This window comes from Pseudoclavibacter sp. RFBA6, assembly GCF_002931575.1.
Classification (GTDB): Bacteria; Actinomycetota; Actinomycetes; order Actinomycetales; family Microbacteriaceae; genus Pseudoclavibacter; species Pseudoclavibacter terrae.
Genome location: NZ_PSUA01000011.1, coordinates 172006 through 227092 on the forward strand (window position 1 = coordinate 172006; position 55087 = coordinate 227092).

Annotated in this window: 53 protein-coding genes and 4 tRNA genes (2 of these 57 running past the window's edge); 24 read left to right on the forward strand and 33 right to left on the reverse strand. The window is 69.0% G+C overall.

Translation table 11 applies throughout. The annotated features are described in order from the left end of the window. A protein-coding gene (locus C5C17_RS09295) for a response regulator (RefSeq protein ID WP_104253106.1) crosses the window boundary here: on the forward strand, window positions 1-74 show its 3' end. It extends 673 nt beyond the left edge of the window; only the last 74 of its 747 coding nucleotides appear in the window; its start codon lies off the left edge, out of view; it ends in the stop codon at window positions 72-74. Here the strand turns inward: C5C17_RS09295 and C5C17_RS09300 are convergent, their stop codons facing one another. Continuing rightward, on the reverse strand, window positions 75-1496 hold the full coding sequence (locus tag C5C17_RS09300) for a hypothetical protein (protein WP_104253107.1): 1422 nt from the start codon (window positions 1494-1496) through the stop codon (window positions 75-77). It abuts the gene before it with no gap. A gap of 118 nt (window positions 1497-1614) precedes the next feature. Between C5C17_RS09300 and C5C17_RS09305 the strand changes: the two genes are divergently transcribed. From C5C17_RS09305 to C5C17_RS09320, 4 genes are all read left to right on the forward strand, one after another. Continuing rightward, window positions 1615-2805 carry a M24 family metallopeptidase gene (locus tag C5C17_RS09305; RefSeq protein ID WP_104253108.1) on the forward strand — a complete coding sequence of 397 codons (1191 nt, stop codon included), beginning with the start codon at window positions 1615-1617 and terminating at the stop codon, window positions 2803-2805. Continuing rightward, on the forward strand, window positions 2802-4046 hold the full coding sequence (locus tag C5C17_RS09310; RefSeq protein ID WP_219820496.1) for a M20 family metallopeptidase: 1245 nt from the start codon (window positions 2802-2804) through the stop codon (window positions 4044-4046). The genes C5C17_RS09305 and C5C17_RS09310 overlap by 4 nt, the downstream gene beginning before the upstream one ends. A gap of 62 nt (window positions 4047-4108) precedes the next feature. Continuing rightward, complete coding sequence (locus tag C5C17_RS09315) at window positions 4109-5548, forward strand: MFS transporter (RefSeq protein WP_104253109.1); 1440 nt, start codon at window positions 4109-4111, stop codon at window positions 5546-5548. A 28-nt stretch (window positions 5549-5576) separates the two neighbouring features. Next, a complete protein-coding gene (locus C5C17_RS09320) occupies window positions 5577-6026 on the forward strand; it encodes a hypothetical protein (RefSeq protein WP_104253110.1) in 450 nt (149 codons plus the stop codon). A gap of 17 nt (window positions 6027-6043) precedes the next feature. Here C5C17_RS09320 and C5C17_RS09325 read toward each other — a convergent pair whose 3' ends face one another. Further along, entirely contained in the window at window positions 6044-6529 is a 486-nt protein-coding gene (locus C5C17_RS09325; protein WP_104253111.1) for an SRPBCC domain-containing protein, read from the reverse strand. A gap of 16 nt (window positions 6530-6545) precedes the next feature. Continuing rightward, complete coding sequence (locus C5C17_RS09330) at window positions 6546-6923, reverse strand: helix-turn-helix transcriptional regulator (protein WP_104253112.1); 378 nt, start codon at window positions 6921-6923, stop codon at window positions 6546-6548. 93 nt (window positions 6924-7016) lie between these two features. On the opposite strand from C5C17_RS09330, the gene C5C17_RS09335 reads away from it, so the two are divergent. Both C5C17_RS09335 and C5C17_RS09340 read left to right on the forward strand, forming a co-directional pair. Beyond that, a complete protein-coding gene (locus tag C5C17_RS09335; RefSeq protein ID WP_104253113.1) occupies window positions 7017-8138 on the forward strand; it encodes a winged helix DNA-binding domain-containing protein in 1122 nt (373 codons plus the stop codon). 43 nt (window positions 8139-8181) lie between these two features. Continuing rightward, complete coding sequence (locus C5C17_RS09340; protein WP_104253114.1) at window positions 8182-11256, forward strand: DEAD/DEAH box helicase; 3075 nt, start codon at window positions 8182-8184, stop codon at window positions 11254-11256. Window positions 11257-11333: 77 nt separating this feature from the next. On the opposite strand, the gene C5C17_RS09345 is transcribed toward C5C17_RS09340, so the two are convergent. After that, window positions 11334-11407, reverse strand: a tRNA-Gly gene (locus C5C17_RS09345). Window positions 11408-11550: 143 nt separating this feature from the next. Between C5C17_RS09345 and C5C17_RS09350 the strand changes: the two genes are divergently transcribed. Together C5C17_RS09350 and C5C17_RS09355 are read left to right on the forward strand one after the other, a co-directional pair. Continuing rightward, a tRNA-Pro gene (locus tag C5C17_RS09350) sits at window positions 11551-11624 on the forward strand. Window positions 11625-11841: 217 nt separating this feature from the next. Beyond that, window positions 11842-13470, forward strand: coding sequence for a Mur ligase family protein (locus tag C5C17_RS09355; RefSeq protein WP_181028536.1), 1629 nt, complete (start codon window positions 11842-11844; stop codon window positions 13468-13470). Between the two features lie 117 nt (window positions 13471-13587). On the opposite strand, the gene C5C17_RS09360 is transcribed toward C5C17_RS09355, so the two are convergent. Together C5C17_RS09360 and C5C17_RS09365 are read right to left on the reverse strand one after the other, a co-directional pair. After that, window positions 13588-15012, reverse strand: a complete 1425-nt coding sequence (locus C5C17_RS09360; RefSeq protein ID WP_104253116.1) for a DUF2252 domain-containing protein — start codon at window positions 15010-15012, stop codon at window positions 13588-13590. Window positions 15013-15115: 103 nt separating this feature from the next. Continuing rightward, window positions 15116-15565 (reverse strand): GNAT family N-acetyltransferase, encoded by a 450-nt coding sequence (locus tag C5C17_RS09365; protein ID WP_104253117.1) that lies wholly within the window; start codon window positions 15563-15565, stop codon window positions 15116-15118. A 110-nt stretch (window positions 15566-15675) separates the two neighbouring features. Here C5C17_RS09365 and C5C17_RS09370 point away from each other — a divergent pair, with 110 nt between their 5' ends. Together C5C17_RS09370 and C5C17_RS09375 are read left to right on the forward strand one after the other, a co-directional pair. After that, window positions 15676-16338, forward strand: coding sequence for a DUF6891 domain-containing protein (locus C5C17_RS09370; protein ID WP_104253118.1), 663 nt, complete (start codon window positions 15676-15678; stop codon window positions 16336-16338). Between the two features lie 135 nt (window positions 16339-16473). Beyond that, the gene (locus tag C5C17_RS09375; protein ID WP_104253119.1) at window positions 16474-21906 is read left to right on the forward strand and encodes a DUF2157 domain-containing protein; all 5433 of its coding nucleotides are present in this window, start codon (window positions 16474-16476) and stop codon (window positions 21904-21906) included. A 35-nt stretch (window positions 21907-21941) separates the two neighbouring features. Here C5C17_RS09375 and C5C17_RS09380 read toward each other — a convergent pair whose 3' ends face one another. Genes C5C17_RS09380 through C5C17_RS09390 form a run of 3 tightly spaced genes read right to left on the reverse strand, consistent with a single transcriptional unit; the run spans window position 21942 to window position 24050 of the window. Continuing rightward, window positions 21942-22904, reverse strand: a complete 963-nt coding sequence (locus C5C17_RS09380; RefSeq protein WP_104253120.1) for an Fpg/Nei family DNA glycosylase — start codon at window positions 22902-22904, stop codon at window positions 21942-21944. Next, a complete protein-coding gene (locus C5C17_RS09385) occupies window positions 22897-23442 on the reverse strand; it encodes a ribose-5-phosphate isomerase (RefSeq protein WP_104253121.1) in 546 nt (181 codons plus the stop codon). Before C5C17_RS09385 ends, C5C17_RS09380 begins: the two co-directional genes overlap by 8 nt. Continuing rightward, complete coding sequence (locus C5C17_RS09390) at window positions 23442-24050, reverse strand: DsbA family protein (protein WP_181028537.1); 609 nt, start codon at window positions 24048-24050, stop codon at window positions 23442-23444. Before C5C17_RS09390 ends, C5C17_RS09385 begins: the two co-directional genes overlap by 1 nt. 81 nt (window positions 24051-24131) lie before the next feature. Between C5C17_RS09390 and pepN the strand changes: the two genes are divergently transcribed. After that, on the forward strand, window positions 24132-26687 hold the full coding sequence (gene pepN / locus C5C17_RS09395) for an aminopeptidase N (RefSeq protein WP_104253123.1): 2556 nt from the start codon (window positions 24132-24134) through the stop codon (window positions 26685-26687). A gap of 72 nt (window positions 26688-26759) precedes the next feature. Here the strand turns inward: pepN and C5C17_RS09400 are convergent, their stop codons facing one another. Then, entirely contained in the window at window positions 26760-27245 is a 486-nt protein-coding gene (locus C5C17_RS09400) for a glutathione peroxidase (protein WP_104253124.1), read from the reverse strand. Between the two features lie 89 nt (window positions 27246-27334). Here C5C17_RS09400 and C5C17_RS09405 point away from each other — a divergent pair, with 89 nt between their 5' ends. Both C5C17_RS09405 and C5C17_RS09410 read left to right on the forward strand, forming a co-directional pair. Next, entirely contained in the window at window positions 27335-28261 is a 927-nt protein-coding gene (locus C5C17_RS09405; protein ID WP_104253125.1) for a mechanosensitive ion channel family protein, read from the forward strand. Continuing rightward, entirely contained in the window at window positions 28261-28713 is a 453-nt protein-coding gene (locus C5C17_RS09410; RefSeq protein WP_104253126.1) for a globin, read from the forward strand. Before C5C17_RS09405 ends, C5C17_RS09410 begins: the two co-directional genes overlap by 1 nt. Before the next feature lie 31 nt (window positions 28714-28744). On the opposite strand, the gene gdhA is transcribed toward C5C17_RS09410, so the two are convergent. Both gdhA and C5C17_RS09420 read right to left on the reverse strand, forming a co-directional pair. After that, window positions 28745-30091, reverse strand: a complete 1347-nt coding sequence (gene gdhA / locus C5C17_RS09415) for an NADP-specific glutamate dehydrogenase (protein ID WP_104253127.1) — start codon at window positions 30089-30091, stop codon at window positions 28745-28747. A gap of 77 nt (window positions 30092-30168) precedes the next feature. Next, window positions 30169-30876 carry a hypothetical protein gene (locus tag C5C17_RS09420; protein ID WP_258066122.1) on the reverse strand — a complete coding sequence of 236 codons (708 nt, stop codon included), beginning with the start codon at window positions 30874-30876 and terminating at the stop codon, window positions 30169-30171. 64 nt (window positions 30877-30940) lie between these two features. Between C5C17_RS09420 and C5C17_RS09425 the strand changes: the two genes are divergently transcribed. Next, window positions 30941-31915, forward strand: a complete 975-nt coding sequence (locus tag C5C17_RS09425; protein WP_104253129.1) for an acyl-CoA thioesterase II — start codon at window positions 30941-30943, stop codon at window positions 31913-31915. A 44-nt stretch (window positions 31916-31959) separates the two neighbouring features. Here the strand turns inward: C5C17_RS09425 and C5C17_RS09430 are convergent, their stop codons facing one another. From C5C17_RS09430 to msrA, 5 genes are all read right to left on the reverse strand, one after another. After that, on the reverse strand, window positions 31960-32457 hold the full coding sequence (locus tag C5C17_RS09430; protein ID WP_104253130.1) for a thioesterase family protein: 498 nt from the start codon (window positions 32455-32457) through the stop codon (window positions 31960-31962). Window positions 32458-32564: 107 nt separating this feature from the next. Next, on the reverse strand, window positions 32565-34247 hold the full coding sequence (gene ettA / locus C5C17_RS09435) for an energy-dependent translational throttle protein EttA (RefSeq protein WP_104253131.1): 1683 nt from the start codon (window positions 34245-34247) through the stop codon (window positions 32565-32567). Between the two features lie 46 nt (window positions 34248-34293). Further along, complete coding sequence (locus C5C17_RS09440) at window positions 34294-34749, reverse strand: DUF6993 domain-containing protein (RefSeq protein WP_104253132.1); 456 nt, start codon at window positions 34747-34749, stop codon at window positions 34294-34296. A 50-nt stretch (window positions 34750-34799) separates the two neighbouring features. Next, window positions 34800-35333: a single-stranded DNA-binding protein gene (locus C5C17_RS09445; protein ID WP_104253133.1), complete on the reverse strand. Its 534-nt coding sequence runs from the start codon at window positions 35331-35333 to the stop codon at window positions 34800-34802. Window positions 35334-35524: 191 nt separating this feature from the next. Beyond that, window positions 35525-36046, reverse strand: coding sequence for a peptide-methionine (S)-S-oxide reductase MsrA (gene msrA, locus C5C17_RS09450; RefSeq protein ID WP_104253134.1), 522 nt, complete (start codon window positions 36044-36046; stop codon window positions 35525-35527). A 95-nt stretch (window positions 36047-36141) separates the two neighbouring features. Here msrA and C5C17_RS09455 point away from each other — a divergent pair, with 95 nt between their 5' ends. Beyond that, entirely contained in the window at window positions 36142-36426 is a 285-nt protein-coding gene (locus C5C17_RS09455) for a hypothetical protein (RefSeq protein WP_104253135.1), read from the forward strand. A 48-nt stretch (window positions 36427-36474) separates the two neighbouring features. On the opposite strand, the gene nadE is transcribed toward C5C17_RS09455, so the two are convergent. From nadE to C5C17_RS09485, 6 genes are all read right to left on the reverse strand, one after another. Further along, window positions 36475-37296, reverse strand: coding sequence for an ammonia-dependent NAD(+) synthetase (gene nadE / locus C5C17_RS09460; RefSeq protein ID WP_104253136.1), 822 nt, complete (start codon window positions 37294-37296; stop codon window positions 36475-36477). Between the two features lie 67 nt (window positions 37297-37363). Continuing rightward, a complete protein-coding gene (locus C5C17_RS09465; RefSeq protein ID WP_104253137.1) occupies window positions 37364-37678 on the reverse strand; it encodes a metal-sensitive transcriptional regulator in 315 nt (104 codons plus the stop codon). Further along, complete coding sequence (locus tag C5C17_RS09470; protein ID WP_104253138.1) at window positions 37675-39957, reverse strand: cation-translocating P-type ATPase; 2283 nt, start codon at window positions 39955-39957, stop codon at window positions 37675-37677. Before C5C17_RS09470 ends, C5C17_RS09465 begins: the two co-directional genes overlap by 4 nt. After that, window positions 39954-40166 carry a hypothetical protein gene (locus tag C5C17_RS09475; protein ID WP_104253139.1) on the reverse strand — a complete coding sequence of 71 codons (213 nt, stop codon included), beginning with the start codon at window positions 40164-40166 and terminating at the stop codon, window positions 39954-39956. Before C5C17_RS09475 ends, C5C17_RS09470 begins: the two co-directional genes overlap by 4 nt. Window position 40167: 1 nt before the next feature. Continuing rightward, entirely contained in the window at window positions 40168-40377 is a 210-nt protein-coding gene (locus C5C17_RS09480; protein WP_104253140.1) for a heavy-metal-associated domain-containing protein, read from the reverse strand. Between the two features lie 97 nt (window positions 40378-40474). Beyond that, window positions 40475-40861 carry a nuclear transport factor 2 family protein gene (locus C5C17_RS09485; RefSeq protein WP_104253141.1) on the reverse strand — a complete coding sequence of 129 codons (387 nt, stop codon included), beginning with the start codon at window positions 40859-40861 and terminating at the stop codon, window positions 40475-40477. A 65-nt stretch (window positions 40862-40926) separates the two neighbouring features. On the opposite strand from C5C17_RS09485, the gene C5C17_RS09490 reads away from it, so the two are divergent. Further along, window positions 40927-41391: a helix-turn-helix domain-containing protein gene (locus C5C17_RS09490; protein WP_258066125.1), complete on the forward strand. Its 465-nt coding sequence runs from the start codon at window positions 40927-40929 to the stop codon at window positions 41389-41391. On the opposite strand, the gene C5C17_RS09495 is transcribed toward C5C17_RS09490, so the two are convergent. Together C5C17_RS09495 and C5C17_RS09500 are read right to left on the reverse strand one after the other, a co-directional pair. After that, window positions 41367-44027: an aminotransferase class I/II-fold pyridoxal phosphate-dependent enzyme gene (locus C5C17_RS09495; protein ID WP_258066152.1), complete on the reverse strand. Its 2661-nt coding sequence runs from the start codon at window positions 44025-44027 to the stop codon at window positions 41367-41369. The two genes, C5C17_RS09490 and C5C17_RS09495, sit on opposite strands and share 25 nt — an antisense overlap. Before the next feature lie 164 nt (window positions 44028-44191). Next, window positions 44192-44776 (reverse strand): TetR/AcrR family transcriptional regulator, encoded by a 585-nt coding sequence (locus tag C5C17_RS09500; RefSeq protein ID WP_181028538.1) that lies wholly within the window; start codon window positions 44774-44776, stop codon window positions 44192-44194. Between the two features lie 68 nt (window positions 44777-44844). Here C5C17_RS09500 and C5C17_RS09505 point away from each other — a divergent pair, with 68 nt between their 5' ends. Next, window positions 44845-45567 carry a CPBP family intramembrane glutamic endopeptidase gene (locus C5C17_RS09505; RefSeq protein WP_104253144.1) on the forward strand — a complete coding sequence of 241 codons (723 nt, stop codon included), beginning with the start codon at window positions 44845-44847 and terminating at the stop codon, window positions 45565-45567. A 27-nt stretch (window positions 45568-45594) separates the two neighbouring features. On the opposite strand, the gene C5C17_RS09510 is transcribed toward C5C17_RS09505, so the two are convergent. The 3 genes from C5C17_RS09510 to C5C17_RS09520 form a co-directional block, all read right to left on the reverse strand. Further along, entirely contained in the window at window positions 45595-46761 is a 1167-nt protein-coding gene (locus C5C17_RS09510) for a hypothetical protein (protein ID WP_146079124.1), read from the reverse strand. Between the two features lie 42 nt (window positions 46762-46803). Continuing rightward, entirely contained in the window at window positions 46804-47961 is a 1158-nt protein-coding gene (locus tag C5C17_RS09515) for a GDSL-type esterase/lipase family protein (RefSeq protein ID WP_104253146.1), read from the reverse strand. 54 nt (window positions 47962-48015) lie between these two features. Then, a tRNA-Arg gene (locus C5C17_RS09520) sits at window positions 48016-48088 on the reverse strand. A 79-nt stretch (window positions 48089-48167) separates the two neighbouring features. Between C5C17_RS09520 and orn the strand changes: the two genes are divergently transcribed. Both orn and C5C17_RS09530 read left to right on the forward strand, forming a co-directional pair. Then, window positions 48168-48788, forward strand: coding sequence for an oligoribonuclease (orn, locus tag C5C17_RS09525; RefSeq protein WP_104253147.1), 621 nt, complete (start codon window positions 48168-48170; stop codon window positions 48786-48788). Between the two features lie 49 nt (window positions 48789-48837). Further along, window positions 48838-48913 (forward strand) — tRNA-His (locus C5C17_RS09530). 133 nt (window positions 48914-49046) lie between these two features. Here the strand turns inward: C5C17_RS09530 and C5C17_RS09535 are convergent. Continuing rightward, window positions 49047-50012, reverse strand: a complete 966-nt coding sequence (locus tag C5C17_RS09535; protein WP_104253223.1) for an EamA family transporter — start codon at window positions 50010-50012, stop codon at window positions 49047-49049. A 72-nt stretch (window positions 50013-50084) separates the two neighbouring features. Here C5C17_RS09535 and C5C17_RS09540 point away from each other — a divergent pair, with 72 nt between their 5' ends. Then, a complete protein-coding gene (locus C5C17_RS09540; RefSeq protein WP_104253148.1) occupies window positions 50085-51011 on the forward strand; it encodes a LysR family transcriptional regulator in 927 nt (308 codons plus the stop codon). 138 nt (window positions 51012-51149) lie between these two features. On the opposite strand, the gene C5C17_RS09545 is transcribed toward C5C17_RS09540, so the two are convergent. Together C5C17_RS09545 and C5C17_RS09550 are read right to left on the reverse strand one after the other, a co-directional pair. Beyond that, window positions 51150-51755, reverse strand: coding sequence for a phosphoribosylanthranilate isomerase (locus tag C5C17_RS09545; RefSeq protein ID WP_104253149.1), 606 nt, complete (start codon window positions 51753-51755; stop codon window positions 51150-51152). A gap of 56 nt (window positions 51756-51811) precedes the next feature. Further along, window positions 51812-52417, reverse strand: a complete 606-nt coding sequence (locus C5C17_RS09550) for a class I SAM-dependent methyltransferase (RefSeq protein ID WP_258066126.1) — start codon at window positions 52415-52417, stop codon at window positions 51812-51814. A 224-nt stretch (window positions 52418-52641) separates the two neighbouring features. Here C5C17_RS09550 and C5C17_RS09555 point away from each other — a divergent pair, with 224 nt between their 5' ends. Both C5C17_RS09555 and C5C17_RS09560 read left to right on the forward strand, forming a co-directional pair. Beyond that, the gene (locus tag C5C17_RS09555) at window positions 52642-53082 is read left to right on the forward strand and encodes a cytidine deaminase (RefSeq protein WP_104253150.1); all 441 of its coding nucleotides are present in this window, start codon (window positions 52642-52644) and stop codon (window positions 53080-53082) included. A 45-nt stretch (window positions 53083-53127) separates the two neighbouring features. Continuing rightward, window positions 53128-53475, forward strand: coding sequence for a metallopeptidase family protein (locus C5C17_RS09560; RefSeq protein WP_104253151.1), 348 nt, complete (start codon window positions 53128-53130; stop codon window positions 53473-53475). A gap of 24 nt (window positions 53476-53499) precedes the next feature. On the opposite strand, the gene C5C17_RS09565 is transcribed toward C5C17_RS09560, so the two are convergent. After that, window positions 53500-53919, reverse strand: a complete 420-nt coding sequence (locus C5C17_RS09565; RefSeq protein WP_146079125.1) for a hypothetical protein — start codon at window positions 53917-53919, stop codon at window positions 53500-53502. An 85-nt stretch (window positions 53920-54004) separates the two neighbouring features. Between C5C17_RS09565 and C5C17_RS09570 the strand changes: the two genes are divergently transcribed. After that, window positions 54005-54616, forward strand: coding sequence for a hypothetical protein (locus C5C17_RS09570; protein ID WP_104253153.1), 612 nt, complete (start codon window positions 54005-54007; stop codon window positions 54614-54616). A 23-nt stretch (window positions 54617-54639) separates the two neighbouring features. On the opposite strand, the gene C5C17_RS09575 is transcribed toward C5C17_RS09570, so the two are convergent. Next, window positions 54640-55087 carry the 3' portion of an ATP-binding protein gene (locus C5C17_RS09575; protein WP_258066127.1) on the reverse strand. The gene runs 104 nt beyond the window's last position, so the window shows 448 of its 552 coding nt (coding positions 105-552); its start codon lies off the right edge, out of view — the gene reads right to left on this strand; it ends in the stop codon at window positions 54640-54642.

Genomic DNA, 55087 nt, shown 5'->3' on the forward strand with positions numbered 1-55087 from the left:
GCGGTCTGGCGGTCCTCGAACCGGTCTACGGCAAGCGCGGCCGCCCCGAGCTCCGCTACCGCCGCGCGTCCTGACTAGCTGGTCGGGGCTGGGGCCGCGCCGTCGAAGCTGATGCTCCAGGCCGTGTCCTCGTACGGCTCGACGCGGATGATCGTGGGACCGGCGGGGAAGGGCCTGGTGAGGGATGTGACCTCGCTGATGCTCTCGTACCAGCTGTCGGCGCCGAACGTGTCGATCGAGATGCTCTGCTCGGGTTCGAAGGTGAAGGTGGCGTCGCCACCGGTGCCCGTGTAGAGCACGACCTCAGGGCCGGTTCCGGTGTACTCGCCGTCGAAGGAGGGCAGCGTGTCCGTGGAGACGAGCGTCACCGTCCACTCCCCCTCGGCTTCGATGTCTATGGCCCGGAACTCGTCGTCCGTCCACTCGTTGATGACGGCGAGGCCCGAGTACTCGTCGTAGGCGGAGATGGAGGAGCCGCCCATCTGCTCGCCGTCGGCGTCGACGTCGTAGATGCGCAGCCGTTCGCCCTCGAACTCGACCTGCAGCAGGCCGATGTCCTCCGGTCCGCCGGGCAGGGTGACGTCGAAGCGTGCGTTGCCTGTTCCCGAGACGGTGGTCGTCCCGTTGAGATCGAGCGTTGCGGTGCCACCGGAGAGCTCCGTCACCGCTCCGCGGATCGAGCCGCCGGTCGAGCCGATCAGCTGGATCACGAGCGCAACGACCGTCATGACGAGGGTGATGACGCCGACGACGCGGCGCCCACCACCGGCACGAAGCAGACCGATGCTGGCGATGAGCGAGACGACGATGAGCACCCAGCCGACGAACGACATCCCCGAGATCGCGAAGGTGAGCGCGAGGATGGCGGCGATGACGCCGAACCAGCCGCCTCCGCCCTTCTTCGCCGTCGCGGCGGGCGCCTTCGATGCAGGAGACGGCGCGGCCGACGGCGCAGGACGCTGCTTCGTCGGAGTCTTGGAGCTCGCTCCCCGCTGCCCCGCGCCGCTCCCCGGGCGGCCGCCGACCAGCGCGCTCTGCACCTCCCTGGCACGTTTCCCGAGGAGGGCGCTGCTGTCGGTTGCGACGCGCGTGAGCAGTTCCTCACGGTCGAGCGGGGCGTCGGCCGTCTGCGTGAGCTCCTCGCCGTCTCCTGCGCGAAGCACGTGCCCCGGCGACTGCGCTTCCTGCTCGCGGCGGATGATCGCGTCGAGCTCCTCCAGCGTCCGCGGCGGGTCGGGCAGCCCAGCCGGGGTGTCACCGCCCGCCGTCGTCGACCGCGGTGCGTCGTACGGATCTTGAGCGGCGTCCTGCGCATCCCGCGTCGCCTCGCGCTGCTCGTCCTCGAGCCGCTGCGCGTCGCCCCTGCTGTCCTGCGCCGCCCACTTCGACACGAAATCAGGGGCCCGGTACCCCGTCGGTGCCTGGTAGTCGCGCTGCGAGTAGTCGACGGCTCCGTCGTCCTTCTCGGAGTCTTCTGGCGTCGAGTTGTCTGGCACGTGGGCTCCTCGGGGCGATGAACGGGGCGGTGATCGCGCATCCATTGAACTACATGCACTCGACCCGGCCCGCGAGCGAGTAGATTCTCGGGACCGCAGTCAGAGAGGGAGGGCCCAGATGTCGCAGCTCGCAGACTTCAGCCGTGAGGAGTTCGAGGTCAGGCTCGCGAACACGAGGGTCAGGATGCAGGACGCAGGCCTCGACGCGCTGCTGGTGACCGACCCGGCCAACCTCCACTACCTGACCGGGTACAACGCCTGGTCGTTCTACATGCCGCAGTTCCTTTTCGTTCCGGCCGACGGTGATCTGCTGCTCGTCATGCGAGCCATGGACGCGCACGGCGCGCACCACACGACCTGGCTGCCGCGCGAGCAGGTCGCCGGCTACCCGGAGAGCCTCGTGCACCGAGCCGAGGTGCACCCCATGGACTGGGCGGCAACCGAGCTCCGCGAGCGCGGTCACGCCGCCAGGAGGATGCGGGTCGGCTACGAGTCGGAGGCGCACTTCTTCTCAGTTCGCTCGTTCCTGACGCTGCAGCGCAGGCTCCCCGAATGGGAGCTCGTCGACAGCCATGAGCTCGTCAACTGGGTGCGCCTCGTGAAGTCGAGCGCGGAGATCTCGTTGATGCGCGCCGCGGCGGCCGTCAGCTCGAACGCGATGGCGGTCGGCATCGAGGCGCTGCGCGGCGGCAGGAGGCAGAGCGACATCGCCGCGGATATTCAGGCCGCGCAGGCCGCGGGGATCGGCGACGCCGAGGGTGACTACCCGTCGATCGTTCCCATGATGCTCGCCGGCGAGGGCGCCGACACGCCTCACCTCACGTGGTCGAGCGCCCAGATCGTGGCCGGCGAGGCGGTCTCGCTGGAGCTCGCTGGAGCTCACCGCCGCTACCACGCCCCGCTCGCCCGCACCGTGAGCCTCGGGCAGCCGAGCTCCGAGCTGCAGCGGGTCGCCGCGACGACCCTCGACGGCTTCGAGGCCGCACTCGAGCTGCTGCGTCCCGGCCAGACCCCCGAGGCGGCCGTCGAGGCCTGGGATGCGGTGCTCGCGAAGCAGGGACTCACGAAGGCGTCGCGTCTCGGCTACTCGATCGGCATCGGCTACCCGCCGGACTGGGGCGAGCACACCGTGAGCATCCGCTCGGGCGAAGAGACGGTGCTGGCCCCGAACATGACCTTCCACCTCATCGCGGGCATGTGGATGACGGGCTTCGGCTTCGAGGTGTCCGAGTCGATCCGCATCACCGAGACGGGTGTGGAGGTGCTGACCAGCGCACCGCGCGAGCTCATCGTGAAGGTCGACGCGTGAGCGCGCTGAGCCCGGTCGAGACGGCGGTGCTCGCGCGGATCGATCTCGAGCACATCGTCGCGGATACGTCCACCCTGATCCGCGCGAGGGGCGAGAACCCGGGAGAGACGGAGGCGGCGACCGTGGAGGTCCTCGCGACGCTGTGCGAACGAGCCGGCGCGCAGGTCACGCTCACCGAGGTCGCGCCCGGTCGACACAACCTGCTCGCCGAGATCGGCGACGGCGACGGGCCGGCGCTTCTCTTCCTCGGACACAGCGATGTCGTGCCCGCGGGAGCGGGCTGGCTCGGCGACCCCTTCGAGCCGCGCCTGGTCGACGACCAGCTCATCGGCCGAGGCGCCGTCGACATGAAGGGCGGGCTCGCCGCCGTGATCGCGGCGATGTCCGCCGTGCACGCTCAGCGGCCCGATGTCCGCCTCTCGCTGCTCTGCACCGTCGACGAGGAGGACACCGCGACGGGTGCGCTCCGCTACATCGCCGATGCGCCCACGGCACGGGAGCTGCGGAGCGCCGGAGACCCGCTGCCCTACTCGGCGTGCATCGTCGCCGAGCCGACCGGCCTCGACACCGTCGTCGCGTGCCGAGGTGCCACGAACTTCATCATCACGCTTCGCGGGGCCGCAGCCCACGCCGGCAATCCGTCTGACGGAGCGAGCGCCATCGCAGCAGCGGCCATCGCGGTGCAGACCATCGAGGGCGACGCGAGACACATCGCACAGCAGGCCGCGGCAGTCCCCGGACTCATCGGCACCGGCAGCTGGAACGTCGGCATGATCGCCGGCGGCCACGGCACCTCCATCGTCGCCGAGGAGTGCACCCTCTACGTCGACCGCCGCGTGCTTCCAGACGAGGAGCCGCAGGAGATCCTCGACGACGTGCTCGCGCGCATCCGCTCGGCCATCCAGCAGAGCGGCATGCTGAACGCCGAGCGCATCACCGTCACCGGCCAGCTCGACATGGCTATGCCCGGATTCCTCACTCCGCCCGAATCGGCCGTTCCCGGCACCGCCGTGCGTGCCGTCGCCGACGCGGGCGGCACCTCGAGCATCGGCGGGTGGAGCGCCGCCTGCGAGGGCGGGTTCATCGCTCGCCACCAGGAGATCCCGGTCGTCATCCTCGGCCCGGGTGACGTGAAGTCGCAGGCGCACCAGCCGGAGGAGCGCGTGCAGGTGGGCGACCTCCTGACCGCCGCGCGCGCCTACGCGCTTATAGCGCTCCGTCTCGACGAGTCGCCCCGGTAACACCCAGGTGGCCGCGCTGGACTTGAGCATTACCCGTGTGGAACTTCCAGCAAGGAGCCCCCATGTCCTCTGATCAGTCCAGCACAGGGGGCCAGAGCGCCACCCTGCCACCCCTGACCCGAGAGATCGATCTCACCCCCATCCAGCGCAAGACGGCACGGAGATCAGTCGCAGGCTCCGCCATCGGCAACGCCATCGAGTGGTTCGACTACGGCATCTACGGCTACCTCGCCATCTACGTCTCGCAGCTGTTCTTCACCTTCAGCGAGAACCAGGGTGGCGCACTCGCGCTCATCCTCACGTTCGCGACGTTCGCGGTCTCGTTCCTCGTGCGTCCGCTCGGCGGCATCGTGCTCGGCCCCCTCGGTGACCGCATCGGGCGCCAGAAGGTGCTCGTCTTCACGATCATCATGATCAGCCTCTCGACCGCCGCGATCGGCCTCCTCCCCTCCTTCGACTCGATTGGCTTCGCCGCGCCCATCCTGCTCATCCTGCTCCGCATGCTGCAGGGGTTCTCGGCGGGCGGCGAGTACGCCGGCGCGGCCATCTTCATGTCGGAGCATGCTCCGGACGACAAGCGCGGCTTCTTCGGGTCGTTCCTCGAATTCGGCACCCTCGCGGGTGCCAGCGCCGCCGCCATCCTGTGCACGACGCTGGCCTTCATCGTCGGCGACGACGGGATGCTCGAGGGCTGGTGGCGTCTGCCGTTCCTGCTGACGCTCCCCCTCGGCCTCGTCGCCCTGTGGATGCGCCGCCACCTGAGCGAGTCGGAGACGTTCGTCGACGACGCGCAGCAGCCGGGCGAGAAGCAGTCCGCCATCGGCGCCCTCGTGTCGCTGCTCAAGAACTACCCCATGCAGGTGCTCAAGCTCTTCGGCTTCGTGATCCTCATCAACGTCGCCTTCTACCTCGTGCTGACCTACATGCCGACCTACCTGTCGACGACCCTCGACCAGAGCACCGCGGAGTCGACCTTCTCGCTCGTGGTCATCCAGCTCCTCATGATGGCCGTCATCGTGCCGTTCGGGGCGCTCTCCGACCGCATCGGCCGGAAGCCGCAGCTCATCGCGGCGAGCATCGGCTTCACGGTGTTCTCGGTGCCTGCGGTCATGCTCATCCAGACCGGGTCGCTCGTCGCGCAGATCGCGGGGCTCGGCATCCTCGGCCTGTTCCTCGTGATGATCATCTCGACGATCTCCTCGACGCTTCCCGCGCTGTTCCCGACCGCGGTCCGCTACTCGGGCTTCGCCATCGGCTACAACATCTCCACGGCGATCTTCGGCGGCACGGCGGCTTCGGCGAACACGTGGCTCATCGACCAGACCGGCAACGTGCTCATCCCAGGCTTCTACCTCGCGGGTGCAGGTCTCATCGGCCTCATCTCCGTGCTGACCTTCAAGGAGACCGCCGGTCGCTCGCTGCGCGGCAACGTCATCCCAGGCAGCGACGACTCCGAGCGCGTCGCCGCCGGCGAGCATCTCGTCGGCAAGGTCAACAGGTAACCGGGCTTCGCGGCACTCGGAGGAACGAATGGCAGAGCTCATCCGCCTCGGCGGCGATGTCGCGAGGTACATCGCCGCCTTCGGGCATCCCGAGACGCACGCGGAGTCCGCGAGCCTCCTCGCCTCGCTGCCCGGCCCCGTGAGGCGCGAGCGCGCGTCGGGACTCGCGCGCACCTATCTCGAGTACCGGGAGGCGGGGGTGACGGTCATCGTCGAGCGGGCGAAGCTCGACGCCGCCATCGTCACGTTGGTCGGAGGTGAGGGCTTCGAGCCCTACGCGCGGCCGGCCCAGTTCATCGAGGGCATCGACTTCGCCACGGCGTACAAGGATGAGGTGCGAAGCGTCCTGGGTGAGCCCGTCCGCGCCGACGAGTACCAGGACAACTTCGACGTCGCCGGGGCGCACGTCGTCGTGGGCTACGACATCGACGACGTCTGGGACGTGCAGGTGCTCGCGAGAAGCCCGCTTCGCAGCTGAGCGCCCGAGCGAACGGCTCAGCCTGCGAGGACCCCGTCGATCTGCCCCATGGCCTCGGTCATGCCCTCCGCCATCCCCATCTGGAGGACGCTGTCGAAGTCGGCCGGCGACGAGAACACGGAGACGGTGGTCATGCGGGTGACGTCCCCCTGGCCTTCGATGGTGACGGTGCAGCGCATGACGGGCAGCTCGTGGTTCCGCGAGCCGTCATCGTGCGCGAACCCGTTGTCGAACGACAGCCTGCGGTGCGGTTCGATCGTCACGAACTCCCACCACTCCCCAGCTGTGCTGCCGTCCGGGCCGGTCATGTGCGAGGCCACCTGGCCGCCCGGCGCGAACTCGAACGAGTCCACCGTCGAGGGCCAGGTCGGCGGACCCCACCAGCGCTCGAGCTGGCGCGGGTCCTCCCAGAGCTGCCAGACCCGTTCCGGTGTGGCGGCGTGCTCGGTGACGACGGTCAGCGTGAGCTGATCCGCGTCCTTCTGCGTGGAGATGACAGGCATGATCTCTTCCTCTCGTTCACCGCTCGTCGGCGTCGGCGAGCGGGTTCGGTGTGCTGGTCTTGTCGTCGTCGGCGAGCAGGTCGTCGATGCGGGAGCTGCGCTCGCGCCAGAGCTGCTCGTAGGACTCGAGGAGCCGGGTCGCTCGGGCGATCGTCGCGCTGTCGGCGTGCACGAGCTGCTCCCTCCCCTGCTTCCGCTTCTGCGTGAGGCCCGCTCTCGTGAGCACGGCGACGTGCTTCTGCACGGCCGCGAAGCTCATGGCGTAGGCCTCCGCGAGGCTCGTCACCGACTGCTCTTCGCGGAGCACGCGCGTGAGGATGTCGCGCCTCGTCGCATCCGCCAGGGCCTGGAAGATGCGGCTGACGTCGTCCTCGCTGAGCTGTCGTATAACCATTTGGTTGCACGTTACGCCTGACTCTTGGCGATCGCAAGGCAAACCGGCCGCGCAGTTCCCTCGTCCGCCGGGCGCATCCGCGAGACTGACGTCATGACCACGGAACTCACGCGCGCGCAGCTCCTCGGCCTGCGGCAGCGAGCGCAGCTGCTTACGGGCGACCGCCTCACGGTCGCGGGTACTGCTGAGCGCCTGCTCGCCCTGCAGGGACAGGACCTGCCCGGTGCGCTCTGGTCGCTCGGACTCCGCTCCGGATCGACGATCAGCGAGGTCCGGGCGAGCTTCGACCGCGGAGAGCTCGTGCGCTGCTGGCCGTTGCGGGGGACGCTGCACGTCGTGCCCGCCCGCGACCTCGGCTGGCTGCAGCTGCTGACCGCCGACCGCGCACGTGCATCCATGCGCAAGCGCCACCAGGACCTGGGGATCGACGCGGCATCCGAGAACGCCGCCCGAAACTCGCTGCGCGCCGAGATGGATGCACGCGGTGAGACCAGACGCCTCACGCGCGCCGAGCTCTTCGCCGCCTGGGAACGCGACGGCATCTCGACCGGCGGCCAGCGCGGCGCGCACCTCCTGTGGCTCCTGTCGCTCGACGCGACCCTCGTCTACGGCCCATTCGCAGGCGCCGAACAGCAGCTGGTGATCGGCACCGAATGGATCGCCAGCACGGCCACGCTGGACCAGGACGCCGCGGTGCGCGAACTCGTCCGGCGCTACCTGCGAGGTCACGGCCCAGCGACGCTCGCCGACCTGCAGTACTGGTGCAAGCTGCCGCTCACCGTTCTCAGATCAGCGGTCGACGAGCTGGGCGACTCACTGGCCGGGGTCCAGTTCGACGGCGCGCGCCACCTCGTCGTCGCTGAGGCACTGGAGGCACGTGAGTGGCCGAAGAGCGCCTCGACACTGCTGCTTCCGGGCTTCGACGAGTGGATCCTCGGCTACCAGGACCGCTCGGCGAGCGTGCATCCTGATCACGCCGACCTCATCGTGCCGGGTGGCAACGGGATGTTCCGCGCGACGGTCGTGCATCGTGGCAGGTGCGTCGGGCTCTGGTCTAAGACGACGACCGCCAAGCGCACCCGGGTGGTCGCGACCCCCATCTCCGGCACGTTCTCAGCACCGACGCTGCGGGAAGCGGCGGCGCAGGTCGAGCGCTACGCCGCATTCCTCGGCGTGGACGGCACCCTCAGGGTCGGCGAATCGCTCCTGACCTGACCGCGGATGCCCGCGTGGGGGTGGTGGTTCGTAGACTGCACCGGTGACCCTTCCGAGTGAGACCCCCGCGCCAGCATCGTGGCGGAACGCGCTCACTCGCCTGCTCGAGAAGCCGGACGCCGCCGAAGCATCATCCCAGGCAGCACCACAGGAGCGGTTGGTGCCGCTCGCGCTGCAGTTCGAAGTGCGAGAGCTCATTCCGCGAACGATGTACCGCTGGAACGGACCGACGTCGCGCCGAGCGTTCACAGGGGACCAGGGCACTGGCGTCGCCCTCGAGGAGCTGCGCCTGGGCGTGCGCCCCGTCATGCAGGGCGTGCGCGGCAAGTGGGTCAAGGGCGACCTGACCTGGGCGAAGCTGCAGCACCTGCGCGGACGCCGCGACCTCGACCCACGGCACCAGGCATGGTTCGCCCAGTTCTTCGCGCTGCACCGGGCGGCACGACCCGCGGAGCCGGGGCAGGACAGCGAATGGATGTTCCTCGACGAGGCGACGAGCCCCGTCATGTGGACGATGCTCGAGGAGGCGACCAGCCAGGACATCGCGTTCGTCGGCACGGCCAAGAGCGCGACGATCGCGCTCGAGCACACCTCGAGCCTCACGCTCGACGCCCGGCGGACGGACACGGGACTCACCCTGGCCCCGCTCCTCATGGTCGGGGAAGCACAGGTCGACTTCGAGACGGCACGGCCCATCGGCGACCACGGCATCTACACCTTCGACGCCGACAATCCCGACAGCATCCGCCTGGCACCGAGTGACGCGCGCCTCACACCAGCGCAGCTCGTGCTCCTCGCTCCGGGTAACGCTCAGCGGGCGCGGTTCACGGTTCCGAGCCACGAAGCGGCCGAGTTCGAGCAGGCCCACCTGGCGGAACTCGCGGCGCATCTGCGGCTCGGCAGCGCCGACGCGTCCGTGCGCATCCCAGACCCGGCGCCCGCCGAGCTCGTCCTCACGACCACCTTCGGCCCACGGCACAGCCTCGAGCTGCGCTGGAAGTGGGCGAATCCCCGGTCGCGAGCAACGCCACCCGCGCTCTCGACCGTCATCGACGAGGGCCTGCTGCCGCGCGACTGGATGCCCGAGGACGCCGACGCACCCGGCTCCCTGCCCGTGCGCGTGACGCTCACGCAGATCGATGCCGCGCGCTTCGCGGCCGAGACGCTGCCGCTGCTCGAGCGCCAGCCCGGCGTTCGCGTCGAGACCGTCGGGACACCACCGGAGTACCGCGAGCTCCGCGGTGCGCCCAACCTGACGGTCACGACCGTGCCCACCGAACGGCACGACTGGTTCGACCTCGGCGTGACCGTCACGGTCGACGGGAAGGTGATCCCGTTCACGAAGCTCTTCAAGGCGCTCGCCCTCGGCAGGCCCAGGCTGCTGCTCATCGATGGCAGCTACCTCTCCCTCAAGCACCCGGCGTTCGAACCCTTGCGCGAGCTCATCAGCGAGGCGCAGGGGCTCAACGAGTGGGAGCCGAACCGTCTGCAGATCAGTCGGCGGCACGCGAGCCTCTGGTCGGATTTCGAGGACCTCGCCGACGAGGCGAAGCCTGCGGTGGAGTGGCGGGAGCTGCTGCGCGAGCTGCAGGATGATGCTCCGTCACCCATCGCCCCTCCCCGCGGACTCCAGGCAGAACTGCGCCCCTACCAGCAGGAGGGCCTCGACTGGCTCGCGTTCCTCTGGCGGAACAGGCTCGGCGGCATCCTCGCTGACGACATGGGTCTCGGCAAGACGCTGCAGACGCTCGCGCTCGCACAGCACGCACGCGAGGAGGCGCCGGAGGGCCGCGAGCCCGCGCCCCTCCTGGTCGTCGCGCCCACGTCCGCCGTCGGGAACTGGGCCTCGGAGGCGGCGAGGTTCACCCCTGGGCTGGTGGCGCGCGTCGTCGACGCGACGCAGGCCTCCTCGGGCAGGCGGATCGCCGACGTCGCGCGCGGGGCGAGCATCGTCGTCACGAGCTACGCCCTCTTCCGCCTCGACTTCGAGGCCTACCGCGCCGTCGCCGAGGACACCGGATGGTCGGGCCTCGTGCTCGACGAGGCCCAGTTCGTGAAGAACGCGAACTCCCTCGTCAGCGAATGCGCGCGCGAGCTGGAGGTGCCGTTCAAGCTTGCGATCACCGGCACCCCGCTCGAGAACTCCCTCACCGAACTCCATGCGCTGCTCGCCATCACTGCCCCCGGCCTGTTCCCCTCAGCGCGACGCTTCGGCGAAGAGTACGTGCGCACGATCGAGGGCAAGCGGCAGGGGGTGAGCGAGGGCGTCGGCGCGGGCCTCAGCGAGCCGGCGAGCGCCGAGGTGCGGGCCAAGCGACTCGCACGACTGCGGGCGCGCATCCGCCCCTTCCTGCTCCGCCGCACCAAGGAGCGCGTCGCACCAGAACTGCCGGAGAAGCAGGAGCAGACGCTGTTCATCGAGCTGAGCGACGAGCATCGCGAGCTCTACGACCTCTACCTGCAGCGGGAGCGTCAGAAGCTCTTCGGCCTGCTCGAGGACCTCGACAAGAACCGCTTCACCGTGTTCCGCTCGCTCACACTCCTGCGGCTGCTCGCCCTCGACCCCGCGCTCATCCACGCCGGACTCGACGGCATGGCGCCGGGAGACGTCCCGTCGAGCAAGCTCGATGCCCTCCTCGAGCACCTCGCCGATGTCGCCGCCGAGGGGCACCGTGCGCTGGTGTTCAGCCAGTTCACCTCCTACTTGAAGCTCGTCGCCGCCCGCCTCGAGACGCAGGGCATCCCATACGTCTACCTCGACGGCACGACAACGAAGCGAGCCGACGTGATCGCCTCGTTCAAGGAGGGCACCGCCCCCGTGTTCCTCATCAGCCTGAAGGCGGGCGGGTTCGGGCTGAACCTGACCGAGGCCGACTACGTCTTCCTGCTCGACCCCTGGTGGAACCCCGCGAGCGAGGAGCAGGCCATCGACCGCACGCACCGCATCGGGCAGGAGCGACGCGTCATGGTCTACCGGATGATCGCCGAGGGCACGATCGAGGAGAAGGTCATGGCGCTCAAGGAGCGCAAGTCGAAGCTCTTCGACGCGGTGATCGACGACGACGAGCTCTTCAGCACCGAGCTCTCCGCCGACGACATCCGCGGGCTGCTGCTGTAGGAGTGGTGGTCGAGGGCACGACGCCCGTGAGGACGGGAAAATCCCGGTAGCCCTGCGTGGGCTGACCGGGATTTCATTGGAGGGGCTGACGAGAATCGAACTCGCATCATCTGTTTGGAAGACAGAGGCTTTACCACTAAGCTACAGCCCCGAATCGGGACGAAGAGAATGCTACCGCATCTTCGGGTGGTCCGTGAACTCGCACTGCAACCCGCGCGTCGCCGTCCACGAGAGTGGTCTCCGACGCCCTGCGCGTCCGGTAGCATTGCCTGCGGTTCGCCGCGCGATCGGCACCGGGGTGTAGCTCAGCTTGGTAGAGCGCCCGCTTTGGGAGCGGGAAGTCGCAGGTTCGAATCCTGTCACCCCGACGAACTGCATGAGGCCCCCACTCGTTGGGGGCCTCTTTTTGTGTTTCATGCGGCGCACATAGACCACGCACATGTTTGCTATGTGGTCCACCTAAGCAGCGTCGTTACCTTCTTGTTATCTGCTCATCGGCGTGAGCCGTTGCGTCGCATCGACGGCGGCCCCGACGACCAGAGACGGCCATCCGCGGCGCACGAGCGCACCTCGAAAGGAACATCCTTGCAGTCAGACCTGGCACGTCCCCGAAACCCGCACGCCGTCGCCCTGACCGCCGTCGCTGACGCGACCGGCGGATCGATCTCCGCGGCGAGTGCTCAGGTGCAGGTGACCGGGGTCTCCAGCGACTCCCGCCGCATCCGCCCCGGCGATCTCTACGTCGCCATCCCCGGCGCGCAACGTCACGGGGCCGAGTTCCTGCCCGCCGTGGTCCGCGCCGGAGCCGTCGCCGTTCTGTCCGACGCTGCTGGAGCCGCGCTGGCGGCCGAGCACGAGCTTCCGGCCATCGTCGTCGAGAACCCTCGCGCGGTGATGAGCATCGCCGCAGCCGCGGTCTTCGGAACCGACGCCGCGGCTCCCCCGCTCTTCGCCGTGACCGGCACCAACGGCAAGACGACGACCAGCTACCTGCTGCACGCGCTCTTCCTCTCGCTCGGCTTCAAGGCGGGCCTCTCCGGAACCGTCGAGCGCATCGTCGGCGATGCGCGGCTCGAAACCCGCCTTTCCGGCCGCCTCACGACCCCAGAGTCGGACTACCTGCACGGCCTCGTCGCCCGCATGACCGAGGACGGCGTACAGGCGGCGGCGATCGAGGTCTCCTCGCACGGACTCGACGGTGCCCGCGTCGACGGTCTCCCCTTCGAGAGCGCCATCTTCACGAACCTCTCGCAGGACCACCTCGACGTCTATGGCACGCTCGAGAACTACTTCGCCTCGAAGCTCACGCTCTTCACCCCCAGGCGCGCCAAGCGCGGCGTCATCGCGATCGAGGACGAGTGGGGTCGCCGCGCGGCCCGCGAGGCGCAGATCCCCGTCGTGACGGTCGCTCGGGACACGGCGGAGGGCGCGGACGTCGCTGACTGGCTGCTCCACATCGACGCCGAGGGCCTCGAACGCACCGACTTCACCCTTCGCGGGCCGAACGGTGAGGAGCTCACCTCCAGCATCGGCCTGCCTGGTGCCTTCACGGCGCTCGACCTGTCGCTGGCGATCGTGGCCGTCATCGGCGCCGGACTCGCCTCCCTCGACGAGATCCGCGAAGCGCTTGCCGCGACCGACGGCCTCCACCCGGTCGTCCCCGGGCGCCTCGACCTCGTGTCGGGTGACTCCGAGCTGCGCGTCTACGTCGACTACGGCCACACGGCGGCGTCGTTCCGCGCGGTGCTACACGCGCTCCGCCCCTTCACCCCCGGCCGACTCTTCATGATCTTCGGCGCGGACGGCGACCGCGACAAGGGCAAGCGGCCCGAGATGGCCCGCGCCGCGAGCGAGGAATCGGACGTCGTCATCGTCACGGACTACAACCCGCGCACGGAAGACCCGGACGGCATCCGCCGCACGCTCGTCGAGACGATCCGCGCGGAGTTCCCCGAGCGGGAACTGTACGAGATCGCCGACTCGGCAGCAGGCATCGACCACGCCGTCGCGATGGCGGAGGTCGGCGACCTCATCTTCATCGGCGGCCACGGCCATCGGGCTGATGTCGAGGTCGACGGCCGCATCGTCCCGTACTCCGCCAGGGAGGCAGCCGCTGCCGCATTGCGCGAGCACGGCTGGCTCGCACCTGAGCCCGCGGCGGCGGCCGGGTCGGCGGATGCGGTCGGCGCAGATCGGGCGCAGCACGCGCCCTAGCCTGCTCCCAGCACCTGCGCCCGCGCATCAGCCGCCGATGGGGCGCGTGCACCCCACGTCGGCTCCCGAGCTGAGAAGACGCTACCGATCGACGGCGACCCGGAGGTGCGAACCCGCCTAGCGGTCGGAGACGGCCTCGAAGTCGCCACGGTCCCGGGCCGCGAGGAGCTCGGCGTAGTCCAGGGCGGACTGCTCGGCGTAGCCGATGGCCCACTCCGCCATTGCGCCGTCGAACGACCCGCTCTTGCCGAGGTAGCCGGCGATCATGGGGGCGATCGGGCTCTGCGCGTGCGCCCGGGCCAGCAGCGTTCCGCAGGCCTCGCCATACTTCGAGAACTCCGAAGGGGTCAGCTGCTCGAGCTCGACCGAGCCCTTCATGTCCCTGAACTGCCGCACGTAGAAGTCGCGCTCGATCCCGTCTTCGCCGGCGAAGCGAAGGTAGCCGAGGAATGGGTCGGAGACGGCCTGCAGGATGCGCTGGCAGCTCACGACCCGGTACCCCTCGCCGAGCTCGTCGTACTCGGCGCGTGTCCGCGCCTGCAGGAGGCGCCGCGGGTCGACGTCGCCGTAGGTCTCGAGCACCGACGCCGGCGCCTCCTTCACCTGCAGCACCAGCGCCTCACCCGCGGGCCCCGTCAGGATCAGGATGAAGCACCGCGTGCCGACGCTGCCGACACCGACGGCTCTGCGGGCGACGTCCGTGAGCGTGAAGCTGCCGAGCAGGAACGCCACGTCGGTGCTCACCGTGGCGCGGTACTGCTCGAAGAGCTCCTCGACGCGCGCCTCCGACTCCGGCGGGACGTGTGTCATCACCGGCGGGTTCTCCACGATGAGCCGCGTTCCGTCGGCCGCTCGCTCGGTGAGCTTGTCGACGAACTTCTGGGACGTGCGCTTCCTCGCGCTCTTCGTCGCCTTCGCGAGAACATCCTGCGCCTCCGTACGGAACGACGGGTGCGCCACATCCGTGTCGAGCCGCAGGTAGTACCGGTCGAGGGCGGAGTGGCCGACCATCTCGCGCATCCCCTCCCGGTAGGCGGCGGCGGCCTTGCGCGCCGCCTTCCGCGTCTTCTCCTCGGTCAGGCCGAGGTCGCGTGCGCCGACGACGACGCTCGCGACGAGCCGCTTCAGGTCCCACTCCCACGGCGCTGACGCCGCTTCGTCGAAGTCGTTGAGGTCGAACACGAGCGTGCGCTGGGGTGAGGCGAAGAGTCCGAAGTTGCTGAGGTGCGCGTCACCGCACGCGACGACCTGTATGCCCGTGGTGGCGCCCTGCGCGAGGTCGTGGGCCATGATGGCGGCCGTTCCCCGGTAGAACGTGAACGCACTGTCGAGCATCCGCCCCATGCGAAGCGGCACGAGCTCGGGCAGCCTCGCCGCATTCTGCTCAGCCAGGATCGCCTTCGGGTCGCGCTCCCCCGCGACGAAGATGGCGTGATCCACGTGCGGTTGCGTCTTGCGGAGCGCCTTGCCTGCCGCGTAGAGCTCGTCACGGCTCGGGCGCGGCGCGCGGTCACGCTGCAGGCGGCTGAGGTGTGTCGGCATCGGGGTGGCCTTCCTCGTCAGAGCGTCGAGCTCGAGCCCGATCTGGCACAGTGTCTCGCGAATCGGTGAACGCCGACAGACGCAGTCGCTCCTGGCCCAACGATCAGGAGACGATGTCGTAGGTGACCCACGACGTCTGCGTCGCGACGGCGTCGTAGAGGCGCCGCGCGGTGGTGTTGTCCTCGGCGGTGATCCAGCGCACGACGCTGAGGCCGGAGTCGCGCGCGTAGTCGCCGAGGTGCAGCAGCAGCGCCTTCCCTGCGCCGCCGCCGCGCACCGCCGTCGAGGTGAAGAGGTCATCGAGGTAGAGCCCCGTCGTCGCAGACAACGGACGCGCAAAGCGGCGCACGTGTGCGAGCCCACCCAAGCGCCCCTGCTCGTCGACCGCGACGAAGCCATGCGTCTCGTGCGCCTCGTCACCGAGCCAGGACCAGACCACATCCAGCTTCGACTCGTCTTCCGGCACCCCGTAGAACTCACGGTAGCCCCGATAGACCTCGCGCCACTGGGGCTCGTCAGCGGACGTCACAGGTCGCACGTTCCAGTCAGTCATGCCGTCAGTCTCCATCTCCGCGGCCGCACGCGGAAGTCGAACCGGCAGGAAGGGGACCCTGAACAGCTCGCGGTTGGACGTCCCCGCTCCGGAGACGTAGAGTCTCCGCCGTGGATCTGTTCAAGTACCTCCGCCCAGCCTCGACCACACCCCAGGCCGAGCACCAGCCGCACGGCGTTCACAACCCTCGGGAAACCCTCCGCGCCAAGACCGTCGAGCTCATCCGTCCCGGCTTCGTGTCGCTTGACGAGGCCCTCGAGACGGCGGGCTCATTCGCTGAGGATGAAGCGCTGCCCGTTCGTGCCGACGAGATCGAGCGGATCGTCACCGCGACCTGGGATGACCTCGCCGACTGCCAGCGCGACTGGTCCAGCGAGGGCGACTACGAGAAGCTGCGTGCCGCGTTCGCCGACCTGGAGCAGGCCGGTGTCGTCGCCCGCATGAACTTCGCCTGCTGCCAGAACTGCGGACGCACCGAGATCGAAGGCGAGAAGAACGCGGATGCCCAGAGCGGGTACGTCTTCTTCCACCAGCAGGATGCGGAGCGCCTCGCCGGTGACGACACGCAGCTCCTCCTCGCATTCGGCCTCTTCGCCTCGCCCGACGAGGGGACGGCCGACGAGCGTGCGGACGCCGAGCGTCAGCTCGGTCGCCTGATCGCCACCACGATGCGCAGCAACGGACTCGCGGTGGACTGGGACGAGGAACCGTCGAGCCGCATCTCGGTCTCGATCAGCAACTGGCGCAAGCGCCTCCCGCTCGTCAGCGCCTGACCAGCGCACCCCCTCCGTTCCCGGCAACCAGAGCCTGCCTCCCTGCGGCCCTCCTCCCCCACCCCTGTCTGAAACCGGCATTCCAGCGGCACGCTCGCTAGGCTGACGGCCAGACAACCCAGGGGGATACGCAGAGTGACTGACGCAGGAGCGGGCAGACCAGCCCAGAGGCCACGGTTCCCGAAGACGCTCGGCGATCTGACAGACCCGAGCAAGTGCCCGTTTTGCTTCGAGACGTACGGGGCTCCAGGCGCCTCCTGCCCGAGCTGCGGGTTCACCCGCGATCCGGCCGTCATCGGCCACCTGCTCGACCTCGGTGAGCAAGCGCGCGAGCCACTGCTCGCGCGCGGAGAGTTCATCGTCGCGGCCGGCGAGCAGGCGCAGGCCAGGGCCGCCGCCGAAGCGCACGCGCAGCAGGCACGAGCCGAGCAGCGTCGCCTCGAGAGCGAGCGGCAGGGGCGAGCTCAGGCGAGCGAAGCGGTGCTCGCGGCCGATCACGCACGGCTCCTCGGGGGCGCTGCGGGGCACCTCGGGGCGGCAGCGACCGCCGTGGCGGAGCAGTCGCCGATCGTGCGCTCCGCGCCGCCCCGCGTCCCGGTGGCGAACCAGCTGCCACCGGCGCAGCACCCGCCTTCGATGCAGCCCACCCAACCGCAGCGACCGCGACGCTCCAGCGTGCAGCTCCTGCTGCTGGTGCTCGGCATCGGGCTCCTCAGCATCGCCGCCGTCGTCTTCCTCACCTTCGCCTGGGTCGTCTTCGGCGTCGAGGTCAAGGCCGCCATCACCGCAGGAGTAACCTTGGCGGTCGTCGCAACCGCGAGCATCCTGAAGCGGCGCAAGCTCTCGGCGACTGCCGAGGGCATCGCCGCGCTCGGCATCGTCCTCGTGGTCCTCGACGTCTGGGCTGTACAGGCGACGGGGCTCTTCGGCGCCGACCGTGCCCCTGGAACGCTGTACTGGGGTGTCGGGCTCCTCGTCGCGACGGCCGCCTTCGAGACGTGGCACCGCCTCGCACATCTGCGAGCCCCCGGCATCGCGGCGAGCCTCACCGTGCTGCCGGCGATCGCGCTCACCGTGGCCGGCGCCACCTCCGCACTGCTCTCCCCCGTCCAGCGACTCGTGCTCGCGCTCATGCTCGCGGGCGCCGCCTCCGCCCTCCACGTGCACCTGCGGATCAGGCAGTCACCACCGGCCGCGGCGGGGCCGCCCCCGCACGCCGCCGGCGCGTTCAGCACGGCAGCACCGCGCTCGCTCGAGCGCTGGATCCTGTCCGTGACCGGCGTCGTCGCGCTCGCCGCCGGTGTGCTCTCCGGCGCGGCCGCGGCGACGGGCAACGACCCATGGCTCGGCTACGCAGTCCTGTTCGTCATCGCGGCCGCATCCGCCGCTCTCCTCGCCTGGCTCGTCAGCCGCGAGCGCGGCGCGCTCGGCGGTCGCACCCTCCTCGTCGCGTTCGGAGTCCTCTCGGCGCTCGCCCTCGGCGCGGTGCCCCTGAGCTTCACCGGCTCCGTGAGGCTGGCGCTCTCACTGGCACTCATCCCGGTCGCGCTCGCCGCGGGGCAGGTCCTCAGAGCTCGGCTCGCCAACTCCGCCCAGCCGACGGCCTCGTCCGTGCAGATCGCGGTCACCGCCTGGAGCTGGACGACCGTCGGCGCAGCCAGCGTCCCGGTGCTCTCGCTCGCACTCACCGTGCTCCCCCTGCGCGCCCTCCTCGCGTTCGTCCGTGCCGACCAGGCCGGCATGGCAGAAGCATTCGCGGGCGCGCAAGGCGGGACCTGGTGGGCGATCGCGAGCGGCGCGGTCGGGCTCGCTCTCGCGGCGGGCCTGCTGCTGCTCGTCCCCGGGCGACTCCAGCGCCTCACGGCTGCGCTCACCGCGGCCATGGCCTTCCTCGCGCTGTGCGCAGCCGCCAGCACCCCTGGACCCTTCGCTGTCACGATCGCGAACCTGGCGATCGGCGCCGGGGCGGCCGTCGGTGCCGTGCTGCTTGCGCGGAACCTGTCAGCCGCTCCGCCCGAAGACCCACGCAGAGTCGAGCTGCTGGTCACCCTGCGGTGCATCGCCGGAGCTGGCATCCTCGCCTCGATCCTGCCGGCGCTCGCGGCAGCCCCGTTCGAGACCATCGCCCTCCTCACCGCCGCCGCCCTCACGTTCTGCCTGCGATTCTCCGCGCCGACGAACCCGTCGGCACTCCGACCGGTGCTCACCGCGCTCACCGCAGTGCAACTCCTCGCAGCCCCGGTGCTCGTGGCCTTCACACGAGATGCCTGGAGTTCGTCCGGCGTGCTCGACACGAACCTCGCCGTCACGTGCGCGTACCTCGGCATCGCGCTGCTGCTCACCGCAGCGCTTCTCCTTCCCAGACCGTGGCTCGCAGCAGCCGAGCGCACGCTGCTCGCCTACTCGGCGGCCATCCCGACGCTCGTGGTCTCGTTTGTCCTGCTCGCCATCGTGCGGGCGGCGGCGAATCGCGCCGAGGCGAACGCGCTGCTGACCGCATCCGCCTCGCCCCTCGGCGCGCTCTGGTTTGCAGCAGCCGCCCTCGGCGCCCTGCTCGTCGCCACGATCAGCGTCGTGGCGCTGCGCCGGAGACAGGACGACGACGTGCCAGCGGTGGCGCCGCTCCTCCCGGCCATGGTGACAGCCCTCTGGGCGACGTCGGGAGCGCTCGCCGCCACGATCGTGGTGGCCTCGCATCTTCCGGCCGTCGCCGCGTCGCTCGGCGTCGTCGTCAGCCTCCTGGTAGCCGGAGGAACCCTCGTCGCGCGGCTCCGCGGCGCACCCGCGTCCCGTGTCCTTCCCGCCGAGCTCGCCGTCGCTGCGGTCGCCGTCGGAGCGCTCGCGAGTACGCGAGCCTTCACGGGCGCATTCGGACAACCAGCAGGTGAGCAGCACTTCGCCGTGACGATCGCGATCGCGGCGGCCGTCCCCGTCCTGCTGGCGATCTCCCCGTCGGGCCTGTTCCGAGCCCGAGGACGTGCGTTCCTGGCGTGGATCGGCGTCGGTCTCCTCACCGCCGCCTGGTACGTATTCGCTGTCGGCACTCCCAGCGTCGATACCCCCGAGGGCTTCCACCTCCCGGCCGGGATCCCGCTGATCGCCGCGGCCCTTCTGCTCTGGTGGTTCGGCCGAGCCCGGGGCTCCCACGAACCCGCGCGGGCCGCCGCGTGCGTCCTGGCCGGAGGTCTCGCGCTTTCGGCCCTCGTCCCCGCATTGGCCTCGAGTGGCACGACCGCCAGCACGCTCGCCTACTTCCTCGGCGGGGCCGCCGTCGCCCTGGCGGTCGCCGCAGCCGCCAGCACGCTCGACGTCCCGGCCCACGCGCGCCCGCTGCTCATCTCGCTGAGCGCGGTCTCCGCCGGCATCGGCGTCCTGTCGGCCCTCTCGCACCTCGCGACCGAGCTGCGCGGTGAGGTGAACCGGCACGGCCTGCTCACCGGCCTGCTCCCGGGCGCCGAGGCGTTGATCTGGCTCACGGCCTGCGTGCTGCTCGTCAGCGGCGTGGCCTGGCTGCTGCTCCGCCCGGTCTGGTCCGCCGACACAGCAGGGTCCAAGCGCAAGCTGCTCCTCGCCCTGGTCGTATCGCTCAGCGGGGCCGTCGTCACAGCGCTCCTGCTCACCACGCGGTTCGACGGCAGGCTCCTGCTGCTTGGGCTCGCGCTGCTCGCCGGACTCCTGGCCGCCGGCCTCCCGAACCGGCTCATCACCGGCGTCGGCCGCGCGAGCATCGCGGTCGTCGGCTTCCTCGCGCTTGCCTCGCAGGGGTTCGCCGTCGCCATCTGGGAGCCAGCTGAGACGGCCAGTCTCTGGATCCAGCAGCAAGCCGCAATCACGTCGCTGCTCGTCGGCGTCATCGCAACAGCAGCGGTCGTCCTCGTCCGGACGCTCTCGGAGACGCGCCTCCTCACGAGACTCGCCAGCTACGTGATGGGCGTGCTCGGGTCCTGGATGCTCATCCACCACGCCCAGCTGGTCGGTTTCGAGGACGCCACGCCGGTGCAGCTCGCGGCCACCGCCGGCGTCGTCGGGGCGCTCTCCGCGCTGCTCGGCGTGCTCCTCTCGCCGCAGGGAACGCGTCGAGGGGACGGCATCGCGCTGCGTGCGCTCGGCCTCGGGACCGCGCTGCTCGGCACGGTGGTCGCTCCGAGCGCAGCCGCCGCCAGCCGCACCAACGGTTTCGAGGACTGGACACCGCTGCCGCTCGCGGCGGCCCTCGTCGCAGTGACGGCGGTCGTCGCGAGCATGCACCTCGGTGCGAGGTCGCCGTATGCGCTGCTCCGCTACCTCGGCGTGCCGGTCCTCGCGCTCGCATGGGTCTGGGAAGTGCTGGCGAACTGGGACGGCGCATCCATCTTCGTGGCCTTCGGCGGCGCCTTCCTCGTGTTCCTCGTCGCAGGCATCGCAACCGCGAGGGTCAGCAGCCCCGCCGACGGGGTACGCACGTCGAGCGTCGAGAGCCTCCTCTGGCTCGCGGCGGCCCCTGGAATCTGGCTCAGCGCGGGCGCGGTCGCCGCGGTCTCGCAGCCGCGCGACGACGACGCCATGCGCATCCTCTCCCTCACGACCTCGGAGCTCGCCCTGGCGATGCTGACTCTGGCACTCGTCGTCGTCTGTGCTGTCGTTCCGGTCGCCGCGTGGATGCGCGCCTCAGTGAACGCACTCGGCGTGGGCTCGGCGATCGCGGCGGCCGTGCTCGGCCCCGCCCTGGTCCTGGCCGCCGAGGGCCCGCTGGCCCCGGTCACGCTGCCGCTCTGGGGAGTCCTTCCTGCTGGACTGGTGCTGCTGTTCGCGAGCGCACTCTGGCGGCGGCAACAGCAGCTCGCGAATCCGCGCCTCGCCGCGCTCTCCGCAACGGTGCTCATGCCCGTCGCCATCGCGGCGCTTGTGCTCACCGCGCTCCCGAGCATCCTGCGCGGTGCCGTCGAGAACAACCAGCAGCTGGCGCTGACGTGGGTCGTCGCGCTCTGCGGTCTCGCGCTGTTCGCGCTGCTGCGCCCGCAGCTTCTGCCCTCGCTTGTGCCCGCGCAACCGACACCGGCCGGCCAGGCGCCGCTGCGTCTGCCTGTCCTCGCATTCGCAGCCGCCGGTGTCGTCGCAACCGCAGGCACGCTCGGCACGCAGTTCCCGATCCCCTGGCTGGAGCTGGCAACCGCCCCGCTCGGTGCCACCCTGCTGGCGGGTGGGCTGTTCTTCCTCGCGAAGCGCGCCACCCTGCGCAGCTGGCCAGCCCTCTCGCCCGGCCTGGTGCTGCTGCTCGTGCCGAGCTACCTGGCGCAGTTCGCAGACCCCGCGCCGTGGCGCCTCATCGCGCTCGGGCTCCTCGCCGTCGGCATCACGGTGTGGGGCGCCACCAGGCGCCTCCAAGCGCCGCTCGTCTTCGGCGCCATCATCACCGTGCTGCACGCAGTCACCGCGTTCCGACAGCAGCTTGCCGTCGTCGCCGACGTCATCCCCTGGTGGGTGTGGCTCGCGCTCGCAGGCACGGTGCTCGTCGTCATCGCAACGACGTACGAGGCACGACTGCGGGACGCCAAGCGGGCGGCGGCGTCGATCAGCTCCCTCAGGTGACGGCAGCCGCCGACGCCCGAGGGCTCAGCGGGGCCTCAGAGCTGGCAGCCAGGGCACCAGTAGAGCTTGCGAGCCTGCATCTCGCCGAGCGCGATGGGGGTTCCGCACACCCGGCACGGCTCCCCCGCGCGTCCGTACACCCAGTGCCGGTCCTCACGGTTCTCGAGCGCGGCGGCCTTCGCCTTGCCTCGGAGCCCGTCGATGGTCATCATCTGACCGACCTCCACGCCGATCTTGAGGAGCTTCGTCCAGTCGCGCCACAGCTCTCTGAGCTGCTCGTCGGTCAGCTGCGACGTCGGCGTGTGCGGGTTGATGCCCGCCCGGTAGAGCATCTCGGCCCGGTAGACGTTGCCGATGCCGCTCACGATCTGCTGGTCCATGAGCACGATGCCGATCGGCGTCCGCCTGCCCCGCGCGCGTTCCAGGAACCGCGCCTCCGCTTTCGCACCGCGGTCGACGAGCGGGTCGGGGCCGAGCTTCTCGATACGGGCCGCGACCTCATCGCCCGTCATGAGCTCACACGCGGTCGGACCGCGCAGGTCTGCGCAGGTCTCGGACGTGAGGAGACGAAGCCGCACCGCACCGACCGGCTCCGGCGGCCACTGCGAGAGCTCCTGCTCACGCTCGGCCTCCGCCATCTTGAGCCGTGTGCGTCGAGGCGCCCCGATGCTCGACAGTGACGTCTCGCCGCGCGAGTCCTCGATCGTCACGCCCGGACGCTTGCGCGAGTACTCCCCCGTCTGGCCGAGTGTCGTCGACACCTGACCCGAGAAGTCCCAGGCACCGTAGATACCGAGGTGCACTCGCAGCCAGATCCCGCCATCGAAGCGCGAGAACATGTGCTTGCCGACCGCGAACGTCTCGACCATCTCGCGCCCGTCGATCTCTGCAGCACCCTCCGCGAAGCGGCCCTGCGGAGACGATGCCGCCACCACGCGGCCGGCGTAGTTCGCGGTGAACTGCCGGGCGATGCGGTGGACGGAGTGGCCCTCAGGCATTCCCCGCCGGCGTCTCCGACTCCACCATCGGCGGCACGACCGTGCCAACGGAACCGAGCACGGACTTGCCGGCGATCTTGCCGGTCTGCTCGTACTCGGCGAGCTGCGAGATGCGACGCAGGTGGCGCTCTTCCCCCGGGAAGGGCTCGGCGATGAAGATGTCGATGAACCTGAGCGCGTCGGCGATCTCGTGCTGGCGCGCGCCGATCGAGATGACATTGGCGTTGTTGTGCTCGCGGGCGAGCTGCGCCGTGGCGTCGCTCCATGCCAGCGCGGCGCGCACGCCCGTCACCTTGTTGGCGGCGATCTGCTCGCCGTTGCCCGAGCCCCCGAAGACCACGCCGAGCGACTTCGAGCCGTTGGCCCAGTCGTTGGCGACCGCCTGTGCGGCGTTGATGCAGAACGAGGGATAGTCGTCGAGCGCGTCGTACTCGGCGGGCCCGTGGTCGACGACCTCGTGCCCCTGCTCGCGCAGGTGCTCCTGCAGCTGCTGCGAGAACTCGAGTCCAGCGTGGTCCGTGGCGACGTGGATGCGCATCAGTCGAAGACCGGTCCGCGGGTGCGGCTGCGCTTCAGCTCGAAGAAGCCGTCGACCGAGGCGGCCATGACGACGCCGTCGAAGAGACGCAGCGCCTCCTCGCCCTTCGGGGCCGGGGAGATGACGGGGCCGAAGAACGCGACGCCGTCGATGGCGATGATGGGCGTTCCCACCTCGTCGCCCACGCGCTCCATCCCGGACAGGTGGCTCGCGCGGTAGCGCTCGTCGAACTCGCCGGCATCCGCGCGCTTGACGATCGACTCGGGGATCTCCAGCTCGGCGATGGCCTCGGCCAGCACCTCGTCCCGGTCCTTGCGGCCCCCCGGGTGGATGCGCGTGCCGAGGGCGTCGTAGAGCGCCTTGACCTGCTCGTTGCCGAGGTCCTGCTCGACGCCGGCGACGACCCGCCCGAGGCGCGACGTGCCCTGCAGCATGTCGCGGTAGGACTGCGGGATGTCTTTCTCCTCATTGAGGAGCTCGAGGCTCATGATGTGCCAGGTGATGGTGAGGTCACGGTGGCGGGCGACCTCGTCGATCCACCGCGAGGTCATCCAGGCGAATGGGCAGATCGGGTCGAACCAGAAATCTACTTTGATCGGTGCGGGCATACGCATAAGCCTACTCGGCAGGACTAGGCTGGCCGCCGCAAGCCCGGAATACCCGGGCCCTCTGACCCCGAAGGAGCTGGAATGCCCGGAGAGAACCTGACTCGCGCTGAGTCGGTCGAGCGTCGAGGAGTTGTGCTCGGTGTCGAGCACTACGACGTCGCGCTCGACCTCACGACGGGTCCTGAGACGTTCCGTTCGATCACGACGGTGACGTTCTCCGCGGTTCCCGGCGCGTCCACGTTCATCGATGCCATCACCCGGCAGGTGCACAGCGTCGTGCTCAACGGCGAGGCGCTCGACGTGGCGGCCGTGAACGACGGGGTGCGCATCCAGCTCCCGAACCTGGCCGAGCGCAACACGCTGACCGTCGACGCCGACGCGATCTACATGAACACGGGCGAGGGTCTGCACCGCTTCGTCGATCCCGCCGACGGCGAGGTCTACCTGTACTCGCAGTTCGAGGTGCCTGACTCCCGCCGCATGTTCGCGGTGTTCGAGCAGCCCGATCTGAAGGCGAACTTCACCTTTCATGTGACCGCGCCCGCCGCGTGGCAGGTCGTCTCCAACGAGCCGTCGCAGACGCCTCAGCCCATCGACGCCGAGCGCGCCGTCTGGCACTTCGACAAGACGCCCCGCATCTCCAGCTACATCACCGCGCTCGTCGCGGGCCCGTACACGGTGGTGCGCGACGAGCTGACGTCCATCGACGGCCGCACGATCCCCCTCGCCGTCTACTGCCGCGCGTCGCTTGCGCCGAACCTCGACGCCGACAACATCTTCCGCACCACGAAGCAGGGCTTCGAGTACTACGAGAAGGCGTTCGGGGTTCCGTACCCGTTCACGAAGTACGACCAGCTCTTCGTGCCCGAGTTCAACGCTGGCGCCATGGAGAACGCCGGCTGCGTCACGTTCACCGAGACCTACGTGTTCCGTTCGAAGGTGGCGGATGCGGTGCGCGAGCGACGCGTCGTCACCATCCTCCACGAGCTCGCCCACATGTGGTTCGGCGACCTCGTCACCATGAAGTGGTGGAACGACCTGTGGCTCAACGAGTCGTTCGCGGAGTTCATCTCGACCCTCGCGACGGCTGAGGCGACGGAGTGGACCGAGAACTGGGTGACCTTCAACGCCAGCGAGAAGTCGTGGGCCTACCGCCAGGACCAGCTGCCCTCCACGCACCCGATCGTCGCCGAGATCCGCGACCTCGACGACGTGCAGGTCAACTTCGACGGCATCACGTACGCCAAGGGCGGCTCGGTCCTCAAGCAGCTCTTCGCCTGGGTCGGCCGCGACGCCTTCTTCGCCGGCATCAACGCGTACTTCTCGAAGCACGCGTGGGGCAACACCGAACTGCGCGACCTCCTCGCCGAACTCGAGGTCACGAGCGGCCGCGACCTCACCGAGTGGAGCGCGAAGTGGCTCGAGACCGCCGGCGTCAACACGCTGCGCCCCGTCTACGAGCTCGATGAGCACGGCAACTTCACGTCGTTCGCGATCGAGCAGACGGCGACCGCCGAGCACCCCACGATCCGCCCGCACCGCCTGGCCATCGGGCTCTACAACGTGCAGGGCGACGAGCTCGTCCGCATCCACCGCTTCGAGCTGGATGTCGACGGCGAGCGCACCGAGGTGCCGAGCTTCGTCGGCGGAGCCCTGCCCGACCTGATCATCGTGAACGACGACGACCTCGCGTACGCGAAGATCCGCCTCGACGCGCACTCGGTCACGACCGTGCAGCAGCACCTGCCCAAGCTGCGCGCGCCCCTCTCGCGTTCGCTGGTCGTCAGCTCGCTGTGGGATGCGACGAGGGATGCGGAGCTGCGCGCACGCGACTTCATCCGCGCCGTGCTCGGCGTCATCGGCACCGAGACCGAGTCGACGACGCGTCGCACGGTGCTCGGACAGCTCATCTCGGCCGCGAAGTTCTACACGGCACCGGAAGACCGCGCCGAGATCGTCGAGGTCGTCACCGATGAGCTCTTCGAGCTCGCGAAGCGGGCCGAGGCGGGTTCGGATGCGCAGTTCAGCTTCGTGAAGGCGTTCGCCTCGCTCGCCGAGACGGGGCCGCAGCTCGATGCGGTCGCCGCGCTCTTCGACGGCACGTTCGCGCTCGAGGGACTCGAGATCGACACCGACCTCGGCTGGGAGCTGCTCTACGCGCTCGTCGCCGGTGGCCGCGCCGGCGAGGCCGAGATCGCGGCTCGTCTCGAAACCGACCGCACAGCGGACGGCGAGCGCAGCGCGGCTCACGCGCGCGCCGCGCTCCCGACGCCGGAGGGCAAGGAAGCAGCCTGGGCATCCGTCATGGAGCGCTCGGACGCGACCAACGCCATCGTTCGGGCCACCGTCGCCGGCTTCGACCGGGTCAACGACGAGGCGCTCCTCGAGCCATTCGTCGATCGGTACTTCGGTCACATCTCGACGATCTGGGCCGACCGAAGCTTCCAGATCGCCGAGACCCTCATCGAGGGCTTCTTCCCCGCGGGTCTCGCGACTGCGCGCATCGGGGACGCCGCCGACGATTGGCTGGCGAACAACGAGGCCGCGGCCCCCGCGTTCCGCCGCATGATCATCGAAGGGCGCGCCGGCGTCGTCCGGGCGCTCGCCGCCCAGGAGCGCGACGCGCAGCCCGAATAGTCGCGTGCACGCAGATGAGGTCGCCTCCCAGCTGGGAAGCGGCCTCTTCTGCGTCGGTGCGGTTCCGGCCGCCTAGTCGGCGAGCGCAGCCTCGATCGCCGCGACGACCTCCGGCGCATCAGGCTCCGTCGTCGGGCGGAAGCGCGTCACTGTGCCATCGCGGCCGATGAGGAACTTCTCGAAGTTCCAGCTGACCCGGCCGGCTTTGCCGTTCGCATCCGGGGTCTTCGTCAACTCCGCGTAGAGCGGGTGCTGGGATCGGCCGTTGACCTTGACCTTCTCGAACATGGGGAAGCTGACGCCCCACGTGAGCGAGCAGTACTCCTTGATCTTCGACGTGTCCGAGTACTCCTGCAGGAACTGGTTGCTCGGGAACCCGAGCACCGTGAACCCCTGCGGGCCGTACTGCCGCTGCAGCTCCTCCAGCTTCTCGTACTGCCCGGAGAGGCCGCACTTCGAGGCGACGTTCACCACGAGCTTCACGGGCTCATACGCCGCGAGCTTCCTGGCCTCGCCGTCAATGGTGGTGACTTCGATGTCGTTCACGTTGAGGCTCATACGGAAGGCAACAGGATGCGCGACCCGCCTATTCCTCGCACGTCGCTCACACGAGACGGAAAGGCGCATCCGCCTACACTCGATGCGCTATGGCAGAATTCTGGACTTCTCTCACGACCGCGCTCGCCCCCTTCGACGTTCCCATCACGATCGTCTTCTACATCCTCGGGGCCTTCGTCTTCCGATGGATCCTGTTGAAGCTCATCGACCGCTCCGTGAAGCAGATCGTGAGCGGCGTCAAGAAGAAGCGCGGAGTGACCGACACGCAGGCGCTCTCGGTCCGTTCCCCGCTGGCTGCCGTCCGCACCGTGCAGCGCACGCGCACCATCGGCTCGGTCCTGACGAACATCGTGAACGTCGTCGTGGTCGTCATCCTCATCGTCATGATCATCGCGAAGATCGACCCGGGCATCCTCGCCTCGCTGTCGATCCTGAGCGCGGCGGTGGGCGCCGGTCTCGGTTTCGGTGCGCAGCGCATCGTCGGCGACGTCCTCAACGGCCTGTTCATGGTCATGGAGGACCAGCTCGGGGTCGGCGACGTCATCGATATGGGAGAAGCCACTGGCGTCGTCGAGAAGGTGGGCGTGCGCATCACCCAGATCCGCGACGTCGAGGGAACGCTGTGGTTCGTGCGCAACGGCGAGATCCAGCGCGTCGGCAGCTTCTCGCAGGGCTGGAACCGCATCGTCTTCGACCTCGCCGTGCCCTACGAGACGTCTCGCGCGCACGTCGAACGTGTCATGCTGCAGGCCGCGAAGGAGCTGACGGAAGACCCGGACTGGATGGACTACTTCATCGGCACCCCCGAGATGTGGGGCATGGAGTCCATCTCCTCCGACGCCGTCGTCCTTCGCCTCACCATCCGCGTCCGCCCCGGCACCAGGTGGGAGGTGGAGCGCGAGCTCCGCGCACGCACGCAGGATGCGCTCAAGTCGGCCGACATCAACCTGCCGTCGCTGAAGGCCATCGTGCTCGACGGGGCCGACGGACAGCCAACCCCGGGAGGCACCGCCTGATGTCGAACACCCCCATCCACCTCCGCGGATCCGACGGCGGCGCGTCGGCCGTGCCGACCCTCTACGACGAGATCGGCGGCATGCCCGCGTTCGACAAGCTCGCCGCAGCCTTCTACGAGGGCGTCCGCCACGACCCGCTGATGTGGCGCATGTACCCGCAGGACGACCTCGAGGGTGCCACGTGGCGCCTCGGCCACTTCCTCGCCCAGTACTTCGGCGGGCCGAGCGAGTACAGCGCTCAGCGCGGCCACCCGCGGCTCCGGATGCGCCACAACGGCTTCCACATCAACCCGGAGGCTCGAGAGCACTGGCTGCGGCACATGCACGCCGCCATGGACCAGCTCGAGCTCTCCCCCATCCACCGCGCGCAGATGACCGACTACTTCGACAGGGCCGCGACCGCCATGGTCAACACGTTCGAGCCGAGCCCAGGAGCCGAGACCGACTCCTGAGCTCGGCTGCGACTTCCGGCCCGGTCGTCGGTCAGACGACGCCTTGGGCGAGCATCGCATCGACGACTCGCGAGAAGCCGGCGATGTTCGCACCGAGGACGTAGTCGCCCGGCTTGCCGTACTCCTCCGCGGTCTCGCTGCAGCGCGTGTGGATGTCGCGCATGATCTCCGCGAGACGCGCCTCAGTGTGCTCGAACGACCAGGAGTCCCGCTGCGCGTTCTGCTGCATCTCGAGCGCGCTCGTCGCGACACCACCAGCGTTGGCCGCCTTGCCCGGGCCGAACAGCACCCCTGGCTCGGAGCGGAACCGGTCCGCAGCCTCCTTCGTGCACGGCATGTTCGCGCCCTCGGCGACGACGCGGACACCGTTCGCGATCAGGGCCGCCGCAGCGTCCCCGTCCAGTTCGTTCTGCGTCGCGCACGGCAAGGCGATGTCCACGGGCACGTGCCACAGCGCGGCCGCGCTCGCGAGGGCCTCAGACGCTCCACCGACACGGTCGACGTACTCGCCCACGCGCTTCCGCTCGACGAGCTTCAGCTGCTTGAGGGCCTCGACGTCGATGCCGTTCGGGTCGTACACCGCTCCAGACGAGTCGCTCGCGGAGACGACCGTCGCGCCCAGCGCGATCGCCTTCTCCATCGCGAAGATGGCGACGTTCCCGGAACCGGAGACAGCAACGCGCTTGCCATCGAGGTCGTCACCGGTCGCCCTGAGCATCTCCTGCGCGAACAGCACGGTCCCATAGCCTGTCGCTTCCGGGCGCACCAGTGATCCGCCCCAGGTCATGCCCTTCCCCGTCAGCACGCCAGCCTCGAATCGGTTCGTCAGGCGCTTGTACTGGCCGAACATGTAGCCGATCTCACGGCCGCCGACGCCGATGTCTCCGGCTGGCACGTCGGTGTGTTCACCGATGTGGCGGTACAGCTCCGTCATGAAGGACTGGCAGAACGCCATGATCTCGCGGTCGCTCCGGCCCCGCGGGTCGAAGTCCGCGCCTCCCTTGCCACCGCCGATCGGCATGCCCGTGAGCGCGTTCTTGAAGATCTGCTCGAAGCCAAGGAACTTGATGATGCCGAGGTTCACCGAAGGGTGGAACCGGAGCCCGCCCTTGTACGGGCCGAGGGCAGAGCTGAACTCAACGCGGTAGCCGCGGTTGATCTGCACGTGACCGTTGTCGTCGACCCACGGCACACGGAAGATGATCTGCCGCTCCGGCTCGCTCAGTCGATGGATGACCGCGAGTTCGAAGTACTCCGGGTGGCGGTCGAGGACCGGGCCGAGCGTGTCGAGCACTTCGGTGACCGCCTGATGGAACTCCGGTTCGCCCGCGTTCCTCGCGAAGATCGCGGTCTTGAGGCTGTCGATGCTGCGGTCCATGGGGTCCTCCGGGGGTGAGGCGCACGTGGGTGCGCGGATGCGGAGCGAGAGACTCGCTCGGGGGGCGGTGGCCGCGTTCAGCGTGCCTGGTTCGATCGCAGCAGCACGTTGCCCTGCGTCGTCTCGAGCCGCAGCCACGCTCCGGCTGTGAGGATGCGCGCGTCCTCATCGGAGCGCAGGAACCCGAGGCTCAGGGCGGCGAAGGCCGCGCCGCTCGTGAGGCCGCTCGGCTCGTCGATGACGCGGGTCCACACGTCCGTGCGGACACGTTCGACGAGGGCGGTCCCGAGGTTGCCCGGCACCGCTTCGGCGACCTCAGCGATGCCCTGGTCCGCGGCCGCGATGAGTGTCCCCGCTGGGAGGACACCCGTCAGGCTCCACCCCCCGCTGGGGGCTGCGATACCTGCCCAGGATTCGCGGAGTCGCTCTGGCGGGACCGAGAGGTCGAAGCCGACGGTCGCGTCTGCGGACGCGTCGTCCCCCGGCGCGCGCAGCCGGGCGAGACGGTCGAGGAGCGCTCGCAACGGCACGGTCACATCGAACGCTCCCGCGTGGAGGTCGTCGCCTCCCTCGCCGAGGAGCTCGGCGCGGAGCGCGCGCACGCCGAGCACCAGCGGTGAGGTGTCGAGGATGCCCTGCGGCCGCAGCACGGGCACCCAGAACGCCGCGACCGAATCAGTGGCGACGATCCGCACCGCGCCGTCTTCGATACGTCCGGCCCGACCCAGGAACGATTCGAGGTCGCGGGCGGCACGGAGATCGGGGATGCGGAGGACGGGAGACATTGCCATCTAACCTACCCAGTTCTTCCCGCGCGTTCCTGCGGCGGCGGGTCTCTAGACTGCTGGGATGGCAGATCAGCTCCACGAGTCGTCCTCGCTTTCGCCCGCTCAGCACCAGCCGGCGCCGTTGTCGTTCGACGCGCTCGAAGCGCTGTCGCCTCTCGACGCGTTCCTCCACACGCTCGATCTCACCGACACTGGTGCCCGCACGCGGGACGACATCTTCACGGGCCCGAGCCAGTGGATGCCCCACGGGCGGGTGTTCGGCGGGCAGGTCGCAGCGCAGTCGCTGGTCGCCGCCGCCAGGACGGTGGCCGCGGATCGCCCGGTGCACTCCATGCACGGTTACTTCCTGCGACCGGGCGATGTGAAGCTGCCGATCACGTTCGCGGTCGACCGTATCCATGACGGCAACTCGTTCACGACCCGGGCTGTGAGCGCCTTCCAGAGCGGTCAGCCGATCTGGTCGATGATCGCTTCCTTCCAGGACGTCGATGAGGGCTTCGAGCACGAGGTGTCGATGCCAGCGGGGATCCCGGATCCGGAGGATCTGCCGAGCGAGGCGGATCTGCTGGAGACGGTGAAGGCGACGCTCGGTGACGACGCGCCTGCGTCGCTGGCCGCGTACTGGCTCCTGAAGCGTCCGTTCACGATGCGGCACGTCGACGGGCCCGTCTATCTCGAGCCCGCCAGCGACCCGACGCCGGCGCAGGCGGTGTGGATCAAGGCCGTGGAGCGCATGCCGGATGATCCGATGCTGCACCGGGCCGCCATCGCCTACGCGAGCGACTACTCGATCCTCGAGCCCATCATGCGCGGCCACGGACTGACCTGGTCGACGCCGGGGCTTCGCGCGGCGAGCCTCGATCATGGCGTCTGGTGGCATCGGGACGCGCGGGCCGACGAGTGGCTGCTCTACGTGCAGGACTCCCCCGTCGCCCGCGGGGGCCGTGGGCTCTCCCGCGGGCAGCTGTTCTCGAGGGACGGCGCGCTTGTGGCGACGGTCGCCCAGGAGGGCATGGTGCGCCGGAAGCGCGGCTGACGCCGGCATCATCGGCCGGCGCCTCGGGCCGAGTGCCCGTCGACTCAGTCGTTGCTGCGGCCGCCGCGGAACGTGAGCGGCTCGTCGAGGTAGGGGGTCCAGGCGTCCCGCTCTCGGTCGTTGATGCGACGCGGGCGCTGCGTTGCGGCGTCGATGAACACGAGGGTCGAGGATGCGATCACGTATCGCACGCGTTCCGTGCCCTCTTGCTGGCTTTCCTCCGGGCTCCAGATCTCGTAGTCGACTTCGGCGCTGGCCGCTCCCATCTTGGAGATCCACAGCTGTACATCCAGCGGCTTCGTGGAGTACGGGATGGGCGCGAGGTACTCGATCTCGTTGCGCGCGATGAGTGTGAGCGTGTCGCCTCCCTCGGCCGCCGCGTCGATGATGGCGAGGGGCCGCTCGTCGTCGTTGGAGGCGCCGATGTTCCAGAACGCGCGCACTCGGGCTTCTTCGAGGAGCGTCAGCACGCGTGAGTTGTTGACGTGGTTGTAGGCGTCGAGGTCGCTCCAGCGGAGGAGCGTGGGGACGTGGAAGCGCATCGGCGGGGTTGGTCCTTCTTGTGTGCTGGTGGTTGGCTGCGCGCGACGGGGCACGGGACGAGGAAACCCCGGAGCCGCACGCTGCGGCCCCGGGGTTCCGGTTGGGACTAGTCCCTCGTGAGCTTGCGGTAGGTCATCCGCGACGGCTTGGCCGCGTCAGGGCCGAGGCGCTCGATCTTGTTCTCCTCGTAGCCTTCGAAGTTGCCCTCGAACCAGTGCCACCGGCTCGGGTCTTCCTCGGTGCCCTCGTAGGCGAGGATGTGCGTCGCGATGCGGTCGAGGAACCACCGGTCGTGCGTGATGACCACGGCGCAGCCGGGGTACTCGAGCAGCGCGTTCTCGAGGCTCGACAGGGTTTCGACGTCGAGGTCGTTCGTGGGCTCGTCGAGCAGCAGCAGGTTGCCGCCCTGCTTGAGGGTGAGCGCCAGGTTGAGGCGGTTGCGCTCACCACCGGAGAGCACCCCTGCCTTCTTCTGCTGGTCTGGCCCCTTGAACCCGAAGGTGGAGACGTAGGCGCGGGACGGGATCTCGACGTTGCCGACCTGCATGTAGTCGAAACCGTCGGAGACGACCTCCCACACGTTCTTCTCGGGGTCGATGCCCCCGCGCGACTGGTCGACGTACGAGAGCTTGACGGTCTCGCCGATCTTCAGGTCGCCGCCGTCGAGCTCTTCGAAGCCGACGATCGACTTGAAGAGCGTCGTCTTTCCGACACCGTTCGGGCCGATGATGCCGACGATGCCGTTCCGGGGCAGCGAGAAGCTGAGGTCGTCGATGAGCACGCGCTCGCCGAAGCCCTTCTTGAGCTTGTTCGCCTCGAGGACGATGCTGCCGAGGCGTGGGCCTGCGGGGATCTGGATCTCTTCGAAGTCGAGCTTCCTGGTGCGCTCGGCCTCGGAGGCCATCTCCTCGTATCGGGCGAGTCGAGCTTTCGACTTGGCCTGACGGCCCTTGGCGTTGGTGCGCACCCACGCGAGTTCCTCTTCGAGGCGCTTCGCGAGCTTCTGGTCCTTTTTGCCCTGGACCTGGAGGCGCTCCTGCTTCTTCTCGAGGTAGCTCGAGTAGTTGCCCTCGTAGCCGTGGAGGCGGCCGCGGTCGATCTCTGCGATCCACTGGGCTACGTGGTCGAGGAAGTACCGGTCGTGCGTGATGGCGATGACTGCGCCTGGGTACTTCTGGAGGTGCTGCTCGAGCCAGAGCACGCTCTCGGCGTCGAGGTGGTTCGTGGGCTCGTCGAGGAGCAGGAGGTCGGGCTTCTCGAGGAGGAGCTTGCAGAGCGCGACGCGGCGCTTCTCGCCTCCGGAGAGGACGCTGACGTCGGCGTCTCCCGGCGGGAGGCGGAGGGCGTCCATCGCCTGCTCGAGCTGCGAGTCGAGGTCCCAGGCGTCGACGTGGTCGATGTACTCCTGGAGCGTGCCCATCTCTTCCATGAGCGCGTCGAAGTCGGCGTCGGGTTCTGCCATCAGCGCGGAGATCTCGTTGAAGCGGTCGAGCTTCGCCTTCGTCTCAGCGACGCCGAGCTCGACGTTCTCTCGAACCGTCTTCGTCTCGTCGAGCTCCGGCTCCTGCATGAGGATGCCGACCGTGAAGCCCGGCGTGAGGGTCGCGTCACCGTTCGAGGGGGTGTCGAGGCCAGCCATGATCTTGAGGATCGTCGACTTACCAGCCCCGTTGGGACCGACCATGCCGATCTTGGCGCCTGGGAGGAACGACATCGTCACGTCGTCGAGAATGAGCTTGTCTCCGACCGCCTTGCGGGCGCGGATCATCTGGTAAATGTACTCGGCCATGGGTTCCAGTCTAGGAGTTGGTTGGCTGACAGCGCGCGGGGCTTCGCTACCAGGTGATGGGCTGGGTGAGCCCGATGAGGCATTTTCCCGTGCTGACGGGCGCGACGATGTCCGAGGTGTAGCCTCGCGGGCCGCGCTGGCCCACAAGGCACTCCTCGCCGATCTTCACCGAGACGATGATGTAGTCAGCTTCGAGGTCCACATTCGTGCGGTCGAAGGTGACCTCCATGGCCGCCTTGTCGAAGCCGATTCCTGCGAGTGCGTCGACGAACTCCACGGAGCTCGCCGAGCCGTTGGTCGCGATCGTCTGCAGGTTGGTCTCATCGAAGATCGGCTTGTTGTCGCTCGCCGTCCCCCCTGGCACGAACGCAGCTGGTGCCGCCTGCGTGGGCGCGGCCGCGGCGGTCGTCCCCGCAGGGGGTTGCGCCTCCTCCGAGGAGCATCCCGCCAGCGCCAGCGCCGCCACCAGAGCCACTGGGGCGAAGAGACGGGAGCTGCGCATTCGGGACCTTTCTCGGACGGGGCGGTCACCAGTGTAGGTGGCCGCGGCTCCTAGAAGGGCGTCGGGTACGCCCCCGCATCAGCGACAGAGGGCTTGTGCCACGCCGCCTCACTGGGCGGTGCCTGGGCGTCGTCCTCTTCCGGCGGAGCCTCGCTCTGCTGATCGCCGAAGCCTCGTGCTCCACTGAACCCCTGTTGCTGGTCGCTCACCCCCTTCTCATGCGAGGCTCGCTCCCGCTTGGCGAAGATCGACGAACCGGCCGTCAGGTCGTGGCCCAGGGCATCCGCGACCACCTCATGCTTCGTGCGGGAGCCGTTCTGGGTCTCGAACTTCCGCATCCGGAGCTTGCCGACGACGATGACGCGCTGACCCTTGTCGAGTGACTTCGCGGCGTGCGTCGCGAGGTCGCCCCACGCAGCGACGTCGTACCAGTTGGGATCCACGTCTTCCCAGACGTTGGTCGTGCGGTTCAGGCGCCGTGAATTCGTCGCGATGCTGAAGTTCACGACATGCTGCCCGCCCGGGGTTGTCCTCACCTCCGGCTTGCTGCCGAGGTTCCCGATGAGCGTGATGTGGTCTTGCATGTTCTCCCCCTGGTCTGGATGCGGTGCGGTCCGACGCGGCGCCCGTGCCGAGAGCTCCGCACCGGACCGCGGCACCAGTGTGCGACTGCGGGCGGCCGTTCTTCCCGACGACAACGGCGCCTGTGGACGGGGTTCCGTCCACAGGCGCCGTTTCGTCAGAGTGCCGAGCCAGTCCGGGCTGGCGCTGCAGGTCAGAGCATGTAGGGAGTGAACTTGGCGCGTACCTTGTTCACCTTGGGCACGGCAACGAAGTTGCAGTACCCCTGGCCCGGGTTCTTCGCGAAGAAGTCCTGGTGGTAGTCCTCCGCGTCGAAGTACTGGCCCAGTGGAGAGATCTCGGTGACGATTCCGCCGCCCCAGAGCTCGTCGGCGCGGCCGCGGGCCGCTTCGAAGAGCTCGCGCTGCGCCTCGTCGGTGTAGTACATCGCGGAACGGTACTGCGTTCCGACGTCGTTGCCCTGCCGGTTGAGCTGTCGCGGGTCGTGCAGCGTGAAGAAGATGTCGAGGATCACGTCGGCGGGCACCACGCTCTCGTCGAAGACGACGCGCACGGCCTCTGCATGCCCGGTCGTGCCGGTGCACACGAGTTCGTAGTCCGGTTTCGGGTGCTCGCCACCCGTATAGCCGGAGATCACGTCGCTGACACCCTTGACGTTCCTGTACACGGCGTCGAGACACCAGAAGCAGCCACCTGCAAGCACGAATTCGGTCATGCGCCAAGGCTACGCCGGTGGCTGGCTCCGCGGCTCAGCCTTGCGCGAACTCACCCAGCACCGAGAATGTCGGTGGTCGCTTCTAGCCTGACCTCATGACCACGACGCACCTCACCAAGTCCGGTTCCGCCCCGACCCTCACACCCCGAACTGGCCCGTTCACCCAGCGATTCGCTGGGCTCACCGCGACGCAGGTGCATGCGGCGCGGTGGCGGGTCACGGGCCCCGACGGCGCCGTGCGCGGGTACGTCGAAGAGCACCAACGTGGCTCGGGGGTGGCCTACGCGGCCACCCGCATGAGCCGCACCTCCACGGCCTTCCTGACGCTCGACGAGTTCTCGGACTTCGCCGAGGCGGTCACCGCGTTCCGCTACCTCTGAGGGTGCGCGTGCGCTCGTCGGCGCTCGCTTCCGCCACCGTGCCGTCGGTCAGGCTCGCCACCAGGTGTCGGTGGGGAGCACCGGCAGCTGCCGCTTGTGCTCGGTCTTGCGGTACAGCGCCTCGATGCGTTCTGCGATCTCCGCATCCACGTCTCCACCGGTCAGGTACGAGTCGATCTGCGCGTAGCTGAGCCCGAGGTTCGCTTCATCGGTCTGCCCGGGCGTCTCGTCGAGCAGATCGGCGGTCGGCGCCTTCGCGTACAGGCGTTCAGGCGCCCCGAGCTCCTCCAGCAGCTGACGACCCTGGCTCTTCGTCAGGCCCGCGAGCGGGTTCAGGTCGGTCCCGCCGTCGCCGTACTTCGTGAAGAAGCCCGTGACTGCTTCGGCAGCGTGGTCGGTGCCGAGCACAAGGAAGCCGCGCTCTCCGGCGATCGCGTACTGCGCGATCATCCGCTGGCGCGCTTTCGCGTTGCCCTTGTTGAAGTCCGTGATGGCACGCCCCGTGGCGTCCAGGAACGCGTGCTGCATGCCATCGGTCGCCGGCTTGATGTCGAACGTGATCCGTTCGTCCGGCTGGATGAACTCGAGCGCCAGCTGCGCATCGTCCTCGTCAGCCTGCACGCCATGCGGGAGGCGCACGGCGACGAACGTGGCGTCACCACCCTCCGCGCGCACCGCCTCGACCGCGAGCTGCGCGAGCTTGCCGAGCAGCGAGGAATCCTGGCCGCCGCTGATGCCGAGCACAAGCCCACGTGAGCCCGTCGTGCGCAGGTACTCGCGCATGAAGGAGATACGCTCTCGCACCTCCGTCGCAGGGTCGATGACCGGCTTCACGCCGAGGGCCGCGATGATTTCCTGTTGAGCGCTCATGGTGGGGCCAACTCTACCGAGCACCTGTTTCGGGAAAAAGTCGCCGACCCGAGATCAGAGTGAGCACTCAGCTGCGCACGAGGCGCGCGATGGCGTCAGACGCTTCCTTGAGCTTCAACTCCCCCTCGGCCCCACCCAGCTTCACAGCGTCCGCGACGCAATGTTTGAGGTGGTCATCCATGAGCCCGAGCGCGACGTTCTCGAGCGCCGAGGTGATCGCCGAGATCTGCGTGAGGATATCGATGCAGTACTGCTCCTCATCGACCATGCGATGGATGCCCCGCGCCTGCCCTTCGATGCGCTTGAGGCGCGTGAGGTACTTGCTCTTGTCCTCGATGTAGCCGTGGTGGGCGTGGCCGCCCTTCTCGGTGGTCTCGCTCATGATGTTGCCTTTCGTGGGTGTGAATCGGGGGAAGTCGCGGTGCTTTGCAGGCCTCGGAAGGCACGCAGTCGCAGACTGTTGCCGACGACGAACACGCTGGAGAACGCCATAGCGGCTCCCGCCAGCATGGGGTTGAGCATCCCGAGGGCCGCGAGCGGGATCGCCGCGACGTTGTACGCGAAGGCCCAGAAGAGATTGCCCTTAATGGTGCCGAGCGTACGTCGGGCGAGACGGATGGCATCCGCGGCCGCCAGGAGGTCGTCGCGGACAAGCGTGATATCCGCTGCCTCGATGGCGATGTCCGAGCCCGTTCCCATGGCCAGGCCGAGGTCGGCCTGCGCGAGCGCGGCGGCATCGTTGACGCCGTCGCCGACCATCGCGACGACGCGCCCTTCCTCCTGGAGGCGGCGGATCACGCCGACCTTCTCCTGGGGCAGGACTCCCGCGATGACGTCGGTGATGCCCACAGCGTCCGCCACCTGCCCGGCGACGATCGAGTTGTCACCGGTGAGCAGCGTCGGCTCGAGACCGAGTCGGCGCAGCTGGGCGATCGCCTGCGCGCTCGTCGGCTTGATCGTGTCTGCGACGGCGAGCACTCCGCGAGCCTCGCCGTCCCAGGCCACGATGACGGTGGTCTGTCCGAGGGACTCCGCATCGCTCTTGCGCTCTGCGAGCTCCTCGCCGAGCGAGATCCCCCAGTCGGCGAGCAGCTGCTCGCGCCCCACGACCACCAGGTGACCGTCGACGATGCCCTGCACGCCCGTGCCCTCGTGGTTCCGGAAGTCCTCCACCGCTGGCAGCGCACCGACTTCGGCCGCGGCGCCGGCCGCGAGCGCCCGAGCGATGGGATGCTCCGAGCCCGCTTCGAGCGCACCCGCGAGACGCAGGAGCTCGTCCCGCTCGACCCCGTCCGCCATCCAGACGCCGGCGAACGCCATCTTTCCGCTCGTCACCGTGCCGGTCTTGTCGACGACGATCGTGTCGACTCGGCGGGTCGATTCGAGGACCTCCGGGCCCTTGATGAGGATGCCCAGCTGCGCCCCACGGCCAGTTCCCACGAGGAGCGCGGTTGGAGTCGCGAGGCCGAGCGCGCAGGGGCAGGCGATGATGAGCACGGCAACCGCGGCAGTGAAGGCGGCCGAGGCCGGGAACCCGGCGCCGAGCCACGCGCCGAGTGTGGCCACCGAGATCGCGATGACGATGGGCACGAAGACGCCGGAGATTCGGTCGGCGAGACGCTGCACCTCGGCCTTGCCGGTCTGCGCGTCCTCGACGAGCTTGGCCATGTGCGCGAGCTGCGTGTCGCCGCCGACTCTCGTGGCGCGCACCACGAGTCGTCCGCTCGCGTTCAGCGTGGCCCCGACGACCCTGTCTCCTTCGACGACCTCGACGGGGACGGACTCACCCGTGAGCATCGAGGCGTCCACCGCCGAGCGTCCACTCGTGACGACGCCGTCGGTCGCGACCTTCTCCCCCGGCCGGACGACGAATTCGTCGCCGACGATGAGCTCCCCGATGGGGATGCGTGTCTCGATGCCCCGGCGAAGGACGGCGACGTCTTTCGCGCCGAGTTCGAGGAGCGCACGCAAGGCGGCGCTGGCTTGCCGTTTGGATCGCTTCTCGAAGTAGCGACCGGCCAGCACGAACATCGTGACGCCTGCAGCCACTTCAAGGTAGATGTTGGATGCTCCGTCGGAGGGGGCGATCGTGAACTCGAAGGGATGCTTCATGCCGGGGATGCCCGCCGTGCCGAGGAAGAGCGCGTAGAGCGACCAGACGAACGCGGCGAGTGTGCCGATGGAGATGAGCGTGTCCATCGTCGCGCTGCCGTGTCGCAGGTTCAGCCACGCGGCCCGGTGGAATGGCCACGCGCCCCAGACGATGACCGGTGCGGCCAGGGCCAGCGACGCCCACTGCCAGTTCGTGAACTGCAGCGCAGGCACCATGGCCAAGGCGATGACGGGAACGGCGAGCACGATGCTTCCGATGAGACGCTGACGTAGGCTCACGAGTTCGGGGTCTGCGGCCTCGATGGCCGAATCCTCGACGTCAGGATGCTCTGGCACTGGGAGTGCGGCCGTGTAGCCGGTCTTCTCGACCTCGTCGATGAGCGATTGCGGGTCGAGTCCCGCCGGCGCGTGCACGCGGGCTTTCTCAGTGGCGTAGTTGACGCTCGCGCTCACGCCTTCGAGCTTGTTGAGCTTCTTCTCGATGCGCATCGCGCACGACGCGCAGGTCATGCCCCCGATCTGGAGCTCGATGTCGGTAGCTGTGCTCATCGCTCACCCTCCGTGTGCTGCGGGGCGTCTGAATGCTCGACGGGGAGTCCGGGGGCTTCGGCCGAGCCGGGTTGGGAGGTCTGGTGAATCTGTGGGCGCCAGCCGTCGGCCCGGTCGGCTTCCGTGACGACCTGGGCGGTGAAGAACGCCGCGCCGAAGACCGCTGCAAGCAGCACGCCGTAGATGCTGAGCTTGACTGGCACGTTCATGTCAGGCCTTGGCTGCGGTGTAGCCGGCCTCGTCGACCGCGGCGATGACCAACGCGTCGTCGAGGGGTGCGGTGCTCTCGACGACGAGCGTGCCGGTGTCAGCAGAGACGACGACGCCGTCGACGCCTGCCAACTCGCTCACCTCCTGAGCCACGGCGCTCTCGCAGTGGCCGCAGGTCATGCCGGTGACGAAATAGGTGGTGGTGGTCATGGTGGTCTCCTTGCCGAGGGCAGTGCCCCCTGGGGGTATGTACGGCAGGTGCAACCATATACCCCCAGCAGGTATTCCCGCCACCGTCAGACCAGCATCACGACCAGAACTCGTCTTCAGCAGCCTGGTCCTCGCTGAAGAGCCAGACCTCGGCGATGAGCCCGTCAGCGATCCTGAAGACGTCGATGCCCGACTGCGCAAGAGGCGTGCGCCCCTCTCTCTGAGCCGAGAACTCGACGGTCGCCACGACGAGGTCACCGTTCGCGACCGCCGTCCTCGTCACGAGACGGAAGGTTCCGCCGCTGAGCTCGAAGAATCGACCGAGGTGGGCGAGCACACCCTCCGGCCCGACCTTGCGGCCAGACAACGGGTTGCCACCGGGCTGGTGCCAGATCACGTCAGGGGCGAGCATGGCGGCAACGGCGGGGAGGTCGCCCGCTGCGAGGCTCGTGTCGTACGTCGTGAAGGTCTCGATTGCGGTCATGATGGTGTTCCTCTCGATGTGTGGTGTGCTTCCAGTTCTACGCAGCAGGCGGTGGTCACTTCACCGTGACCATCTGCATCCCGAGGTTCGCCATCGCCCCGCACCGAGAGGTCTTCATGAGCCCGAAGTGGAACGTCTTCTCCGCGACCTGCCCGTCACGCACCTCGCTCGCCCAGATCGCGAACAAGTGGACGGCGATGATCGTCATCACGCTCTCGAACGAGCCGAAGCGCTTCAGCGAATTGCATCGCACGATCGAGGGCATCTCGAAGAAGGTGCTGGTCGACACGCTTCGCTCGCTCGAACGCGACGGGATGCTGGAGCGCGTCGAGCACGAGGGCCACCGCGTCTACGCACTCACGCCCCTCGGAGCGAGCCTCGAGGAACCGCTCCTCGCGCTCCAGGTCTGGGCGGAAGCCCATATCGAGGAGGTACTCGTCTCGCGTGACGCGTTCGACGAGCGCGCCGACGACGAAGTCCTCGCCGCCGCCGCCGCCAGCGGAGATCAGTCCTCGCGCAGGATGCGGTAGCCGCGCAGTGGGTCGTAGCCGTGGATCTCGCGGGTGTCGAGCACGGCCATGAAATCGAGCACCTCGTCGGTGACGAGCTGGCCTGGCACGAGCACGGGGAATCCGGGTGGGTACGGGGTGACGAAGCCTGCAGAGACTGGCTTGGCCCCACCCGCGACGCGTTCGGTGAGCTGTGCGTGGCTGAGGTGCTCGATGTTCGCGCGACGCTGCCCGCGGAAGAACGCCGTGCGAAGGTCGCCGTCCGGGAGCCCGTCCGCGGAGGCGTAATCGGGCGCGAACGCGCTGAAGTCGGGCAGCGGGGGCATCGGAGCGGGGGCCGGGCGCTCGCCGTCGATCTCTCGCGCCTGCGTCTCCTCCTCGAAGCGCTCCGCGAGCTTCACGAGCACCTCGATGAGGTAGCCGACGGAGCTGCGGGAGGTGCCGATGTTCGTCATGAAGAGCACCGTGTTGCGGCTCGTCTTGTTGACCTGGATGCCGTAGCGATCCATGAGGTGCTCGTGCTTGAACGTGTCCCCGTCGACGCCCGTGCGCGAGATCTCGACCGTGATGCGGCTCGGGTCGACGACGAACTCGTCTTCCTCCCACGCCTGCCACATCGTCGAGAACCCGTCCCGGTGGGGCATCGGCCGCGCGCTCGCGCGATTCGCGGCCGGGATGAGGTCGTGGCCGGAGAGCACTCGGAAGGTTCGGCGCAGGAGCGGGTGGCGGGCGATGGCCTGGGCGATGCTCGTCGCCAGGTCGAGCTGGCGCTGCACGAGCTCGAAGCCCTCGAGCTCCACCTGGCGCCTGCCGAGGTCGAGCGAGGCGAGGATCTGGTAGTTCGGCGACGTCGAGGTGTGCGTCATGTACGCCTCGTGGAACGGCTCCTCCGCCTCGCGGTACCAGTCCTTGTCGTAGACGTGGATCATGGATCCCTGCCGCAGCGCGGTGAGGGTCTTGTGGGTCGACTGGGTCGCGTAGACCCGGATGCGCGCATCCGGGGAGGGCAGGAGCCGCTCGGCGAGCCAGGCGTCGTCGGCCGCTGGCTCCCCCGTCTCGGGGTCGAAGAGGCGGGCCCGCTGCTCCTGGTACGCCGTCGCGTGGGCGCTCGAGGAGAGCCGCTCCTCGAGGTGCTTCGCCGCCGCCATGGCGGTGCGTCGGCGGGTGATGGGGTGGAACGCGGCGAACGCGAACCACGCCTCGTCCCAGAGGAACACCAGGTCGGGCTTGATCGCGAGGCACTCGGCCATGACGCGTTCTGGGTCGTAGACGATGCCGTCGAAGGTGCAGTTCGTGAGGGTCACGAGGCGCACCTCGTCGAGGCGACCGGCCGCGCGGTAGTCGAGCAGCAGCTGCTTGATGCGGTCGAGCGGCACCGCGCCGTAGAACGCGAACTCGTTGAGCGGGTACGCCTCGAGGTACGCCGTGCGGGCGCCCGTGAGCATGAGCGCGTGGTGGTGCGACTTGTGGCAGTTGCGGTCGACGAGCACGATGTCGCCGGGCGAGACGAGCGCCTGGTGCACGATCTTGTTGGCCGTGGAGGTGCCGTTCGTGACGAAGAACGTGTGCTTCGCGCCGAACGCGCGGGCCGCGAGCTCCTGCGACTTCTTGATCGCACCCACGGGAGCGAGCAGCGAGTCGAGACCACCCGACGTTGCGCTCGTCTCGGCCAGCAGCAGGTTCAGCCCGTAGAAGTCGACGAGGTCGGTGATCCACTTCGACGTCACGACCGACCCGCCGCGAGAGATCGGCAGCGCGTGGAAGACCCCGGCGGGGCGGCGGGCGTGCTCCTGGATGGCGGTGAAGAAGGGCGTGTCGTAGAGGTGCGAGACGCGGCGCAGCAACGACAGGTGCAGCTCGAGCTGGTCTTCGCGCAGGAACACGCGGCGGAAGCGGCGCGTGAGCACACCGGCGAGGTCCTCGATGTGCGCCCCGGCGACCAGGTACAGGTCGAGCTCGGGGCGCAGCGTGTTGAGGGTGTCCGCGAGGCCGAGGACACGCTGCACGGACGCGAGGCTCGACCGCGACGTCGCGGTCGTGCCTGCCGAGTCGACGTGCGCGAGGTCGATCGTCTCGCGCATGTCCCGGCTGAGACGCTGCTGGCTGCGGTCGCTGAAGCCGGGCCGGATGACGACGGCCAGGATGTTCGGGTTCGTGAGCACAGCCGCGACGGCATCGTCGGCCGACGGCACGATGACGTAGTCGTAGACGAACGCATCCGCCGCGCTGCGGAGCTTGAGGATGTCGGCCCGCAGCGCATCCCGGTCGGCTGGGGTGGTCTCGTCGACGAGCAGCACCTCGAAGCGGGGGCGCGGGTCGGAGTCGTCCTGCAGCTCGGCGCGCTCGGCCTCGTCGAGCCGATCGTCGCGATGGTCGGCGGGGATGCTCGTGCCGCGCAAGCGGCTCACGACTCGGCCGATGCGCTCGAGCGCGCTCGAGTACTCCCCGTTGTCGAGAGCCTCGCGGATCTCGGCGACGTAGCGCTGCCCGAACCCCGCCCAGTACAGCTCGAGCGTCTCGAGAGCACGCAGGTTGCGGGAGATCTCGCCATCCGCGTCCAGGATGCTCGCCGTCTCATGCCCGGATTCGAGGCGCTTGATCGCGAAGCGCAGGTACTCCCACGCGTCGCTGCGCAGGCGCCAGGTGCTCGTCGGCATGCCAGGATCGCGCTCCAGGCTCTGGCCTGAGGCGCGCCGATCGGCGTCGTTCGCGGTGGGGGCGGATTCGTGGAGACCTGCGGCGTCGAAGCTCGTCACGACGGCCATTCTTCCAGAGCTGCGGGACTCTCTCCGCCACGCGTCGAATTGCGTCGGGGTCGCGTTCAGGGCGCGAGGTACCTCGCGAGCAGGTCGCCGAGTTCGCTCGCGGCAGCTGCGGCGTCGAAGCTCGGGTCCTCGACGCTGCGCGACAGAACTCCATCGGCAACCACCCCGATCCACAGCGCGAGACGTTCGGCGGTGAGATCGGAGCGCCAGTTCCCTTGCCGCTGCCCCGCCGAGACGATCGCGACGAGTGTCTTGTGCTGGAGCGCGGCGGCGCTGGTCAGCAGCTCCGCTACGCGTGCATCGCTCGGGGCGGAGCCCAGCGCCGCCACGAAACCGGCGAGGTGCGGGTCAGCCGATTCCTCCAGGAGGGCGCCGAGCCAGGTGCGCAGGGCAGCCGGCGCGCTGTCGGTCGCCGCGTCCGCGAAGGCGTCCGCGCGGAGGGCCGCGTCGGCCGCATCCGCCTGCAGGATGCCGACGAGCAGGTCGATCTTCGTCGGGAAGTAGTGGAAGAAGGTGCCGGAGGAGACGCCGGCGCGGGCACAGATGCGTGCCGTCGTGGCGCCCGCGTAGCCGAGCTCTGAGATGAGCTGGTAGCCGGCTCCGACGATCGCCGCCCACCCCTCGCCTGTTCGTGCCGCCACGTCGAACCTCGCTGCCTGCATCTCGAATCGGTTCTCGAGCAATCACTCTAGAGTGTTTACTCTAGAGAATGGCCGAATCAGCATCCCAGCAAGTCGTGGAGCCCGTGAGACGCGTCAGCATCGGCACGCCCGCGTTCCCGCCGCGAGCACGAGACGGCTGGCTCTTCGTCGTCGGCCTCCTGATCTTCTGGTTCCTCTTCAACGGCCCTCCCGCCGGTGAGATCGGCGGCTTCGACCTGCGCTTCGGTCTCGAAGGCCCCGCCTCGGGCAACCCCTGGAAGTGGGCGGGCGCCCTGCTCGTGGTCGCCCTCGTCATCTGGGGAGAGCGGCGCGGCCTCACCTCACTGCTCATCACCAAGCCGACGGGCAAGGACATCGAGTGGGCGTTCTACGTCTTCGGCGGCGTCATGGCCTGGTCGTGGATCGCCAGCCTCATCGCCCCTCAGGAGGACAACGACGGTGTGGGCACCATCTCGAGCATGAGCGTCGCCGGCGTTGTCCTGCTCATCATCACGGCGGCCATCACCGAGGAGGTCCTCTACCGCGGCTACCTGCAGGAGCGACTTGGCTCGCTCATGCGGTCGAGGTGGATCGGGGCAGCCGTCAGCCTGGCGATGTTCATCGCGCCCCACGTCGTCTTCTTCGGGCCGAGCTGGCTCTTCCACCAGCTCGTCGGGTCGCTGGCACTCGTGGCGTTCACGCTCATCCGCCGCAACCTCGTCGCGACGATGCTGCTGCACCTGCTCATCAACGCGCCCATCCTCATCCCGACGGTGCTGGCGAAGCTGTGATCGCTGCGGCGGTGGCCCTCCGGCTCGTCAGGAACCTGATCGCTGCCGGGCCAGCCACGTGTGGTTCACAATCGCCTTGCTCACGGCCTCTCGGTACGCTGCCCCCTCCGGCCCCCGTTTGAGGTCGCGGGCGAAGAACGGCGACTCTCCGCGATGGGGAGCCCCGTCGTGGATGCGCTCCGCCAGGTCCGCGAGAAACGCGCGGCCGACCGTCCGATACTGTTCGGCCTCCGCCGCGTCGAGTTGCAGCAGCGCGGAGTCGTCGACCATGTTCGTGACCACGTACCTGGCGTCGAGGAAGAGCTGGCCGGCCTGTTCGACGAGGAACCAGCGCCCCGGTTCGTGGTCGACGTAGTGCATGGCGTCGCGCTCCTTGGCGATGCGGGCGTCGTCGCCCCATTCCTCGACCGGCGGGATCGGGCCGAGACGGTGCTGCCTGGCCTCGTTGAGCGCGAGGTGGGAGACGGTCGGTCCGACGCCGTGCTCGAGTGCGAGGCAGAGGATGCGCCGGCACGTCTGGCACGTGAGCTGACTCTCGACGCGCTCCATGAGACCCGACGCGTGGATGGGCAGGAGGTCGCGGATGCTGACCCAGCTGGCGTCCTCCTTGAGGACTCCCGACGCAGCCGCATCCGTGATCGCGTGCACCGTCTCCTCGACGTCGAGCTTCTCGGTTTCGTCGCGCACCAGGAGCTGACTGCAGGCCGGGCAGTTGTCGTCCTCGGGGCGGCAGGTGAGCCCCGGCTGCTCGACCGTGAACACGAGGCTCTCGAGGTTGCCCGGGTCGTTCCAGCCGCGATGGTCCTTGAACTCGGCCCGCGCGTATCCGCCGTCGAGTTCGAAGTACGGCGTGCCGAAGCCGGCGAAGCGGCGGCGCCCGATCATCACCTTCTTGAGGTCGTCGAGGGTCGCCGCGTTGGTGGTGCCGGGGATCCACTCGGAGAGATTGACAGCGCTGGTCTCCGACGACGACGGCACCGCGTGCAGGACGACGGCGACCAACGTGTCGTCGTGCAGGATGAGCTCGCCACCGGCCGCGAAGCGCACGCGGCGGGACAGCACGGCCGGCTCGCCGAAGGATCGCTCGGTGGCCGTGAACTTCTCGCCACGGAGGGCGTCGATCAGCCGCCGGACGGGCGCATCACACTCAGCCCGGGCAAGCGCGTCGAGGATCATCGGGAGTCGGGAAGCCATGCTCTATCGTCGCAGGCCCGATTCGACGCCTGGCCGGGCGGTTCAGGAACGAGCGCTGAACGGACCGGCGGGGGCGAACGCGTAGTCGGCGAAGCGGTCGCCCATGAGCTGGTGCGCCTCGGGCCCCGGGTGCAGGTCGTCCGGCAACGGCAGGCGCTGCGCATCCGCTTCGCCGTAGAGTTCTGTGCCGTCGAGGAAGAAGAGATTCGGGTCGGATGCGCGACGCCCCGCCAGGGCCGCGAGCTCGCGCCGAATGACGCTGAGCGTGAGCCGCCCCTGCGACTCGTCTCCCGGAGTCCCCGTCGCGATGAACTTGACCTTGCCTGTCGCGAACGATGCGGGATCGAACGCGCCGGGCCCGGCCGTGTGCTCGTGAATGCCGCAGAAGATGGGCGAGATGAGCACGATCGGCGTCTCGGGGTGCCCGTCACGAATGGTGTCGAGGAAGCCGTTGACGGCCGGCACGAACGCCCGCACGCGCATCGCGTCGGCGTTCACGACGTTGATGCCGAGCTTCACGCTGATCAGGTCCGCTCGAGTATCGCGCATGACGCGGGCGAGGAAGGGGTCGACCATCGCGCTGCCGCCGAGCCCGAGGTTCACGAGTTCCACCCCGCCACGACGCGCGGCGACTGCAGGCCAGATGTCGCTGGGCGAAGTCGCGTTCGAGCCGTGACTGATCGAGCTGCCGTGATGCAGCCACACACGATCGGACACGGTCACGGGCTCGAGAGGCGCGTCCGATCGGAGCTCGATCAGCTCGACCGACTCGTTGTGCGGCAGCCAGAACTCCACGCGCTTGGTCTCGCCAGCTGCAAGACCCTCGATGGTGGTCGTGTGCGATGGCCCCTCGCGGAGCGACATCGCGCCCGTCTGCAGATCGACCTCGACGGCGTCACCACCGGTCAGCTCGTCGCTCGCGAACTTCTCGCCGTCGACGTAGACATCGACGCGGCCCCGCGGCCGGTCGATGCCCGTATAGACGGACCGGGTCGGCAGCAGCTCCACCTCAACCCGCTCGGCGGTCGTATCGGACATCACGCGGACGCCGGAAGGCTGGCTCTCGACGAGCAGCAGCTGCGGGTCCGGGAACTGCGCACGAACGTGTGCGGGGAGCCGGTGCGGTCGCACTCCCCTGCTGGTCTGCTCGAGCTCAGCGGCTCCGCGGACGAACTGGGGCGTGGGCTGGGTGACGATCACGTGGAGGCCTCCGGAATCGGGGGGCGGCGGTGGCCGAGGAGCTTCGAAGGTGAGTGCCCCAGGCAGGATTCGAACCTGCGACCGACGGATTAGAAGGCCGTTGCTCTATCCACTGAGCTACTGGGGCGCGATCCCAGCCAGCATAGCGGGCCTCGAAACGCTCCACTGGCCGCCACGGGACCCCGGGAATCACTACGATGTCCCTCATGGCTATTGCTCAGGAGCGTCTCGTCTGGATCGACTGCGAGATGACTGGCCTCGACCCGTCGATCGACGAGCTGGTCGAGGTCGCCGCTTTCGTGACCGACAGCGACCTGAACATCCTCGACGAGGGCTTCGAGATCGTCATCTCGGCGAGCGAGGCCGCGATGGCCAACATGGGCGAGTTCGTGACGCAGATGCACACGACCTCCGGCCTCATCGAGGAGATCCCGAACGGCGCCACACTCGAGGCGGCCACCGCTGAGCTCCTCGCGTACCTGAAGAAGCACGTGCCCGTGCCCCGCACGGCACCGCTCGCGGGCAACACGATCGGCACCGACCGCATGTTCCTCGCGAAGTACATGCCGGAGGTCGACCAGCACCTGCACTACCGCAACGTCGACGTGTCCACGCTCAAGGAGCTGTCACGTCGCTGGTTCCCCCGCGTCTACTTCCACTCCCCCGACAAGGACGGCGGCCACCGCGCGAAGGCCGACATCCTCGAGTCGATCCGCGAGCTCAAGTACTACCGCAAGGCAGTGCTCGTGCCCGAGCCCGGACCCACCAGCGAGGAGCTCCGAGAGGTCGCAGCCGAAGTGGTGAACGACTTCGCCCAAAATCTGTAATAGACTCTCGTAGTCGCAGGCGAGCGGGAGCACGCAGGCGGCAGACATGGTGGGTATAGCTCAGCTGGTAGAGCGCCTGGTTGTGGTCTAGGAGGCCGCGGGTTCAAGCCCCGTTACTCACCCCATGGAGAAAGCCCCGAGTCCTGAGGACTCGGGGCCTTCATCGTTGGGCCGCGCGCTCCTCCAGAGAGCGTCCGGCCGCGTCCACACGGGAGATGCCGGTTCCCAGTGCCTGGAACCTGCATCCCCCGTGTGCTTCTAGCGAGGCGCGGGGGCCTCGAGTCTTGGTGAGCCCGGGATGGGCGGCTCAGCGAGCGGCGCGGCAGGCGCGCGCGGTATCGGGGCGGGAGCGAGCGCCGCGGCGGGCATCTTGCTCGCCCACAGCACCCCGAACAGCACAACCGCGCCGCCGACGAGCTCGAGCGGGCCGGGCCGCTCTCCCAGCACAAGCCACGCCGTGGAGATGCCGACGACCGGCACGAGCATCGAGAACGGTGCCACGACGCCGGCCGGGTGGCGCTTCATGAGCCACACCCAGATGCCGGATCCGAGCACCGTGCCGAGCAGGATCGTGTAGACGAGGCCGACCCAGGCGGGGACGGCGGCGACGGTCCAGGCCGTCGCGAGCGACACCCAGATCTGCTCGGGCCCCTCGACGAGCAGTGAGACGGCGAGCATCGGGATCGGCGGCACCACGGCCATCCACATCGTCAGGTGCAGCGGCTTCGGCGGCTCGGCCAGGCGGCTGGAGATGTTGCCGATCGCCCAGCCGAACGCCCCGATGACGACGAGCAGGAACGGCCACCAGCTGCCGGAACCGCCGCGTGCCACGCCCACCAGGAGGAGGCCCGCTACCGCGAGCGCGATGCCGACCACGCGACGGGTTGTGAGCTTCTCCCGGAGGAAGATCGCGCCGAGCAGCACCGTGAAGGGCGCCGACATCTGCAGCACGAGCGATGCGAGCCCCGTCGGGAAGCCGGCGGCCATGCCCAGGTACAGCCCCACGAACTGCAGGGTGCCGAAGCCGAGCCCGTAGCCGATGAGCCAGCGCAGCTTCACGTTCGGGCGCGGGATGAACAGGATCGTCGGGATCGCGAGCAGCCCGAAGCGCAGCGCGATGAGGAAGAACGGCGGGAACTGCTCGAGCGATGCGTGGATGGCGAGGAAGTTCACGCCCCAGAGAACCGCGACGAGGCAGGCGAGGGCGATATGACGGGGAGGCACGAGATCAGTGTCGGGCGCATCCACCATGAAGCACCAGTGCTGATGCGTGACGTGTCCCTGTAGGCTCCCTTCATGGAGTTCAGGCACCTCGAGCTACTCAGGGAGCTGTCGATGCGCCGCACCCTCGCCGCGGTCGCGGAGGCCACGCACCGCACCCCTTCCGCCCTCTCGCAGCAGCTGAAGACTGCCGAGCGGGAGTTCGGCGCGCGCCTCGTCGAACCGTTCTCCCGGGGCCTGCGGCTCACGACTGCCGGGCAGATCCTGGCCGACGGTGCGGACGAGGTCGGCCGAGCGCTCGCCGAGGTGCAGGCACGGCTCGAGGCGAGTCTTGGCGAGCCGAGCGGTACGGTGTCGATCGGCGCACTGCCCAGTGCCAGCGAGGCCCTCTTCCCCGGCCTCCTGCGCCGAACGGCAGGGTCGGCCATCGACCTCGAACTCGACGACTTCGACCTCGCCGAGTCCGAGTACGCCGCCAGGACCCTCGACGCCGACATCGTGATCGGACACAGCCTCACCGGCGACGTACCGAGAGGAGCAGAACACCTGCACACGCGTGTCCTGGCCCGTGAGCCGATCGACGTGGCACTGCCATCGACGCATCCGCTCGCCTCCCAGCAGCGACTCGCGCCCCACGACCTCGTCGGCACGACCTGGGTGGGCGTGCCCGTCGGCTACCCGTTCGACAGCATCCTGATCGCCGTCGAGAACGCGACGAGCACGAACCTCGAACGCGTGCAGCGGCTGCGCGACAACCGCCTCGTCGAGGCGCTCGTCGCCGCGGGCTCGGGGCTCGCGCTCCTCCCCCGGTTCACGACTCGGCCGCGCCCCGGCGTCGTGCTGCGACCACTCGATGGTGTCCGCTCCGTGCGCAGCATCGTCGCCTTGGCACGCCCGGACCGCCACGCTCGCTTCGCGGTACGAACCGTGCTCGACCACCTGACCTCGGCCGGGGAAGACCTCGAGGCCACGTTCGCGGAGGCCGAGTCACCGCGTTCCTGACCAACTTCAGTGCTCAGACGGTGACTGCGGGCCGGATGCGCCACCCAGCGGCGCCTTCATCACGCAAGTTGGTCAGGCGAGCTGGACCGGGACGCGTCCTCGGCCCAGCACCTGGGACGTGGAGCCGGTTGCGACGCCTCAGCCAGCGCGCTTCGTGGCGGCGACGAAGTCTCGGATGCGCGCATGATCCTTGACGCCCGGCGATGACTCGACGCCGCTCGAGACGTCGACACCCCATGGGCTCGCTTCGCCGATGGCCTCGGCGACGTTGCCCGGGTGCAGGCCTCCCGCGAGCAGCCAGCGGCCGTCTGGGCGACGGCGGACGAGTTCCGAGAGGTCCCATCGCTCGCCGGAACCCGGTTTCGGCGCATCCAGCAGCAGGAGCTCCTCGCCGAATGCACCGACGCGCAGCTCGGGGTCGTCGGCGAGGGAGGTGGCCCTCCAGATGCGCGGGAAGATCGCGTCGGCCGCGCGTACTTCCTCGCCCGTGTAGGAACCGTGGAGCTGGAGCACGTTCGCGCCGACCGCGGCTGCGATCTCGGCGGCATCCTTGGACGGCATGTCGTGGACCACGAGCACGCGGTCGACACTGGCGGGCACCGATGCGAAGATCTCGGACGCCTCCTCGGGGGTGCGCCGCCTGGGGCTCGTGCGGCTCATCACGACGCCGATCGCGTCGGCGCCGCTCTCGACGGCGACCGCCGCCGACTCGACAGAATCCAGGCCACACACTTTGACGTACACGCGAGAATCCTAGGCGTTCGGGTTCGCGAATCCGCGGCAGCCCACGCAGCCAGACGTCAGTCTCGAACTGCGGTGAGCCGGAAGCGACGCTGCGTCACAGTGATCGGCTGCGCCGCGTCGAGCCGTCGGAGCTGCTCGATGTTGCTGTCGACGCTGAACCCCGGGACATCCCAGGGGACCAGAGCCAGGTACTCGACGAGCGACAGCGCATCCGCGAACGTCATCCGCCCAGCCCACTCTTCCGCGACCCCGACGCGAAGCCCCTCCGCGCGCAGGGCCGAGACCGCATTGGCGAGCGTCACGTGCTCGTACAGGGGTTCGCCACCGAACCATGCTCGGAGCTCGTGCGCGTCCCGGCCATCGACCTGCTGCGTCAGGAAGCGGCCGCCGGGAACCAGCACCCTGGCGACCTCGCTCGCATCGAACTCCTCATGACGGGCCACGATCAGGTCGAGAGAGGAGTCGGCGAGTGGCAGCGGCTCCCCAGACTCGATGTCGTTCGCGTGCAGGCCGACGCCGAACGGCGCGAGGTTCTCTCGCGCGACGGCGACGTTCGGCTCCCAGCCCTCCGTCGCTGCGATCTGCAGCGAGGATGCGTGGATGGGCATGGAGCGGATGAGTTCGATGAGTCGCTCCCCGCCGCCCGTGCCGAGATCAGCCATGCTCGTCGCCGTCCGCATGGCGGCCCGGCATTCGGCGTCGAAGTCCCAGGGCGGATCATCGGCCGTCAGGCGCCCGTCCTATGAGGAAAAGTTCCAGCCGGTCATCTGCGCATTGGCGTGCGCATCGCGCCAGGCCTGAACCTGTGCATCCGTAGCGGCGTTCACGGGGCCAGGCTACCGAGTGCGCGTGCCCCGTGACGCGCCTGCCCTCGTAGGCTTCGGTCATGAGCACCTTCGTTCCGGCGTCTAGCCTGCCCGTCTCCGAGGCCGAGCTGGCCGTCGTCGAAGCGGCACGTTCGACGATCGATGCGGCCACCGATGCTGGTCCGAACGAGGACGGCATCCATACCGTGGGCGCAGCGGTCCGCTCGGCGGACGGGACGATCCACGTCGGCGTCAACCTGCACCACTTCACGGGCGGCCCGTGCGCTGAACTCGTTGCTCTCGGCGCGGCCCGAGCATCAGGTGCCCGCGAGCTCACGCACATCGTCGCCGTCGCGAACCACGGGCGAGGCGTCATGAGCCCCTGCGGACGCGATCGGCAGGTGCTCGCCGACCACTACCCCGACATCCGCGTCATCCTGCCCTCACCGGGCGGGTTGATCAGCGTCATCGCCCGCGAGCTCCTGCCACTCGCCTACGACCACACGGCACAGCAGGTCTAGCCGCAGGTCGGCGCTCACCCAGCGCCCCTGCGACACAATGGGCGGATGGAGATGTCGCGCGAGGACTTCGAGGCGCTGGTCGTCGACGAGCTCGATGAACTGCCCGATGAGATGGTGGACGGCCTCGACAACGTGATCTTCGTCGTCGAGGACCGGCCAGAGGACGGCTCGCTCGACCTCCTCGGCATCTACGAGGGGTTCGCGCTCACCGACCGAGGCCAGTACGGCTTCGGCGAGCTGCCGGACCGCATCGTGCTGTTCCGCGAACCGCTGCTGTCGATCTGCGATGACGACGAGACGCTGCGCGACGAGGTGCACACGACGCTCGTGCACGAGATAGCGCACTTCTACGGCATCGACGACGCGCAGCTCCACGAGCTCGGCTGGGCGTAGGACAAGGCACCGAGGGACCGCTACCTACTCGTAGAGGCTGAGAACGGCGACGTCCTCCGCTGGGCAGCTGGCGGGGAAGTTCTCGTAGCCCTCCGGAGAGTCTCCCGAGCTGTAGCTTCCGCCGCCGTCGATGAACTCACCCAGCAGCACGACGGCCCCGTTCGGCAGCCTCACGCCAGCTTCGTCCTCAAGCACTTCGGTGCCCTTCGGGAACTGGGTCGCGATGAACTCCGGCGCCTCGGGCTGTCCGAAGGAGATCGACAACCCGAAGCATCCGTCCGCGTTGCGCGTCAGGTCACCGGCGACGATGGCGAGTCCGCTGAAGCCGCTCGATTCAGCTGCCACCCACAGATCGGGATGCGTCGGCGTCGGGGCCGCGCTCGAACAGCCGGTCAGCGCCAGGAGCAGCGCCGCCCCCGCCAGACTCGCTGAAGTGGCTCTCATGCGTTCTTTCTAGCAGCCACCAGCGGAGCAAGCCAGGCGCATCCGCTGCCCGACTTCCATTCGCTTCCCCCGGTACGCTTCCTGGATGCACCCAACGGCACCAGCACGCGAGCCCCTGCGGGCCGGCCGCCTCCTCTGGGGCATCGCCCTGCTGCTGGCCGCCCCGGTCTTCGCGATCTGGATGTCCGTGACCGGTCTGCTCTCGGCCCTCGCCGCTGCCAGCATCACCGGAGAGGCGAGCGCTGCCGTCCCGCCCCTCATCTCGGCCGGTCAGACCCTGCTCTCCGCGTTCGCCTTCTGGGCGATGTTCGTCTCCGCTGGGGCCGGTCTCGTCGTGCTGATCCTGCTCGGAGTGCAGAGCATCCAGGCCGCACGCCGCCCGCTCGCCGCCTCCGGCCCGACCTTCAGCTCTGTGCTGTGGGGCTGGGGACTCGCGATCCCGTTCTCAACGGGCATCGGGGCCCTGGTCGGGATGCTGTTCCGGGCGACCGCCGACGGCATCGGGACCGACCTCTCGCTTGATGCCGGTCCGGGCACCGGCATCAGCTACGACGACGCCGTCCACGGCCTCATCACCGGCAGTGCGTGGCTCCTCGTGGCGGTCGTCGGGCTCGCCCTGGCCGTGATTCTCACGGTGCGCTACGTGCGCGCGCGGCGGCAGAACAAGACGAACGCGACTGGCCGCAGCGCGGGCTGAAACGGCTCCGCGTCGACGGGGCTTCAGGCGTCGGGCGCGACCTCGATGACGACGTCGGCGAGCAGGAACGGCGCATTGCGTCGCCAGTGCTCCCTCTCCTGCGCGCCCCACATCTCCCAGAACTCCTCGAAGACGCCGATATCGCCGGGCCGGGACAGCGCGCGCGGCTTCCGATGCGCCTCGTCGAGCTCGATCCAGACGCTGGTGGTCGCGAGCGGCGCACTCTCGCGCGACAGGGCCCCGCATCCCTCGACGATGAGCGGCGACGTCGCGTCGATATCCCGCCACGGGCCGGGCTCAGCCGCCGCCCAATCCCAGCTCTCGTACCCGGGATGCGCGCTGCCCAGCATGTTTCGGTGCACCGCCTGCGATGCGGCGGCGAGGCCTCCCCAGCCCGGGTAGGCGTCGTCGAGTGACACCAGCTGCGCGCCACCGAATCCGCGCGCTCGGAACTCGTGGAGCAGTTCACCC

Coding starts and splice junctions, on each gene's coding strand:
- C5C17_RS09305 (WP_104253108.1), top strand. CDS start 1,615: ATGTCGCAGCTCGCAGACTTCAGCCGTGAGGAGTTCGAGGTCAGGCTC.
- C5C17_RS09315 (WP_104253109.1), top strand. CDS start 4,109: ATGTCCTCTGATCAGTCCAGCACAGGGGGCCAGAGCGCCACCCTGCCA.
- C5C17_RS09320 (WP_104253110.1), top strand. CDS start 5,577: ATGGCAGAGCTCATCCGCCTCGGCGGCGATGTCGCGAGGTACATCGCC.
- C5C17_RS09325 (WP_104253111.1), bottom strand. CDS start 6,529: ATGCCTGTCATCTCCACGCAGAAGGACGCGGATCAGCTCACGCTGACC.
- C5C17_RS09330 (WP_104253112.1), bottom strand. CDS start 6,923: ATGGTTATACGACAGCTCAGCGAGGACGACGTCAGCCGCATCTTCCAG.
- C5C17_RS09335 (WP_104253113.1), top strand. CDS start 7,017: ATGACCACGGAACTCACGCGCGCGCAGCTCCTCGGCCTGCGGCAGCGA.
- C5C17_RS09360 (WP_104253116.1), bottom strand. CDS start 15,012: ATGCCGACACACCTCAGCCGCCTGCAGCGTGACCGCGCGCCGCGCCCG.
- C5C17_RS09365 (WP_104253117.1), bottom strand. CDS start 15,565: ATGACTGACTGGAACGTGCGACCTGTGACGTCCGCTGACGAGCCCCAG.
- C5C17_RS09380 (WP_104253120.1), bottom strand. CDS start 22,904: ATGCCTGAGGGCCACTCCGTCCACCGCATCGCCCGGCAGTTCACCGCG.
- C5C17_RS09385 (WP_104253121.1), bottom strand. CDS start 23,442: ATGCGCATCCACGTCGCCACGGACCACGCTGGACTCGAGTTCTCGCAG.
- C5C17_RS09390 (WP_181028537.1), bottom strand. CDS start 24,050: ATGCCCGCACCGATCAAAGTAGATTTCTGGTTCGACCCGATCTGCCCA.
- pepN (WP_104253123.1), top strand. CDS start 24,132: ATGCCCGGAGAGAACCTGACTCGCGCTGAGTCGGTCGAGCGTCGAGGA.
- C5C17_RS09400 (WP_104253124.1), bottom strand. CDS start 27,245: ATGAGCCTCAACGTGAACGACATCGAAGTCACCACCATTGACGGCGAG.
- C5C17_RS09405 (WP_104253125.1), top strand. CDS start 27,335: ATGGCAGAATTCTGGACTTCTCTCACGACCGCGCTCGCCCCCTTCGAC.
- C5C17_RS09410 (WP_104253126.1), top strand. CDS start 28,261: ATGTCGAACACCCCCATCCACCTCCGCGGATCCGACGGCGGCGCGTCG.
- gdhA (WP_104253127.1), bottom strand. CDS start 30,091: ATGGACCGCAGCATCGACAGCCTCAAGACCGCGATCTTCGCGAGGAAC.
- C5C17_RS09420 (WP_258066122.1), bottom strand. CDS start 30,876: ATGTCTCCCGTCCTCCGCATCCCCGATCTCCGTGCCGCCCGCGACCTC.
- C5C17_RS09425 (WP_104253129.1), top strand. CDS start 30,941: ATGGCAGATCAGCTCCACGAGTCGTCCTCGCTTTCGCCCGCTCAGCAC.
- C5C17_RS09430 (WP_104253130.1), bottom strand. CDS start 32,457: ATGCGCTTCCACGTCCCCACGCTCCTCCGCTGGAGCGACCTCGACGCC.
- ettA (WP_104253131.1), bottom strand. CDS start 34,247: ATGGCCGAGTACATTTACCAGATGATCCGCGCCCGCAAGGCGGTCGGA.
- C5C17_RS09440 (WP_104253132.1), bottom strand. CDS start 34,749: ATGCGCAGCTCCCGTCTCTTCGCCCCAGTGGCTCTGGTGGCGGCGCTG.
- C5C17_RS09445 (WP_104253133.1), bottom strand. CDS start 35,333: ATGCAAGACCACATCACGCTCATCGGGAACCTCGGCAGCAAGCCGGAG.
- msrA (WP_104253134.1), bottom strand. CDS start 36,046: ATGACCGAATTCGTGCTTGCAGGTGGCTGCTTCTGGTGTCTCGACGCC.
- C5C17_RS09455 (WP_104253135.1), top strand. CDS start 36,142: ATGACCACGACGCACCTCACCAAGTCCGGTTCCGCCCCGACCCTCACA.
- nadE (WP_104253136.1), bottom strand. CDS start 37,296: ATGAGCGCTCAACAGGAAATCATCGCGGCCCTCGGCGTGAAGCCGGTC.
- C5C17_RS09465 (WP_104253137.1), bottom strand. CDS start 37,678: ATGAGCGAGACCACCGAGAAGGGCGGCCACGCCCACCACGGCTACATC.
- C5C17_RS09470 (WP_104253138.1), bottom strand. CDS start 39,957: ATGAGCACAGCTACCGACATCGAGCTCCAGATCGGGGGCATGACCTGC.
- C5C17_RS09475 (WP_104253139.1), bottom strand. CDS start 40,166: ATGAACGTGCCAGTCAAGCTCAGCATCTACGGCGTGCTGCTTGCAGCG.
- C5C17_RS09480 (WP_104253140.1), bottom strand. CDS start 40,377: ATGACCACCACCACCTATTTCGTCACCGGCATGACCTGCGGCCACTGC.
- C5C17_RS09485 (WP_104253141.1), bottom strand. CDS start 40,861: ATGACCGCAATCGAGACCTTCACGACGTACGACACGAGCCTCGCAGCG.
- C5C17_RS09495 (WP_258066152.1), bottom strand. CDS start 44,027: ATGCCGACGAGCACCTGGCGCCTGCGCAGCGACGCGTGGGAGTACCTG.
- C5C17_RS09505 (WP_104253144.1), top strand. CDS start 44,845: ATGGCCGAATCAGCATCCCAGCAAGTCGTGGAGCCCGTGAGACGCGTC.
- C5C17_RS09510 (WP_146079124.1), bottom strand. CDS start 46,761: ATGGCTTCCCGACTCCCGATGATCCTCGACGCGCTTGCCCGGGCTGAG.
- orn (WP_104253147.1), top strand. CDS start 48,168: ATGGCTATTGCTCAGGAGCGTCTCGTCTGGATCGACTGCGAGATGACT.
- C5C17_RS09540 (WP_104253148.1), top strand. CDS start 50,085: ATGGAGTTCAGGCACCTCGAGCTACTCAGGGAGCTGTCGATGCGCCGC.
- C5C17_RS09550 (WP_258066126.1), bottom strand. CDS start 52,417: ATGGCTGATCTCGGCACGGGCGGCGGGGAGCGACTCATCGAACTCATC.
- C5C17_RS09555 (WP_104253150.1), top strand. CDS start 52,642: ATGAGCACCTTCGTTCCGGCGTCTAGCCTGCCCGTCTCCGAGGCCGAG.
- C5C17_RS09560 (WP_104253151.1), top strand. CDS start 53,128: ATGGAGATGTCGCGCGAGGACTTCGAGGCGCTGGTCGTCGACGAGCTC.
- C5C17_RS09565 (WP_146079125.1), bottom strand. CDS start 53,919: ATGAGAGCCACTTCAGCGAGTCTGGCGGGGGCGGCGCTGCTCCTGGCG.
- C5C17_RS09570 (WP_104253153.1), top strand. CDS start 54,005: ATGCACCCAACGGCACCAGCACGCGAGCCCCTGCGGGCCGGCCGCCTC.